Origin of the sequence: Paraburkholderia kururiensis JCM 10599 = LMG 19447 (assembly GCF_003986935.1) — a bacterium.
GTDB classification, from domain to species: Bacteria; Pseudomonadota; Gammaproteobacteria; order Burkholderiales; family Burkholderiaceae; genus Paraburkholderia; species Paraburkholderia kururiensis.
In genome coordinates this window covers 1-55732 of record NZ_RJZE01000012.1, presented here as the reverse complement: position 1 = coordinate 55732, position 55732 = coordinate 1, and the positions used below count along the sequence as shown (strand labels likewise).

Here is a 55732-nt window from a genome sequence, read left to right as displayed (position 1 = left end):
CGTGCAACGCCTTTTCCGCAGCTTCCACGAGGAGCGCGGTTTGCACGCCACCGGTTGCGCCGCTTTCGGACTTCTTCAAGATGTTCGAGATGCGCTTGTTCGCCGCTGCAAGCGATGCCGCTTCGGCCAGTGCCGCGAATTCGCGCACCGCATCGAGGCGCGCGACGACGTCGTCGAGCCGCGTGGGGTTGAGCGCCAGCACGGCGTCGATTTCGCTCGCCGCGTAGCCGCGCTCGCGCAGCAGGCCGCGCAGGCGGTCCATGAAGAACGCGTAGAGGGCGTCCGTCGAATCGGCTACGTTCGGTACCGCGGCGAACTGCGCGTAAGCGGCGCGCAGCAGCGCGACGATATCGAGCGGCAACTGCTTTTCCACGAGAATGCGCAGCACGCCGAGCGCGTGACGGCGCAGCGCGAACGGGTCTTTCTCGCCCGTGGGCTGAAGCCCGATGCCCCAGATGCCCACGAGCGTTTCGAGCTTGTCCGCAAGCGCGACCACGGTGCCCGTGGTGGTGGCGGGCAGCGCGTCGCCGGAGAAGCGCGGCTGGTAGTGCTCGCTGCACGCAAGCGCCACTTCTTCCGGCTCGCCGTCGTGGCGCGCGTAGTACGTGCCCATCGTGCCTTGCAGCTCGGGGAACTCGCCCACCATGTCGGTGAGCAGGTCCGCCTTGGCGAGCCGCGCGCCGAGCGTGGCGAGCGCGATGTCGGCGCCCATCATCTGCGCGATCGTGCCGGCAAGGCCTTCCAGCCGCTCCACGCGCTGCAGCTGCGAGCCGAGCTTGTTGTGATACACGACGTTCGCGAGTAGCGGAACGCGGTCCGAAAGGCGCTTCTTCTTGTCGTGCTCGAAGAAGAACTTGGCGTCGGCCAGGCGCGGACGCACCACGCGCTCGTTGCCTTCCACGATGTCGCCCGGCGTCTTCGTTTCGATGTTCGAGACGATGAGAAAGCGCGAGCGCAGCTTGCCCGCGGCGTCGGTGAGCGCGAAGTATTTCTGGTTCGTCTGCATGGTGAGGATCAGGCATTCCTGCGGCACCTGCAGGAATTCGTCCTCGAAGCGGCAGGCGTACACCACCGGCCATTCGACGAGCGCCGTCACTTCGTCGAGCAGCGCTTCGGGCATCACCACCTGGTCGCCGTTTGCCTGCGCGAGCAGGTGCGTGCGGATGGTTTCCTTGCGGTCCGCGAAGCTCGCCACGACGTGACCCTTGTGCAGCAGCGTTTGCGCGTAGGCGTCCGCGTTCGGAATGGCGATGAGCCCTTCCGAGAGGAAGCGGTGGCCGCGCGTGGTGTCGCCTGCGTCCACACCGAATGCGCTGACGGGCACGACCTCCGCGCCGTGCAGCACGGTGAGCCGATGCACCGGCCGCACGAACTGGATGTTGCTGCCGTCCGGGCGCTGGTACGTCATGACCTTCGGAATGGGCAGCTTCGAGATGGCGAGCGCTTCGTCCAGCACGGCTTGCAGCCCTTCGGCGAGCGTCGCGCCCGGGGCCGAGTAGTTGAGGAAGAACGCTTCGTTTTTGCCGTCCGTGGCGCGTTCGAGTTCCGCGACGGGGAAGTCGGGAAAGCCGAGCGCCGCGAGCTTCTTCGCGAGCGGCGCGGTGGGCTGGCCGTTCGCATCGAGCGCGACGGAGACGGGCAGCACTTTCTCGCGCACGCGCTTTTCTGGCGCGACGCTGCGCACGTTCTTCACGACGACGGCGAGGCGCCGCGGCGTGGCATAGCGTTCGAACGACAGTTCGCCTTCGATCAGGTCGCGCGCGGCGAGGCGCTGCGCAATGCCTTCGGCGAACGCGTCGCCAAGGCGCGCGAGGGCCTTCGGCGGCAGCTCTTCGGTCAGCAGTTCGACGAGCAGGGTAGCTTGGTGAGCGTGTGTCATGGAGTTCTTGGTCCCGTCATTCCTCGTCGAACTTGCGTTCGACTTTCAGCGGCGGCGCCCAGGCGGGCATTGCGGCGTCTTGTGCATCGGTCGTGAGGCCGGGCACGCCGTGCACGGGATTGCCGAGCATCGGGAAGCCGAGCCGTTCGCGCGAGTCGTAATACGCCTGCGCCACGAGCCGCGAGAGCGCACGAATGCGGCCGATGTAAGCAGCACGCTCCGTGACCGAAATGGCGCCGCGCGCATCGAGCAGGTTGAACGTGTGGCCGGCCTTGAGCACGAGTTCGTAGGCGGGCAGCGGGAGCGCGTTGTCCATCATCCGCTTCGCTTCCGCTTCGTAGCTGTTGAAGAACGTGAAGAGCAGGTCGACGTTCGCGTGCTCGAAGTTGTACTTCGACTGTTCGACCTCGTTCTGGTGATAGACGTCGCCGTAGGTGAGGCGGCGCACCTCGGGGCCGTTCGGGCCCGGCTCTTCCCACTCGGTCCACACGAGGTCGTAGACGTTCTCGACCTTCTGCAGATACATGGCGAGGCGCTCCAGGCCGTAGGTGATTTCGCCCAGCACCGGCTTGCAGTCGATGCCGCCCACCTGCTGGAAGTACGTGAACTGCGTCACTTCCATGCCGTTGAGCCAGACCTCCCAGCCGAGGCCCCAGGCGCCGAGCGTGGGGTTTTCCCAGTCGTCTTCCACGAAGCGCACGTCGTTCTGTTTCAGGTCGAAGCCGAGCGCTTCGAGCGAGCCGAGATAGAGATCGAGGATGTTTTCCGGCGCCGGCTTCAGCACCGCCTGGTACTGGTAGTAGTGCTGCAGGCGGTTCGGGTTTTCGCCGTAACGGCCGTCTTTCGGACGGCGCGACGGCTGCACGTAGGCGGCGCGCCACGGCTCGGGACCGATTGCGCGCAGGAAGGTATGGACGTGCGAGGTGCCCGCGCCGACTTCCATGTCGATGGGCTGGAGCAGCGCGCAGCCCTGCTTGTCCCAGTAGGACTGCAGCGTCAGGATGATTTGCTGAAACGTGAGCATGAAGTGCCTTTCGGGCAGATGGCGCCCCGCGGCCCGGCGCCGTGCGGACCCTCCGCAGCGCGAGCCGGCTGGTATGCGGCCGGGGGCTAAAACGTTGAATTTTACCGGATTGGCGGTGGGTTGAGACTTCCAGCGGGGTAGGCCGCCTGGCTGATTCGCTCGGGCGACTCACGAGGGCAAACGCCCTCGTGTCCGATTCGCGGCGTCGTGCCGCCGTCGCCCCTTACTTTTTCCTCGACGTCCGCCGCCCCGGCCCAAACGCAAACCCGAACGCGAGCAACAGCAGCGACACCGCGAGTACCGTGTTGTTGCCGCTCGTCACGTAGGGCGTGAAGCCCGAGGTGCCTTGCACGTCGACGTCGAGCGTGCCTTCGGTGAAGGTGGGCAGGCGGGCGATCACGCGGCCGCGGGCGTCGATGGCGGCGGTCGCGCCCGTGTTGGTGGCGCGCAGCATCGGCCGCCCGGTTTCGAGCGAGCGCATGCGGGCAATCTGCAGATGCTGGTCGAGCGCGATGGTGTTGCCGAACCACGCCAGATTGGTCGTGTTGACGAGCACGCCCGCGGGCGTCGCGCTGTCGCGAATGCTGCGCGCAATCTCTTCGCCGAAGATGTCTTCGTAACAGATGTCGACGGCCACGGGCTGGTTGTGCACGACAAACGGCTGCTGCACCGGCGTGCCGCGCGCGAAGTCGCCCAGCGGAATGTTCATGAGGTTCACGAACCAGCGGAAGCCCCAGGGCACGAACTCGCCGAATGGCACGAGGTGATGCTTGTCGTAGCGGTACAGCTCGCGCGAGCCCGGCGTGATGCCGTAGAGGCTGTTCGTGTAGTCGACGATGCGTCCATCAGGCGTGACCGTACCGCCGATCGCCCCGAACAGGATCGCCGTGCCCGTGGAGTCCGCGAACTGGCGGACCGCCGCGGCGAAGCGGTCGGGCACCTGCTGCACGAGCACGGGAATCGCGGTTTCGGGCGTCACGACGAGGTCGGCCGGTTTCGCGGTGATCATCTGCTGGTATTCGTTGATGGCCTGCAGTACGCCCGCTTCTTCGAATTTCATGTCCTGCTTGACGTTGCCTTGCAGCAGCCGCACGTGCAGCGGTGCGTTGGCGGGCACGGTCCACGTGACAAACGGGAGCGCCGTGCCGGCGGCGACGAGCGCGACCGCGATGCCGCCCGATACGGCCACGCCAGCAGCGGGCTTTGCTGTGTCAAGCGACGCAGGCGCGCCGCTCACGCCATTCGTCTTGCCGCTTGCGGACGAACGGCCCGACTGCGCGGCGCGCGTGACGGCCTGCACGATCAGCGCGGCCACGAGCGCCAGCATCCAGCCCACGCCGTACACGCCGACCACCGGCGCGAATCCGGCGAGCGGTCCGTCCACCTGCGCGTAGCCGCTCGCGAGCCACGGAAAGCCCGTGAACACCGTGCCGCGCAGCCACTCACCGAGCGCCCAGGCGCTGGCGAAGGCGAACGCGCCGTGCCATGTCGGCGAAAACGGCCGGTCGCCCGCTTTGCCGTTGTTCGCGTGGCCGGCGCAGAACGACCAGATACCGGCCGCGAGCGCGGGATAGACGCCGAGGTACAGCGAGAACAGCACGAGCGCCGCGCCTGCAAGTGGCGCCGGCATGCCGCCGTAGAAATGCATGCTGACGTAGAGCCACCACACGCCGGTCACGAGGTTGCCGAAGCCGAAGGCCCAGCCGGTGAGGGCGGCGCTCTTCCAGCCCGTGGTGCGCGTGAGCCAGAAATAGAAGAACGCGAAGATTGCGATTTCGAGCCAGCCGCCGTGCGGCGTGGGCGCGAATGAAAGTGTGTTGGCGGCTCCGGCTGCGAGGGCGGCGAGGTAATGCCAGCGCGGCAGGGCGCGACCGCCTGCCGATTCGGCGGTATCAGGGGCGGTGGGCGCCGCGCCGGAACGCAGCCGCGAGGAAATAGGGTCGGCCATGGTCGAATTCAGTGAGTGCCAGTGTGGCTCGTGTAAGTGCTCGGGGCGCGGCCGATGGCCGGCGAGCGATTGTTGCATAAGGTTGTGACGCGATGCGGCTTGGCGAGGTTCGCGCCACGCCGCATGTCGGGGGCGGGACGCGGGATGTGCCGCGAGTCGCGCCGCGGCTATCCGGGGTATCGGCGAGGTGTGTGGCGTTGGAGCGAAGCGCTGCGTTATCTGGCGGGTTTGGCCGGGTTGCGGCCGGGTTGCGGCCGGATGTCTGCCGAGTCAGCCTGCCCGGTGGTCCGGAGGGAGCACCGTGGCCCCGTCAGGGCGCCGGCTTCAGGTCCCCGGCGGTTGCAGCGCCGCCTCGCGCTGGCCGGCCATCGCGTCGCGACGTACCAGCAGCATGTGGAGTTGCCGTGCGTCGGCGCGCAGCACTTCGAAGATCAGATCGTCGATACGCACTTTTTCGCCGCGATGCGGCACGTGCCCGAAGTGGTGCGTGACGAGCCCGCCGATGGTGTCCACTTCCTCGTCGGGGAAATGCGTGCCGAAGACCTCGTTGAACTGGCCGATTTCGGTAAGCGCGCGCACGCGAAAACGCCCGTCGGGTGATTCGATGATGTTGCCGCTTTCCTCGTCGAAGTCGTATTCGTCTTCAATATCGCCCACGATCTGTTCGAGCACGTCTTCGATCGTGATGAGGCCGGCTACGCCGCCGTACTCGTCCACGACGATGGCGATGTGGTTGCGGTTCATGCGGAAGTCGCGCAGCAGCACGTTGAGGCGCTTCGACTCCGGAATGAACACCGCGGGGCGCAGCATGCCGCGCACGTCGAACTCTTCTTCGGCGTAGTAGCGCAGCAGGTCTTTCGCGAGCAGCACGCCGATCACGTTGTCGCGATTGCCTTCGTAGACCGGATAGCGCGAGTGCGCCTTTTCCAGCACGTATGGAATGAATTCGTCGGGATTGTCCGCGATGTTGATCGCGTCCATCTGCGCGCGCGGAACCATGATGTCGCGGGCGCACAGTTCGGAGACCTGGAACACGCCTTCGATCATCGAGAGCGAATCCGCGTCGATGAGGTTGCGTTCGTGCGCGTCCTGGAGAATCTCGAGAAGCTCGCCGCGGGAATCGGGCTCGGGCGAGATGAAGTCGGTCAGTCGCTCGAGGAGCGAGCGCTTTTCGTGAGGTTTGCCGGTTTGTCGTCGACTGGGATAAGAGTCGTTCATGGTGGTGCGCCCCGCCATGCCGGGCGCGCTGTTGCGGAGGGTTAAGGATACACCACGCGTGTGGCGCGACCGTGTAGCCAGGCGGCCAGCGCGTTGGCCAGGGGCGCTGCCGGCGTGGCCGCCGTGGTTGGGCACGGCGCCTTGCCGAGTGGCCGTGAACCGTCTGGCCGATGCCGCTGCGCGCGGGCAACGTCGTTCAATGCTATCGCAGAAACCCGCGCGGCTGCGGGTGGACAAATTTCGGCGCGAGCGCGAAGCGAGCGTGGCCCCGTCGTCCCCTTCGCCCCCCTCGCCCCCCTCGCACTTGCCGGCCGTGGCTGCTGGGGTGATTCGGGCACCGCATCAAGGCGCCGACGCCGGAGCGTCCGCCGCGCAGCGCCGCAGCAACGCTTCCAGCGCGCGGTCCGGCATGCCGATTTCGCGCAGCGCAATGACCGTGCGCCGCACGTAGTCGAGCGTCGATCCGTAGCGGCCGCAGGCGCATCCCAGCACGGTGCGAACCGTCTCGTCGGACAATTTGCCGGTGTAGCTGGGCACGTCGCGCCGCATCACGAAGGCCAGCGCTTCCACGAAGCGCCCGTCGGCCAGCTTGCACGGCAGCCAGGCCGGACGATACGAGCCCATCGGCATTTCGCGTCGCCACAGTGCTTCGAGATGCGGCATCACGCCCGTGGCGGCCAGTCGAAACGCCATGCCCTGGCACGAGCCGCCGCGGTCGAGCGCGAGCACGAGGCCCGGCTGCTCGGGCGTGCCGCGGTTCACCCGCGACCACAGATAAAGCCCGCGATGGTAGCCATGCACGCGCGAGCGCACGCTTTCCACGGTGGGCAGCCCCGGGTTCCAGATCAGCGATCCATAGCCGAACAGCCACAGGTCGCTTTGGCCGTCCCATTGCTGCAAGGTGCAGTCGAGCGAGGCGCGTAGTTCGTCGTCCGTGAGCAGGCGCGAGGCGCCGAGCGACGGCGGATAGTCAGGACAGGAAGCCGTCCCGGCGGCAAGCGGTGTCGAGAGATAGCGGGCGCTCACTTGAAGGCGGCGTGTTAGTCGGCGCGGTACGGATCGGGGAAACCGAGGGAGTTCATGATATCGGTTTCAATGCCTTCCATCTCTTCGGCCTCGTCGTCGGTTTCGTGGTCGTAGCCCTGGGCGTGGAGCGCGCCGTGCACCAGCAGATGCGCGTAGTGAGCGGCGAGCGGCTTGCCCTGCTCGGCGGCTTCACGCTCGACCACCGGGCAGCACAGGATGAGGTCGCCCGTCACCGGGTCCGCTTCGCTTTGCGCGTAGGCGAAGGTGAGCACGTTGGTCGCGTAGTCCTTGCCGCGGTAGGTGCGGTTCAAGGTGCGGCCTTCCTCGGCGTCGACGAAGCGCACGGTGAGTTCCGCGTCCGCGAACAGGGCCGCCTTGACCCAGTTCGCGACCGTGGCGCGCGGCAGCATCGCCTTGTGTTGCGGGAATGCCTTCGCGGCCGGAAATTGCAGCGTCAGTTTCAGTTTGGGCGCGCGCGTCATGCTTCTTCTTGTTTCGCGTGCTCGTCGTAGGCCTCGACAATGCGCGCGACGAGCGGATGGCGCACTACGTCCGCGCTCGTAAAGCGCGTGAGCGCGATGCCTCGCACGTTCGCGAGCACCTGCTGCGCTTCCACGAGGCCGCTCTTCTGCGCGCGCGGCAGGTCGATCTGCGTCGTGTCGCCCGTCACCACGGCCTTCGATCCGAAGCCGATGCGCGTGAGGAACATCTTCATCTGCTCGGGCGTGGTGTTCTGCGCCTCGTCGAGGATGATGAACGCGTGGTTCAGCGTGCGGCCGCGCATGTAGGCGAGCGGCGCGATTTCGATCATCTGGCGCTCGAACATCTTGGCGGTCTTGTCGAAGCCGAGCAGGTCGTAGAGCGCGTCGTAGAGCGGGCGCAGGTACGGGTCCACTTTCTGCGCGAGGTCGCCGGGCAGAAAGCCGAGCCGCTCGCCCGCCTCGACGGCCGGGCGCGTCAGCACGATGCGCTTGACCTGGTCGCGTTCGAGCGCGTCCACGGCGCAGGCCACGGCCAGATAGGTCTTGCCCGTGCCGGCCGGACCCACGCCGAACGTCACGTCGTGCGACACGATCTGCTTGAGGTATTCGCGCTGGGCCGGCGTGCGGCCGCGCAGGTCGGCGCGGCGCGTGTAGAGCTTAGGTCCCGGTTCTTCGGCCTCGCCGTCGGCGTGTGCGGGTTCGTCGAACGGATGGTCGGGGTCGCCGCGAAAACGCGGGTCCAGTTCCTCGTTGCCGTTCGTGCCCGTGCCCGTGGTGGCCGGGTGCCGGGCTTCGACGAGCGCCAGCTGGATGTCGTCGACGGATAGCGGCTCGCGCGCGCGGTTGTAGAAGTTTTCGAGGGCAGCCATGGCGACTTTCGCGCCGCGCCCGCGAATTGCGATGCGGTGGCCGCGCCTCGACAGCGTCACGTCGAGCGCCTGTTCGATCTGGCGCAGATTTTCGTCGAGCGGCCCGCAGAGATTGGCGAGCCGGGCGTTGTCGTCGCGCGGGGCGGTGAATTCCAGTTGCTGGGTGGTCTTCAAGGTGTTTGGCTACTCCTGCCGGTTAGCGGCCGTGGATTCGGGCGGTGGCGGGCGCGCGCAGCGGTTCGGGACACGCGCGCGCCAGGCGCTGCAGGTTCAATGCGCCGCGGCCGGTTTGCCGCCATGCGCTTTGTCGTGGGCTTTCTCGTGAGTTTCGTCGTGGGCTTCATCGTGCGTCAGCACCAACTCCCCGCGCAGCGAATGTGGGTACGCGTGGCCGATTTTCACGTCGATCATCTGGCCGATCAGCCGCGCGTGCGAGGCGACGGGCGCCGGGAAGTTGACCACGCGATTGTTCTCGGTGCGGCCCGCGAGTTCGGTCGGGTCTTTGCGCGACGGTCCTTCCACGAGAATGCGCTCCACGTTGCCGACCATCGACGCGCTGATGCGCGCCACGTTTTCCTCGATGGTGGCCTGCAGGTGCTGCAGGCGCTTCAGCTTGACCTCGCGCGGCGTGTCGTCGTGCAGGTTCGCCGCGGGGGTGCCCGGCCGCGGGCTGTAGATGAACGAGAAGCTCGTGTCGTAGCTCATCTCGTCGACGAGCGCCATGGTCTTCTCGAAGTCCGCTTCGGTTTCGCCGGGAAAGCCGACGATGATGTCCGTAGAGAGCGACAGATCGGGCCGGATGGCACGCAGGCGGCGGATTACCGACTTGTATTCGAGCACCGTGTAGCCGCGCTTCATCGCCATCAGGATGCGGTCGGAGCCGTGCTGCACGGGCAGGTGCAGGTGGCTCACGAGCTTGGGCACCTTGGCGTAGGTGTCGATCAGGCGCTGCGTGAATTCTTTCGGATGTGACGTCGTATAGCGGATGCGTTCGATGCCCGGCACGTCGGCCACGTATTCGATCAGCGTGGCGAAGTCTGCGACTTCGTGTGAGCCGGCGCTCAGCGCTCCTCCGAATTTTCCACGATAAGCGTTCACGTTCTGGCCAAGCAGCGTGACCTCGCGCACGCCCTGGTCGGCGAGGCCGGCGATTTCGGTCAGCACGTCGTCGAGCGGCCGTGACACTTCCTCGCCGCGCGTGTACGGCACCACGCAGTAGCTGCAGTACTTGCTGCAGCCTTCCATGATGGAGACGAACGCGCTCGGACCTTCGACGCGCGCGGGCGGCAGGTGGTCGAACTTCTCGATTTCGGGGAACGTGATGTCCACCTGCGGACGACCGCTTGCGCGACGGGCGTCGATCATCTGCGGCAGGCGGTGCAGCGTCTGCGGGCCGAACACGAGATCGACGTAAGGCGCACGCGCGACGATCGCCGCGCCTTCCTGGCTCGCGACGCAACCGCCCACGCCGATTAGCAGGCTGGGGTTCGCTTCCTTGAGTTCGCGCACGCGGCCGAGATCGGAGAAGACTTTTTCCTGCGCTTTTTCGCGCACGGAACAGGTGTTGAAGAGAATGACGTCCGCGTCTTCGGGGGAGTCGGTCTTGACGAGGCCTTCAGCGGCGCCGAGCACGTCGACCATCTTGTCGGAGTCGTACTCGTTCATCTGGCAGCCAAAGGTCTTTACATAAACTTTCTTGGTCATCGGGTTTCGCCGTTCGCAGTGGTTGACCTGGGGGCGTTGTTCAAAAAGGTGGAGAGCCTCGCGCCGGGCTTGTTCGAATGATGATTGCCGGAGTGCGGGCGAGGCCGGGAAGAGCAAGGAAGGGCCGCGCCGCGGCGGCTGGGGCGCGCGGTGGAATTGCATATTATAGCCCGCCGCCGTTTCCGCTTTGCGACCCGCGAGCCGCTTGGGGAGGGCGTTGGCGCGGTGCGCGGGGCGCTGCATGCCGCAATCTCGACAGGACCGGCGCGAGCCTGCCATTCGCCCCGATTTACCCTCCGCCTCTTCCCGTCCGGTGCCGGCGAAGTCTGCTGCCTCCTCGATCCCTATTATTCGGTTTTGTTTGAAAATGTTTTCGATTCCCGGCCGATTATCAAATTGACGCGGTGCAGCCACAATGCGCGCCTTGTCGGGTCGTTGCGCGCACGGCGCGTCGGCTTTTTGCACCGGATCAGGAGATTTCCATGCCCATTCCCTTACTGGCGCTCGCCATCAGCGCGTTCGCCATCGGCACCACCGAGTTCGTCATCATGGGGCTGTTGCCCGACGTGGCGCGCGATCTCTCGGTCTCGATTCCGTCGGCCGGTCTGCTCGTCACGGGCTACGCGCTGGGCGTGGCCGTGGGTGCGCCGCTGCTTGCCGTCGTGACGAGCCGCATGCCGCGCAAACTCGCGCTGCAACTGCTCATGGGCGTGTTCGTCGCGGGCAATGTGCTCTGCGCGGTCGCGTCGGACTATTCGCTGCTGATGGTGGCGCGCGTCGTGGCGTCGTTTGCGCACGGCTCGTTCTTCGGCATCGGCTCCGTGGTGGCCGCCTCGCTCGTGGCGCAGGAAAAGCGCGCGAGCGCTATCGCGTTGATGTTCACCGGTCTTACGCTCGCGAACGTGCTGGGCGTGCCGTTCGGCACCTTCATTGGCCAGGAGTTCGGCTGGCGCATGGCGTTCTGGATCGTGAGCGTGCTGGGCGTGCTCTCGCTCGTGGGCATTACGGCGCTCGTGCCGAACCGGCATGACGCCGGTCCCGCGGGACTCGGCCACGAGGTGCGCGTGCTGCGCGAGCCGCAGGTGTGGCTTGCGCTCGCCATGACGATTCTGGGCTTCGGCGGCGTGTTCGTCGTGTTCACGTACATCACGCCCATTCTCGAAAACGTCGCGGGTTTCTCGCCGCGCGCCGTGACGTTGATTCTCGTGCTGTTCGGCGCGGGGCTCACGCTCGGCAACACGGTGGGCGGCAAGCTCGCGGACCGCGCGCTGATGCCCTCGCTCATGGGCATTCTCGCAATGCTCGCCGTGGTGATGGCGGTGTTCACGAAGACGAGCCATTCGCAGATTGCGGCCGCCGTCACCGTGTTCGTCTGGGGCGTGGCCGCGTTCGCAACGGTGCCGCCGCTGCAGATGCGCGTGGTGGAAAATGCGGCCGCCGCACCGAACCTCGCATCGACGCTGAACATCGGCGCGTTCAATGTCGGCAACGCGGGCGGCGCGTGGCTGGGCGGTCTCGCCATCTCGCACGGCCTCGGTTACGACGCGCTGCCGTGGGTGGCCGCGGCGGTCTCTGTCGCGGCGCTGTTCGTCACGTGGATCGCGGCGCGTCTGGATGCGCAGCGATCCGGCGTTCGCGGGCAAGCGGCTGGTCGTGCGGCGCCTGTAACGGTACGCGAAGACGCGTGCTGAACGCGAGGCGCATCGGGCGCGCCGCAACGAACGAGCGCTTATGACGAGCGATTCGAAGCTTTCCCGAAACCGCCGTCCGCGATAGTGATAACGGTGTGAAGATAACTTCGTTGGCGCGGGCACAAGCCGATGCGACGATAGCCTCCATTCGAGTTTCAGCTGCCCGATCCGTGCGCGATCCATGCGCGATCCGGATGCGCGGCAGAACGAAGGAAAGGAGGCGATCATGCATTCCCCGCTTGCGCTCGTCCGCGCTGCCGCCGACGAAACCCCCGACGCCCACGCAGGGCAGTTCGATCTGCTGGAACATCTCGTCGGAGTGAATCTTGCGCGGCTGCGTGCCGAGCGCCAGCTTTCGCTCGACGCACTCGCTCGCGCGTCCGGCGTTTCGCGGGCGATGCTCGCGCAGATCGAATCGGCGCGCAGCGTGCCGTCCATCAAGGTGCTGAGCAAGATTGCCGCGGCGCTGAAGGTCTCGGTCGCGGCGTTCCTGCGCCGCCACGCGGTGAACGGTTTCGAACACCTGCCGGCCGGTCGCGCGCGGCGCCTGGTGAGCGCGGACGGCGGCTATGCCGAACGCGCGCTCTATCCCGAAGGCGAGCCCGTTGCCGCCGAGTTCCACGAGCTGCGCATCGCGCCGCTGCATACCGAGTACGGCACGCGCCGCACGCCGGGCACGCTGGTGAATCTGGTGGTGAGCGTGGGGACGCTCGAACTCAGCGTGCACGACCAGCGCCAGTTGCTCGCAACCGGCGACGCCATCGTGTTCGATGCGGACCAGCCGCACAGCCTGCGCAATCCCGGCGACACGGAGGCGCGTGCGTTTCGCGTCACCGTGAACGCGGAAACGCCGCCGCGCTGGGACGCTTCGCCCGATGCGGCACGGCACGAGGGATGAGCGGTGCCGTGCGCGGCATCGCGGCGCAGGTCCGCTGCGCCATTGGCGCGGCTGTTGTATGCTTTGCCCGCCGGATTTTCCGGCAATCAGTGCGTCTTCAGGGCGGGGTGAAATTCCCCACCGGCGGTAGGTCGGCCTGCCTTCACGGCAAAGCCGGCAAGCCCGCGAGCGCCCGCTAGTCAGTACGAACGCCTGCGGCCTGTGTGCCGCGGCATGGCGGGGTCAGCAGATCTGGTGCGATGCCAGAGCCGACGGTCATAGTCCGGATGGAAGAAGATGTGCAGATGGTCACTCTGCCCGCCGTTGCCGGCGCGCGTCTGCGCGCGTGCGGCATGGCGTTCCGTGTCGTTGCGGGGCGCTGTGGTTGGCCGCTTGCGGCTTGCCTGTGCGGGTGCTTGTCTGTTTGCAATGCCCTGAAACGTTTTTCGCCCAACTTTTTGCGAGGAGCGTTTCACATGTCCCACTCTCCGTTGTCTTTCGGGGACTCCACCCGCCTTCAAGGCCAGACCGATGCGGCGCGTCCGCTCGACGCCGCGGCCGATCTTCCGTTGCTGGCCACCGAACCTATCCCGCCACGCATTGCCGCCGCGTTGCAGGCCATGCGCGATGGCCGCCCCGTCGTGCTTCAGGACGACGACGACCGCGAGAACGAAGCGGATCTCGTCGTGGCCGCCGAGCGGCTCAGCGTCGAAACCATGGCGCTCCTGATCCGCGAATGCAGCGGCATCGTGTGTCTGTGCCTGCCGGACGAGAAGGTTCGCGCGCTCGAATTGCCGCCCATGGTGGCGCACAACGAGAGCCGCCACGGCACGGCATTCACGGTTTCCATCGAGGCGCGCGAAGGCGTGACCACGGGCGTTTCGGCGGCGGACCGGCTCACGACCATCCGCACCGCCATTGCGGACCACGCGAAGCCGGCCGACATCGCTCGCCCTGGCCACGTGTTTCCGCTGCGTGCGGCGCCTGGCGGGGTGCTGGCGCGACGCGGCCATACCGAAGGCACGGTCGATCTGGCCGTGTTGGCTGGCCTCAAGCCGGCGGGTGTGCTCTGCGAGTTGATGAACGCCGACGGCACGATGGCGCGCGGCGCCGAGGTGGAGCGCTTTGCCGCCCAGCATCGTCTGCCGATGCTGACGATTGCGGAACTCGTCCAGTTTCGCGAGGCGCTTGCGGCCGCGCGCGAGTGTTGTACGGATGAGGCGTAAGGCCGGGTAGTGTGAGTTGGCGGCGCGGCGTCCGGCCTACGGACGCCGCGCGCCGGCCTTGCTTGGCCGGCCACGCCGGCGCACTTCGCAGTCCCACTCAGGACTGCACGTCCCCGAACTCGCCGCGCACGCCGCTTTCGATCAGTGCGGGCAGCGCGTCCATGTGTTCGATGATCCGCGTGAGGCCCATTTCGCGCAGCACGTCCGCGTAGCCGTGCGGAATGTGGCTTGCGCCCACGAACGCGATGGTCTTCATGCCCGCGGCACGCGCCGCGTTGAGCCCCGCGATGCTGTCTTCCACGACGATACAGCGCGCCGGCGCGACGCCAAGCTGCTGCGCCGCGTACAGGTAGATATCGGGGAACGGCTTGGGCCGCGGCACCTGCTCGGCGCTGAACACGCGCGGCCCGAAGATATTGGCGAGCCCCGCGCGCCGCACCGACGCGCTTACGCGGGCAAGCCGGCTGTTCGACACCACGGCGGCGGGCAGCGGCACGCGCTGCAAGGCCTCGCGCACGCCGTTGATGGGACTCAGCGATTCCGCGAGCGCGCGCTCTACGTTATGTTCGATCGTCTCGAGAAAGTCGGGCGGCAGCTGAAGGTTGAACTCGCTCGCGACGTTTGACAGAAAGCGCGAGGTCTGCTGGCCGAACGCCGTTTTCACGACGGGACCGAAGTCGATGCCGGGGAAGGTGGTGGTGAGGGTCTCGGCGAGCACGCGGTCGGCAATGACTTCGCTGTCGACGAGCACGCCGTCGCAGTCGCAGATGAGATGGTCGATCATGCAGGAAACCGGATGAAGCGCGTCCGGCGGTGGCGCGCGCGGGAATGGGAAGGCGCCATGATACGTCCTTCGGACTGCGCGTCTTCATCGCGACGTCCACACATGGCCCGCATGCGGCCTCGCGCTGCAAGCCAATGCTCAGCCATCCTGAAATGTCGGGAATGTCGGGAAACGGGCGGCCGTCCTGCCGTCACGGGCGGCGCGCGTCTTGCCGCAAACGCCGCCCTTGGCCCTCAGCGATGCGCGCCCGTTAATGCGCGTGCATGTAGATCCACGCCGCCATCGAACCGCCTGCAAGCGGCCCCACCACGGGAATCCACGCGTAGTGCCAGTCGCTGTCGCGCTTGCCGGGAATAGGCAGCAGTGCGTGCATGAGCCGCGGCGACAGGTCGCGCGCCGGGCTCATCGCGTAGCCGGTCGGCCCGCCTAGCGAGATGCCGATGCCAAGCACCAGCAGACCCACCGGCAGCGCGTCGAGCGCACCGAGCCCCACCTGCGGCGAGGCGAGATACAGCACGCCCAGAATCAGCACGAAAGTGCAGATCATTTCGGTGAGGAAGTTGTGCGGCACGCTGCGAATGGCGGGTGCCGTGCAGAACACGCCGAGCTTCACGTCGGGGTCGGCTTCCTTCGCGAAGTGTTGCCGGTAGGCGAGCCACACGAGCAGCGCGCCGGCCATGCCGCCCAGCATCTGCGCCGCCACGTAGCCGGGCACCTTGCTCCAGGCGAACTTGCCCGCGAGCGCGAGCGCCACGGTGACGACGGGATTCAGATGCGCGCCGCTGAACGACGCCGTGATGTACACGGCCACGAACACCGCCATCGCCCAACCCATCACGATGACGATGAGGTCCGCGCCCTTGCCCTTGGTGCGCGCGAGCAGCACGTTGGCGACGGCGCCGTCGCCTAGCAGCACGAGCATGGCCGTGCCCACGAACTCCGCAATATAGGGTGACATTCTTGTTCTCCTGAGCCATTGGGGAGACGGTCCGCCGTCGCGACGGACCGCTGTTTCACCGGGCTGCCGCGAGCCGGTCGTGCTCGCGATGCAGCCAGCGCGCAGCGGGAAGCTGCGTCAGGCGAGGGGGATCAGGGCGCGTCGGCCCAGGCCTTCGCGGCGCGCACGGCGCGCTGCCAGCCGTCGAGGCACTGCTTGACGTCGCGCGGCTCCATGGCGGGCGAGAAGCGGCGATCGAGCTGCCATTGCTGCTGCAACTCGCCCACGTCCTTCCAGTAGCCCACGGCGAGGCCTGCCAGATAGGCGGCGCCGAGCGCCGTGGTTTCGCTCACTTGCGGACGGACCGCATCCACGCCGAGCATGTCGGCCTGGAACTGCATGAGCAGATTGTTGGCGCAGGCGCCGCCGTCCACGCGCAACTCGCCGATGCGGATGCCCGAGTCGGCTTCCATGGCCTTCAGCACGTCGACGGATTGATACGCGATGGAGTCGAGCGCCGCGCGCGCGATATGCGCCGACGTGGTGCCGCGCGTGATGCCGAAGAGCGTGCCGCGCGCGCGGGCATTCCAGTGCGGCGCGCCGAGTCCGGCGAATGCGGGCACGAGATAGACGCCGTCGCAATGCGGCACGCTGCGCGCGAGGCTTTCGATTTCAGCGGCGCTCTTGATGATGCCGAGCCCATCGCGCAGCCATTGCACCACGGCGCCCGCGATGAAGATGCTGCCTTCCAGCGCGTAGTTGATCTGGTCGCCGATCTGCCAGGCGATGGTCGTGACGAGATTGTTCTTCGACTCGATCGGCTTGCTGCCCGTGTTCATGACGAGGAAGCAGCCCGTGCCGTAGGTGTTCTTCACCATGCCCGATTCCGTGCACATCTGGCCGAAGAGCGCGGCGTGCTGGTCGCCGGCAATGCCGCCAATCGGAATCTTCGAGGCGAACACGGTGGTCACGGTCGGACCGTACACCTCGGACGACGGGCGCACCTCGGGCAGCATGCTGCGCGGAATGTCGAGCGCTTCGAGCAGTTCGTCGTCCCACTTCAACGTATGGATGTTGAAGAGCATGGTGCGCGACGCGTTGGTTACGTCGGTGATGTGCAGGTTGTGCTTCGTGAAGTTCCACACGAGCCAGCTGTCCACGGTGCCGAAGGCGAGGCGGCCTTGCTTTGCCTTTTCGCGCGCGCCTTCCACGTTGTCCAGAATCCAGCGGATTTTGGTGGCGGAGAAGTAGGCGTCGATAGGCAAACCGGTCTTCGCGCGCACCCTCTCTTCGAGCCCCTGCGCTTTCAGCTGGTCGCAGAAGTCGGCGGTGCGGCGGTCTTGCCAGACGATGGCGTTGTAGATGGGGTGACCCGTTTCGCGGTCCCACACGATGGTAGTCTCACGCTGGTTCGTGATGCCGATGCCGGCAATCGACGTGCCGTTCAGGCCGGCGCGCGTCACCGCTTCGGCCGCGACACCGGCCTGGGTCGACCAGATTTCCTGGGGATCGTGCTCTACCCAGCCCGGCTTCGGGTAGATCTGCTGGAATTCCTTTTGTGCCGTGGAAACGATGTTTCCCTGACGGTCGAACAGAATGGCGCGCGAGCTGGTTGTGCCCTGGTCGAGTGCGAGGATGTACTGGTCCGTCATGTGTCTCTTCTCCATGCGTTTTCGTGAATCGCGAGCGGGGACTCGCGACGGGGAAAAGCTTGTTGTTCTGCGTACCGCTCGGCGGCGGTCCGATTACTGAATGACTGCATTACTGGCCGGTCGACTGCGCGCGCCGGCCTCAAGCCTTAAACCTCACGCCGCCCGTGCCGCCGGCTCTTGCGCGAACCACGCGTCGATGTCGGCCGTGACTGCGGCGAGCGTGCCCGGCTCCACGTGCAGGCCGAGCTTCGAGCGGCGCCACAGCACGTCCTGCGCGCTGCGCGCCCATTCGACGTCGCGCAGATAGCGGAGTTCGGCTTCGTAGAGCCCCGGCGCGAAGGCGCGGCCCAGCTCGGCAAGCGAGTGCGCATGGCCGACCACGTTCGTCGCGCGCGTGCCGTAGGCGCGCGCGTAGCGCCGCGCGAGATCGGCGGGCAGCCATGCGTGCTCGCGCTGAAAGCGCGCGAGGAAACCTTCGAAGTTCGCGCGTTCGATGTCGCCGCCCGGCAGCGGCGCACCCGCGGTCCAGGTCGGCGCTTGCTGGCCGAGTGCACCCGCGAGCGTATCGACGGCCTCTTCGGCCAGCTTGCGAAACGTCGTGATCTTGCCGCCGAACACCGAGAGCAGCGGCGCGGTGCCTTCGGGCGCGTCGAGTTCGAGCTTGTAGTCGCGCGTGACGGCCGACGGGTTGTCGGCGTTTTCGTCTTCCAGCAGCGGACGCACGCCCGAGTAGGTCCAGCAAACATCCGCCGGCGCAATGTGGCGCTTGAAATAGCGGTTGATCGAATCGCAGAGGTACTGCACTTCGTTCGCGTCGATGGCCACGCGTGCCGGATCGTTGCGATATTCGATGTCCGTCGTGCCGATCAGCGTGAACTCGCGCTCGTACGGAATCGCGAAAATGATCCGCTTGTCCGGGTTCTGGAAGATGTAGGCGTGGTCGTGATCGAAAAGGCGCCGCGTGACGATGTGGCTGCCTTTCACGAGCCGCACGCTGTGCTGCGCGCCGCGCCCCAGCGCGCCGTGCAGCAGTTCGGCGACCCACGGGCCGGCGGCATTGGCGATGGCGCCGGCGCGCACGTCGAAGGAGGTGCCGTCGGTACGTTGCAGTTTCGCGTGCCACTCGTTGCCCGCGCGCACGGCGCTTACGAGCTTCGTGCGTGTCATGACGCGCGCGCCGTGTTCGCTCGCGTCGAGCGCGTTGAGCACGACAAGGCGAGCGTCGTCCACCCAGCCGTCCGAATACACGAAGCCGCGCCGGATCGAGTCGACGAGCGGCGCGCCCGCAGGATGCCGGCGCATGTCGATGCCGCGCGAGCCGGGCAGCAGTTCGCGCCTGGCGAGGTGATCGTAGAGGAAGAGACCGGCGCGGATCAGCCAGGCCGGGCGCAGATCCGGCATGTGCGGCATGACGAAGCGCAGGGGCCACATGATGTGCGGCGCCGCGCGCAGCAGCGTTTCGCGCTCCTGCAGCGCTTTGCGCACGAGTCCGAACTCGCGGTACTCCAGATAGCGCAGGCCGCCGTGGATCAGCTTCGTGCTGGCCGACGAGGTGTGCGCGGCGAGGTCGTCCTGTTCGCAGAGCAGTACCGAAAAGCCGCGGCCCGCGGCGTCGCGCGCGATGCCCGCGCCGTTGATGCCGCCGCCTACGACGAGCAGATCGAACCTTGATCCTTGCGTCACCTGCTGTGTCTCCGCGTGAGGGCCGGCGCTGCAATCGGACGATCGCCGGCGGGCCGGATGCCTGTTAGATGGGGATGAAGCGAAAAACTATCGAACCGATAGTTTTCGTTTTCGAACTTTAGTGAACAAATTCGAAAATGTAAAGTTCGAATCTGATGAATCCTGCCCTGCCGGTGGCACGCCGGGGCGCGAGCGGCGATACTCGGTGCCGTAGCCGCGCCTCGCCGTGTGGGAGGCCGCGAACCACGAGCAAAGGAGGATTGAGGTGAAGACGATCTGGGCAATGGCGGGAATGGTGGGCGCCGCGGCGCTGCTGAGCGGGTGCATCAGCACGTCGGCGGACGTGGCGGGCGGGTGGGGCGCGCCGTCGCTCGCGTCATTGCAGGAGATGTGCGGCGCGCCGTCCACCGATTACGGCAACGACGCGCAACCGGTCTACTCGACGCTGCTGGACGCTTATGTGGCGAGCCGGCACCGCCGCATCTCGAAGGACGAATACTGCGCGTTCCAGACGCTCATCGCGCAGCGCTACGCGACGCTGGCCGCGAGCGGCGATCCGAAGCTGCGCAACCAGTGGGTGATGTTCTTCAACGATCAGCGGGCCAACGCGCTCAGCTGGCGCGCGGCCGTGGACCCGACGCTGCGGGCGGGGTGAGCCGAGGGATAGATGAGGGCCTGGACGCAAAAAAAGTCACGCGACCTCGAAGCGAGCGGGCCGCGTGACTGTCATTGCAGGCACACGTGCGCACTGACTGTCGTGTGCCTGCGTCGGGGAGGGTCGTGCAGCAAACCGGCGCCTGGGCAGGAAGCCACTGCACGGATTCGAAAAGGGACTACCGGCTCGCAGGTTACCCGCCGGCCACACGCAGGGCGACCGGCAAGGCGGTGCGGGCGAAGCCCGCGCCAGCCAGCAGATCAGGAAAGACGCTTGATGGCGCGTAGCGCGGTATCGCCCGTTTCCGTGAGACGCCACCGCTGGTTGCCTGAAGCGAGCTTTTCGAGCTGAACGAGTTGTCGCTCGAGCAGCGCGTCCAGTTCTTCGCGCTCCATGTCGAGCTGGTTCGGAGCGTCCTTCACGAGCAGTAGCGTGGCGAATTCATGCGGGCTCAGCATCGTCGTCCTCTCCAGTGGGCCGGACCCGGCAGTCTCGCCGCGGCAACAGCCGGGGGCGAGGTGAACGGATACGGCGGAAGGCTTCGGCAGTGCCGCTGTCCGGCGTGAGAGCCGGGCTGGTGGGCCAATGCGCAACGCGCGTGGCCGCATGGCGGCGGGGAACTGGAGTGTAGTCAACCGCACACTGTTGTACAAACCGTGCCCTGAAAATTTTCCCTTTGACAAGCAGGCCATCGACAAGCGGTTTGGTCGCGCGGGCAAATCCTTGATTTCACTCGAAGTATTGCGTGCGGTGCAGCAAGCGCTCAGGTGAGCCGGCGCGCTGCGCAGTGGCTCACGTCGGCATCGGCGCACTTTGCCTGGGTGACGTGCTCACTTCGGTGCTCACTTCGCCACGTACACCTGGGTGCCGGTCTGCGTGAGCGTCTCGGTCATGTCGGCGGGCGGGGCTTCGTCGGTGAAAAGGGCGTGGACCTGGCTCAGGTGGCCCTGGCGCACGAGCGCCGGGCGGCCGAACTTCGAATGGTCGGTCACGAGGAAGACCGTGCGCGCATGCGACATGATGGCTTCGGCCACGCGCACCTCGCGCGTGTCGAAGTCGCGCAGCGTGCCGTCGGTCTCGATTCCCGAGGTGCCGATGATCGCGAAGTCCACCTTGAACTGGCGGATGAAGTCGATGGCTAGCTCCCCCACGATCCCCTTGTCCCACGGGCGCACGATACCGCCTGTGATCAGCACCTCGCAGTCCGGGTAGCCGCTCATCATGCTGGCCACGTTGAGGTTGTTCGTGATGACGCGCAGGCCGCGATGACGGTTCAGCGCGCGTGCCACTTCCTCGGTCGTGGTGCCCAGGTTGATGAAGAGCGATGCCTGGTCGGGAATGTGCGTGGCGGCGAGCGCGGCGATGCGGCGTTTTTCCTCGTGGAACATGCGCTGGCGCGCGGTGTAGGAGACGTTCTCCGAACTCGTGGGCAGGGTGGCGCCGCCGTGGTATCGCCGCAGGAGGTTCAGGTCGGCGAGCCAGTTGACGTCGCGCCGGATGGTTTGCGGCGTGACGTCGAAATGCGCCGCCAGGTCGTCCACGGTGACGAAGCCGTCGCGCTGCACCCATTCGAGCAGTTCCTGTTGGCGTGCGTTCAGGGTGAGGCGGGGGTCTCGTGTCATGGTGTCTGTGCCGGTGGCGCGTACAGGCGCATCTCGTTGTTGTGCGGGTCGGCGTATTTTAAGACTTCCCCGCCTTGCGCCGGATTCAGATGCAACCCGCATTTATTCATGCCATAAATGAATTTGCGCTTTGAACGGCTTCACGCTGCAATGTTCGGTTTCGCTGCTCCGCCTTCCGCCACCTGGCCACACTGGAAACAACATGACACGCTTTAACTGGCACAACCCCTATCCCACGCCCCGCCTGCCTGTGTTCGCCCGCAACATCGTGTCCACCTCGCATCCGCTGGCCGCGCAGGCCGGACTGCGCATGCTGTGGAAAGGCGGCAATGCGGTGGACGCGGCGATTGCCGCCGCAGCCGCCATTACCGTGGTCGAGCCCGTTTCGTGCGGCCTGGGCGGCGATGCCTTTGCGCTGGTCTGGGATGGCGCCAGGCTGCATGGCCTCAATGCGTCGGGTGTGGCGCCGGCCGCGTGGAACGTCGATTACTTCCGGCGCCGCTACGGCGAGGAAAACGGCCTTGCGATGCAACCCAAGCGCGGCTGGGACGCCGTGACGGTGCCCGGCGTGATTGCCGGCTGGGAGGCGTTGCACGCGAAGTTCGGCTCCCTGCCGTTCGCGGACCTGATGGAGCCCGCCATCGAGATTGCCGAGCGCGGCCATGCGGTGGCGAGCATCGTCGCCTACAAATGGGCGGCCGCGGTGCCGGAGCTCAAAGATCAGCCCGGTTTTGCCGCCGCGTTCATGCCGCACGGCCGCGCGCCCGAGGTGAGCGAGCTCGTGCGTTTTCCCGGCCACGCGAAGACCTTGCGCATGCTGGCGGCCCAAGGCCCGCGCGCCTACTACGAGGGCGAGATCGCCGAACGCATTGCCGCGTTCGCGCGCGAGGGCGGCGGCGCGCTGACGCTGGACGACCTGCGCAACTACCGCGCCGACTGGGTCGAGCCCATTTCCAAAGACTATCGCGGCTACACCGTGCACGAAATTCCGCCGAACGGCCAGGGCATCGCGGCGTTGATCGCGCTCGGCATCCTCGCCCAGTTCGACGTGAGCGCGATCCAGGTGGACAGCGTCGAGTCGCAGCATCTGCAGATCGAGGCCATGAAGCTCGCGTTCGCCGACGTGTACCGCTACGTGGCGGACCCGCGTTCCATGGAGGTCACACCGCAGCAGATGCTCGACGACGCGTATCTCGCCGAGCGCGCCAGGGTGATCGACCCGAAGCGCGCGACGCATTTCGACTTCGGTATGCCGAAGGCGGGCGGCACGATCTACCTCAGCGCCGCCGACGAGCGCGGCATGATGGTGAGCTTCATCCAGTCGAACTACATGGGCTTCGGGTCGGGCATCGTGGTGCCGGACATGGGCATCTCGATGCAGAACCGCGGCTGTGGATTCTCGATGGACCCGAAGTCGCCGAACGTCGTGGAAGGCGGCAAGCGGCCGTTCCACACCATCATCCCGGCGTTCCTCACGCAGCGCGTGGAAGGCCGTGAGGAAGCGGTGATGAGCTTCGGCGTGATGGGCGGCGACATGCAGCCGCAAGGGCACCTGCAGTCCATCGTGCGGATGCTCGACTACGGCCAGCAGCCGCAGGCTGCGTGCGACGCGCCGCGCTGGAAGGTGAACCGCGACTTCACGCTCGACGTCGAAGCCACGCTCGACCCCGCCTGCGCCCGCGCGCTCGAGGCGCGCGGCCATACGATCAAGTCCGTCGACGACCCGTACATGGATTTCGGCTCCGGCCAGTACATCTGGCGTCTCGACCGCAACGAGCCGGAGCGCGGCTACGTCGCCGCGAGCGACAGCCGCCGCGACGGCCTTGCCGCCGGGTTCTGAGTTCGGGAGCGGGCCCGAGGCCGAAAGCCAGGGCCGGGCCCGCTCTCCACAGAGAAACCTTCTCCATTACAACGGAATATTTCAAACAGCTTCTTGCCGGAACTGCCGTGCGTAGGTACGGTCTGTGCTCTTTAACTGCAGATTCGCGAAACAACAGCTAAGATGCAGCATGAAAGGGTATGACGTTTCAATGACGTTTCACCGGCGGAAGCGGACCACCGTGCGAACCAACCCGGTGGCGTTTGTGCTCTTCTGCCGGTGTCGCCTTGGGAGCACGAAACAATGCGCACTGACATCGAACCTCGCCATGTAATGACCTGGCGTATCGAAGACATCGACCTCTCCCGTATAGACCGACAGCGTGCCGCTGCCAACGAAGACCTGCTGCTGCTGTTGTGTGCGGCCTCGTTCATCGAGAGCGGCACCGACCTCTACACGCGCAACCTGAGTTTGTTCTTCGACGACGACCCGGAAGTCTCGGCGTGGCTCAACAACGAATGGGAGCACGAAGAGCTCCAGCACGGCCGCGCGCTGAAGACTTACATCGCGCACGTGTGGCCGGAGTTCGACTGGGACACCGCGTTCCACAACTTCTTCGACGAATACTCGAAGACCTGCAGCGTCGAGGAATTCGAGAAGACGCGGGCGCTGGAAATGGTGGCGCGCTGCGTCGTGGAAACGGGCACCGCCACGCTGTATCGCGCGATCAACGAGTGTTCGGACGAGCCCGTGCTCAAAGAGATCACGGACAACATCCGCACCGACGAAGTGCGCCACTACAAGCACTTTTTCAAGTACTTCAAGAAGTACAACAAGATCGAGGGCAACGGCCGGCTCGCCGTGCTCGGGGCGCTGATGCGCCGGGTCATGGAGATCAAGAACGAGGACTCGGAGATCGCGCTGCGCCACGTCTTTGCGATTCGCTATCCCGAGCGCGTGCACGACTCCGCCTATAACCGCGAGCGTTCGGCGCGCGTGAACGCGCTCGTGCGGCGCAATCTGTCTGCGGACATGTGCGTGAAGATGCTGCTCAAGCCGCTGGAGCTGCCCGCGAAAATCCAGCCCGGCGTGCATTACCCGCTCGCCAAGATCACGCAGCACGTGTTCTTCCGATGAGGGCTGCTTGCCTCGGGCGGGGCGTTTATCGGAGGGCGAGGCAACGCGGCGCGGCATCATGAGCGACCCGACTACGCGCAACAACGCGCTGCAACAGCAGACCTTCGACGTCTGGCCGGATGCGCTGCGTGCGCTCTTCGACGGTACGTCGCTTGCCGGCAAGGTCGGGTTCACGGCATCACTCGTGACCATCGGTGAGGGCGGACGTCCGCGCACGGCGTTGCTGGGTATCGGAGAACTCTACGCGCCGGGGCCGCGCACGCTTTGCCTCGCATTGTGGCCGCAGTCGCGGGCAGCGCAAGCGCTGGCGGTGCGAGGCACTGCCGCGCTCACGTTCGTGTTCGAGGGCGCCTTCTATCAGGCGCAGCTCGATGTCGAGCCCATGCAACGCGCAAGCGAAGCCGCACTGCCGCTGGTCTGTTTCAAGGGCACGCTTGCCGCAGGCGAAGTGCAGCGCGTGAACTATGCGCGGCTCACGGGCGGGATTCGTTTCGAACTCGAAGAAGGGATGCGGGAAGCGGCGTTGCGCCGCTGGGAAGAACAGATCGCGCTGCTCAAGCGCGCATCGGAAGGATAGAGCGCTGGACGCACGACATGGCGTCCAGCGCGTTCAGCAACGCGCCGCGGTCGGCGCGTGCTTCACGACATCACAACGTAGACGATCAACGGTTGCCCGAGGCGTTGCCGCGTGCCTTGCCGCCGAGCAACGCGCCCGGGTTGCCTTGCGGCTTGCGCGAACCGCGCGCGGCGCCGCCGTCTTGATCGCGGCGGGGTGCGTCCTTGCGAGCGTTGCCGGCGCCGTATCCGTTCGATCCGCCATGTCCTTGCTTGACGGGCTTGACGGGCTTGGCGGTACGCGGTTCCTGCGCGCGCGCGTGGCCGCTGCTGTTCCCGTTGGCGCGTGCGTCGCTCTGTCCATTCGCGCCCTGGCCGCTTCGGCCCGTGCCGCCCTGTGCGTTGCCGCGCGGATGCGCGGCGCCCTTTTGCGTGGGCTTCGCAGCGGGCGCGGCTCCACGCGGCGCTTCTCGTGCAGCTTCCCGCTTCGGCGCGCGCGGTGCGCCGCCTTGCGGCCGCGCTTGTCCGTCGCGCGGCTGGGAACGTCCGCCGCCCTGGCCGCGGCGCAGGATAGGTTCCGGCTTCGCGTCCGGATCCGGCTCGAAGCCGGGAATCACTTCCTGCGGCACCGGGCGCTTGATGAGCCGCTCGATGTCCTTCAGCAACTGCAACTCGTCCACGCAGACGAGCGACACCGCCTCGCCCGTCGCGCCCGCGCGCCCCGTGCGGCCGATACGGTGGACGTAGTCCTCCGGCACGTTGGGCAGGTCGAAGTTAACGACGTGCGGCAACTGATCGATGTCGATGCCGCGTGCCGCGATGTCTGTCGCGACCAGCACCTGGAGCGTGCCGTCCTTGAACTCGGCCAGCGCCCGCGTGCGCGCGGACTGACTCTTGTTGCCGTGAATGGCCAGCGCGGTGATGCCGTCCTTCGTGAGCTGTTCCGCGAGGCGGTTCGCGCCGTGCTTCGTACGCGTGAACACGAGCACCTGGAACCAGTTGTGTTGGCGGATCAGGTGCGTGAGCAGTTCGCGCTTGCGATCGCGGTCCACGGGGTGCACCTTCTGCGCGACCGTTTCCGCGGTCGTATTGCGACGCGCGACTTCGATCAGCGCGGGCGAGTCGAGCAGATTGTCGGCGAGCGCCTTGATCTCGTCGGAGAAGGTGGCCGAGAACAGCAGGTTCTGGCGCTTCGCGGGCAGCTTCGCGAGCACGCGCTTGATGTCGTGGATGAAGCCCATGTCGAGCATGCGGTCGGCCTCGTCGAGCACGAGGATTTCGAGATGCGAGACGTCGATCGTCTTCTGCTGCATGTGATCGAGCAGGCGACCCGGCGTGGCCACGACGATATCGACGCCACGCCTGAGCGCATCGATCTGCGGATTGATGCCGACGCCGCCGAACATCACCGTCGACTTCAGCTTCAGATACTTGCCGTAGGCGCGCACGCTCTCTTCGACCTGGGCCGCGAGTTCGCGCGTCGGCGTGAGGATCAGCGCGCGCACGACGCGTTTGCCGCCGGGCGCGGGCGGCATGGTGGAAAGGCGCTGCAGGATGGGCAGCGTAAAGCCGGCTGTCTTGCCGGTGCCGGTCTGTGCGCCGGCGAGCAGGTCGCCGCCGCCGAGCACGGCCGGAATGGCTTGGGTCTGGATCGGAGTGGGCGACGTATAGCCGAGTTCGTGAACGGCGCGGACGAGCGGTTCGGACAAGCCGAGAGAATCGAAAGACATAAACACCTGTTTGCAATGCAGTGACGCGAGGGGCGACGCGCGCAGCGTCTCGCATGACGGCCGCGCGTCGCCGCTGCACAGCCTGAATACGGTCTGAACGAGGCTGTGGCGGCGTGCGCGGTGGCATGCCTTGTCGTGCGCGGCGATGCGTAAAAGCACCCGCCCTTCGCGGTAAAAACCGGGCGGCACGCCAGTGCGCGTGCCGAAGAAGTCGACGGCCTATCGAGACACGTCGGCTGGCTTTAAGTTGCATCGCGCTGCCGCTGACACTGCGGCGGCAGCGCGAGGGTTGGGCCGTGGCGCCTTACGCGACGTAGCGCGCGACGCTCACGAACTGGCAGAGGCTGCCGGCGAGGACGAACAGATGCCAGATTCCGTGTCCGTGCCGGATGCGCTCGTCGTTGATGAAGAAGTAGATCCCAAGGCTGTATATCACACCGCCGGCCACGAGCCATGCGGTGCCGCCGGCGGGCAGGGCATGCACGAGCGGCTTGACTGCGACGAGCGCAAGCCATCCCATCGCCACATACAGCACCATCGATACAGCCCGCGTGCGCCGCCCGAGCGTCAGCTCCTGCACGATGCCGAGCGCGGCGAGCCCCCAGCTTACGCCGAACAGCGACCAGCCCCACGGCCCGCGCAGCGTGACGAGCGTGAACGGCGTGTAGCTGCCCGCGATCAGCAGATAGATGGCCGAGTGATCGCACTTTTGCAGCACCGCCTTGAGCTTCGGTCCGCGCGCCACGTGGTACAGCGTGGAAATGGTGTAGAGCGCGACGAGCATCGCGCCGTACACGCTGAAGCTGACGATCTTGTACGCGTCGCCGTCCACCGCGCCCATCGTGACGAGCGTTGCCAGTCCGGCGGCGGAGAGTACGGCGCCGACGAGGTGCGTAATGCTGTTGAAACGCTCGCCGGTGTGCATGCTGGTTCCTTCTTCCTTTCTGTGATGGCTGCAGACCTTACGCGCCAATGGTTCCGGTGCGACGGACCGCTGTTGCGCGGTCCGTAATGCATCAAACAAGCCCCACAAAAAACAGGGGGCGCCGCCTGCGATATCCGCCGGCTGCGCCCCCGGGTACTGCGATTGGCGTCAGCGCGTCGCTCAGTCGAGCGGCGCCGAACGCAGATCGGCAACCTGTTGCGGCGACACCGGCGCGCCCTTGTTACCCCAGGACATGCGGATGTAGGTAACCACCGCGGCTACTTCCTGATTCGACAGCGCCTGCGCGAACGGCGGCATCCCATACGGCTTCGGATTGACCGAGGTGCTCGGCGGATAGCCGCCGTTGAGCACCATGCGGATCGGGTTGACCGCCGACTGCATCTGGATCGACTGGTTGTTCGCGAGCGGCGGGAACGCAGGCGGTTTGCCAAGACCGTTCTCCGCGTGGCACTTCGCACACTGGTCGTTGTAGATCTTCTTGCCTTGCTCCAACAGTTCGCTGCCGTACGCTTGCGACGTTTCCAGCTGGAGCGGTTCGGGTGCTTCGCTCTTCTGCGGGATCGTCTTCAGGTACGTGGACATGGCGTGAATGTCGTCGTCCGAGAGGTACTGCAAGCTGTTGTGCACGACTTCGGCCATCGGACCGAACACGGCGCCGCGCTGCGACACGCCCGTCTTCAGCAGGTCGGCGACGTCCTTGATGTCCCAGGCGCCGAGGCCGCCTTCACTCGACGTGAGCGAAGGCGCATACCAGTTCTGCAGCGGAATCAGGCCGCCCGCGAACGCCGCCGAGTTCACCGGACCACCCATCATGTTGATGGAGGTGTGGCACATGCCGCAGTGGCCGAGGCCTTCAACCAGATACGCGCCGCGGTTCCATTCCACCGAGCGGGTGGGGTCCGGCTTGTATTCGCCTTCGCGGAAGAAGAGCGTGCGCCAGCCGATCAGCAGGTTACGGTTGTTGAACGGGAACTTGAGCTCATGCGGACGGCTCGGCACGGAAACCGGCGGCACCGAACGCAGGTAAGCGTAGATGGCGTCCGAATCCGCGCGCGAAACCTTCGTGTAGCTCGTGAACGGGAACGCCGGATAGAGCAGGCTGCCGTCCTTCGAGCGGCCCGTGTGCATGGCGCGGTAGAAGTCGTCAGAACTCCACTTGCCGATACCGTACTGGTCGTCGGGCGTGATGTTGGGCGTGTAGAGCGTGCCGAACGGCGTGGCCATCGGCAGGCCGCCTGCGAACTGCTTGCCGCCGCGCACCGTGTGGCAGGCGATACAGTCGCCCGCGCGGGCCAGGTACTCGCCCTTCTTGATGAGCTCGGCCTGGTCGGCCGGCGTGGCGGCAACGGCGACGCCGTTGTGCAGATTGTCGCCGCCGGACCACAGCACCGGGACGAGTGCCGCGGCCGCCACGGCGACCACAGCGGAGAGTGCGAACAGGGACTTGCGTTTCATTTGGTTGTCTCTCCCGGCGCCTTATTGCGGTTCGCTGCCGCACGCGAGCGGCGTCTTCATCGAGCGGGCCGGAGCCGGAACGGGGTTTTGCGGAGCCGGCTGCGTGGAGAGCCACGCGGCCACGGCGTTCACGTCTTCATCCGAAAGGCGCGTTGCAATGGTGTGCATGCAGTCCGGCGCCACGGCATGACGCGAGCCCGAGCGCCATGCGCCCAGCTGCGCGCTGATGTAGTCGGAGTGCAGGCCGACGAGACCCGGAATGGCGGGCTCCATGCCGGTCAGCGCCTTGCCGTGGCAAGCCGCGCAGGCCGGAATCTGCTTGCCGGCGTCGCCGTTCAGCACGATCTGGCGGCCGCGTTCGAGCGTCGAGGCGGGCACCGTCGGCTTTGCCGGCGTCGGGTACGGCGGACGCTGCTGGGAGAAGTACGTCGCGATCTCGTGGAGGTAGTCGTCCGAGAGATACGTGACGAGGTAATTCATGGGCGGATACTTCCGGCGGCCTTCGCGGAAGTTCTGCAGCTGGTTGTACAGATACTGGGCCGGCTTGCCCGCGAGGCGCGGGAAGTAGTCGTTGTCGGTACCCTGGCCATGCGAGCCGTGGCACGCCGTGCAGCCTTGCACGCGAGCTTCCATCGTATCGGGGGCTTTGGGCTGGGTCGTCTGCGCATTCGCAGCACTGTAGACGCCTGCCGTGCCGGCCAGCAGAAGGGCGACGAGCGGGCGGAAAATGCGTCTTGAAGACACGCGTAACTCCATCAAAGGCGGGAACCTGACCGAGCTTCGATTGGCTCGGAATGAAGGCTGCGCGCGCCAGATGAAAGACGGCGGCGCTGCGGCGACGCAGCATTCTATCATCGATGGGTGAAGGTGACTATTTGCCACAGGCAACGGAGTTCCAGAGGGTGCGGCTGTGCGACAGTTTGACGCAGCGCCCACCGCAGGCCGGTCTGAGCGGTCTGCATGTTCGGCATCCGGGGCCGCTTGCGTGACGCGATAGCCGCAGCAGCCGTGCCCGCCACAACGGCGCCGATCATCGCTACCATCTTGGGCCGCAGTCTTGTCTGCGGTCGTTTGCTCACCTTGCCGTTGTTTCCCGCTCCAGCCCATTACCTCATGACGCCATTCGACTCCCTCTTGCCGCCGCGCACGACGTTGCGTGCCACGCTTTTCTCCCGTCAGCGTTTTGCAATGGCGGAGCGTGACCAATGACGATGGACTGGCTCTGGTTCGGGCAGGTCACGATGGCTGCCCTTGTCGACGTGGCATTCGCCTTTGCCGTGGGTTCGGCCCTGCTCGGCGCGTGGCTCGATAAAGACGGCCGGGCCGTGGCGGCGCCTGCGCATGTTGCCTCGATGCGTGCACAACGCTCCGCGGTGGCGGCCGCCGTCGCGCTGCTTCTCGCGCAACTGGCATGGCTGCTGTACGAAGCCGCAGCCGTGACCGGCGCGACGTTGACGGATGCCCTGGCCGCCGTGCCGACGCTGCTCGCGCAGACGCACGTGGGTCACGCGTGGGCGTTCGCGTTCGCGGCGTCCCTCGTGCTGCTCGTCACGACGCTTGTGCCGCATGCGGGCCGTTTGCGCGACGCGCTGTTGTGGCTGGCCGTGATCGCCGTCGCGGCGGGCCGGGCCGCGTCTGGCCATGCCGCCGATGACGGCCTTGCGTCGGCCGCGCTCGGTATCCAGACGCTCCATGTGCTCACGACCGGCGTCTGGGGCGGCCTCGTGATGTCGGCCGGATTCGCGGTGTTGCCCGCGCTCGGCGCGTCGACGGCGCGCGGCGTGTTGATTCGCATCGCCGGCCAGTTGTCGTCCACGTCGTTCGTTGCCGTGCTGTTCGTGATCGCGACGGGCGTGTTCCGTGCGGTGCGCGGGACGGGCGGATCGCTTGCGCCGCTCACGGGCAGCACGTGGGGTCATCTGCTCGTCTTCAAGCTCACGCTCGTTGCGCTGGCCGTGGTGCTGGGCGGGCTCAACCGCTTCCAGGCGCTGCCGCGCCTGCGCCGCACGGCATCGACCATGGACGCCCATACGTTCGCCAACGTGCTGTATCTCGAAGCGCTGGCCATCACGGGCGCGTTCATCGCAGCGGCTGCGCTCGCGCACAGCATGCCCGGCGCAATGGCGATGGGTTGAGAGAGAAAAGCCTCAGCGCGTGTGCGCAGATCAGGAGGCGAGCGACCAATGCGCGGCCACGAGCATGGCCTCGGGAAACATCTCCTGGCACAGCTCGCCCGCGTCGTCGAACCACTGGCAGATCGCCCAACGGCCCGCGTCGAAGAGCACGGGCCCGGCCCACATGACGGTCATCGTGCGTCCCGCCGACTTGAGCGCGACGACATCGCCGGCACGATACGCCGACTGTGCCGCCGCAGCAGTGGGTTTCTCAGCCACGGCAGGCGCAGTCCGCTCGATACACGGCGACCGCGTAGCCCAGGCGGCGCGCCGGTTGCGATGCGAGGCCCTCATTCGAAGCCGAGCCGATGACCGAGAATCGGCGCGCAGAACAGCGCTACAGCGCAGCCTGCCGCCTTGCCTTCGAGTTCCGCGAGCGCCACGCGCGACCCGTACATCTGCGTGAGCAGATCGAACAGTTGCGGCAGGCAGTACAGCACCGCCGCCGCGACGAAGCACTTGCCGACCAGACCGATCTGCCAGCCGCGCTCGAACGCGACGGCCGCGCCGATCACGCGCAGCACGCCGAACGCGAACAGCGCGCCGACTGCCGCCTGTTCGCGGATCAGATAGTCCGGAAGGAACTCGCCCATGTGCACTCCTTGTTTTTGCTGTCGTTTGCACGCTGATCAGCAAGGAGTGGGCCAGAGGTGCGCCGCGCGTCACGGGCGCAGTCGCAAAGCCTTATGGGGCAAGCAAAGCCGGTGAGCGCTCCGGCCAACACGCGTGTGTGAGCCGGCGAACACGGGCCTGAAAAAACGCGGGATACGTTACGTAACCGAAACGTGTCCCGCGCGATGTCACGTAACGGGCGAGCCCCGCAATCGCGCTCGCCCGCGCAGCGTCACCACTCGGCGACGCTGCCGTCGGAATGGCGCCACACGGGATTGCGCCAGCGGTGGCCCACCTTCGCCATCTCGCGGACCTTCTCCTCGTTCACGTCGATGCCGAGGCCCGGGCCCTGCGGAATCGAAACGAAGCCGTCTTCGTAGCGGAACACTTCGGGATTGCGGATGTAGTCGAGCAGGTCGTTGCCCTGGTTGTAGTGAATGCCGAGGCTCTGCTCCTGGATGAACGCGTTGTAGCTCACTGCGTCGATCTGCAGGCACGTGGCGAGCGCGATGGGGCCGAGCGGGCAATGCAGCGCGAGCGCGACGTCGTAGGCTTCCGCCATCGACGCGATCTTGCGGCACTCGGTGATGCCGCCCGCGTGCGACGCGTCGGGCTGAATGATGTCGACGTAGCCGCCCGCCAGAATGTGCTTGAAGTCCCAGCGCGAGTAGAGCCGCTCGCCGAGCGCAATGGGCGTGTTGGTCTGGTTGACGATGTCGCGCAACGCTTCCACGTTCTCCGAGAGTACCGGCTCTTCGATGAAGAGCAGACGATACGGGTCCAGCTCTTTCGCGAGCACTTTGGCCATGGGCTTGTGCACGCGGCCATGGAAGTCGACGCCGATACCCACATGCGGGCCCACGGCTTCGCGCACGGCCGCCACGTTGGCGATCACGCCTTCCACTTTCTCGAAGGTGTCGATGATCTGCAGCTCTTCGGAGCCGTTCATCTTCACCGCCTTGAAGCCGCGCTCCACCACGGCGCGCGCGTTGTTCGCGACGTCGTGCGGACGGTCGCCGCCAATCCACGAATAGACCTTGATACGGTCGCGCACCTGGCCGCCCAGCAGCGCATGCACGGGCACGCCGTGGTGCTTGCCTTTGATGTCCCACAGCGCCTGGTCGATGCCCGCAATCGCGCTCATCGAAATCGGACCGCCCCGGTAGAAGCCGGCGCGGTACATGACCTGCCAGTGGTCTTCGATCAGCAGCGGGTCTTTGCCGACGAGATAGTCCGCGAGTTCGTGGACGGCCGCTTCCACGGTATGGGCGCGCCCTTCGACAACGGGCTCGCCCCAGCCGACGATGCCTTCGTCCGTTTCGATCTTGAGGAAGAGCCAGCGCGGCGGGACGATGAACGTTTCGAGGCGGGTGATCTTCATGGCGATGTCTCCTTGCGAATGCCGTGACTGCGCGGCGGCCGTTGGCGTGAGGAAGGCAGCGGCGCCGCGTCGAGTGGCGATATCCTAGCGCAAAACCTAAAACAGTACTATTAATAGTATTATTCGACCGCGCGATACTGGGCCGGGCTGCGTCTTGCGGTCGAGCATGCTCCACGAGCCGCGGATGTCCGATAATCGCGGTCGTTTTCACCCGGCTGCGGGTGCAAGACCGGCCGCCGGCAAACGGCGACCCAGCCAGGACCGGCGCTGCGAGCCGGCCGTACAAGTACAAGCACAACGGAGAACAGCCATTCAGAACGATCTGCACGGCCGCGTGGCATACGAACTTGCCACGGCCATTCTGCGCGGCGACTATGCGCCGGGATCGGTCCTTCCGCGTGAAGCGGAACTCATGGAGACCTTTGGCGTGAGCCGCACGGTGTTGCGCGAGGCGCTGCGCACGCTGACGTCGAAGGGTCTGGTGGAGTCGCGACCGCGGGTGGGTACGCGTGTGCGTCCACGCGACGCCTGGAACCTGCTCGATGCCGACCTGCTCAACTGGTACGCGCGCGTGGCGCCGCCGCTCAAGTTCGCGATGAAACTGCAGGAAATGCGCGAAATGATCGAGCCTTATGCCGCCGCGCTCGCCGCCGCTGCGCACGACGAAGCCGCACTCGCCGCGATTGCCGACGCGCACGCCGCGATGGCGGCCGCCCGCAACGAGGACGAATGGGTGCGCGCGGACCTGCAATTCCATCTGAGCGTGCTGGACGCGTGCTGCAACGAACTGCTCATTCCGCTGGGCGCGTTGATCGAGCGCACGCTGGAGGCGCAATTGCGTGTGAACGCCAAGCGCGCCGACGTGTTCAACGCCGCGTTGCCCGACCACACCGCTGTGCTCGAAGCCATTCAGGCCCGCGACACGGTGCGCGCGCGAGAAACCATGACGGCGTTGCTCTCCACCACGCGTGCTCGCATGGAGGAGTAAGCCGCGAGGCTGCGCCTACTGCACAGCTTGCGGATGTCTGCGCAAGCCGCCGCGCGCAATCGCAAGCGTGAGCACGGCCGACAGGCCAAGACTCGCCGCGACGACATAGAGGCCCGCGGCGTAGCCGCCCGTCACGGACTTGAGCCAGCCGATGGCGAACGGCCCGACGAAGCCGCCCAGGTTGCCGATCGAATTGATCATCGCGATGCCTGCCGCCGCGCCCGCTCCCGAGAGGAACGAGGCCGGCATGGCCCACAGCGGCGCCTTCGCAGCGCTGATGCCCACGTTCACGACGACGAGCGCCAGCACGACCTGGGCCGCCGTCTGCGCGACGCCGCAGAACGCGAGCCCCGCGGCGGCGGCCACGCATGGGATGGCAACGTGCCACGTGCGTTCACGTGCCCGGTCCGAATGGCGTGCCCACGCAATCATGCCCACCACCGCGAGTACGCTGGGTATCGCGTTGAGCATGCCCGTGCCAAACGCGCTGAAGCCGAACTGGCGGATGATGAGCGGCGCCCACAACCCAAGCGTATAAAGCCCCGCGGACGTGCCGAAGTAGATCAGCGCCATGACCAGCACGCGCGGATCGCGCAGCGCCCGCAGCGCGCCTTCGGTGTGGCCAGCCTGCGACTCGCGTTCGCGGTGCTCGTCACGCAGCGTGGCGACGAGCCAGGCCTTCTCCTCGGGCGCAAGCCACGTGGCCTTTTCCGGCGAATCCGTGAGCGCGCGCAGCACCACGAAGCCGAGCACGATGGCAGGCAGCGCTTCGATCAGAAAGAGCCATTGCCAGTTGCTGAGGCCAAGCATGGGCGGCAACTCCATCAACGCGCCCGAGACCGGCGAGCCGATCGCCGTGGAAAGCGGTGCCGCGGCCATGAACGCGGCGGCGGCCAGCGCGCGCTGCCGGGTGGGAAACCACTGGCTGAGATAAAGAATGATGCCGGGGAAGAAACCGGCTTCTGCCACACCGAGCAGGAAACGCAGCGCATAGAACGAGTGCGGCCCGCTCACGAACGCCGACGCCCCGGATACGAGCCCCCATGTGACCATCACGCGCGCGATCCACACCCGCGCGCCGACCTTGTTGAGAATGAGGTTCGACGGCACCTCGAAGAGGAAATAGCCCAGAAAGAAGATGCCGCCGCCCAGACCGAACATGGCCGGCGTGAGCCCGACGGCCTTGTTCATCGAGATCGCGGCAAAGCCCACGTTCACACGGTCCAGAAAGCTTACGAAGTAAAGGAGCATCACGAACGGCAGGATGCGCCACGTCAGCTTGCGCACGACGCGGGCGGGCAGGTCGGAAGTCATGGTCGTCTCCGGTGGAGGCCGCCTGCCGTGCGCAGCATGGCGCACGACGGCCGCTCTTCGTATGGTTGGTGTTGCTGAGTGTTGCCCTTGACTCGTGAGGTCAGAGCAACAAGCGGCAATGCGCTTAGGCAGCCTGCTGGATAAGCCCTGCGTGTTGCGCGATGTACGCGCAGACGGCGTCCGTCACCTGTGCCGTGGTCGCACTGCCGCCCAGGTCGCGCGTATGGAGCGCGGGGCTGGCGGTGACGTGCTCGATGGCCGACATCAGCACGCGGGCCGCAGCGGTTTCGCCGAGGTGTTCGAGCAGCATGACCGCCGACCAGAACGTGCCGATCGGATTGGCGAGCCCCTTGCCCATGATGTCGAATGCTGAGCCATGAATGGGCTCGAACATCGACGGGTAGCGGCGTTCGGGATCGAGGTTCGCCGTGGGCGCGATGCCGAGGCTGCCGGCCAGCGCGGCAGCCAGGTCGCTCAGGATGTCCGCATGCAGGTTGGTCGCGACGATGGTGTCGAGCGACGCGGGGCGGTTCACCATGCGCGCGGTGGCGGCATCCACGAGTTCCTTGTCCCAGCTGACATCGGGAAATTCCTTCGAGATCTGCACCGCGATCTCGTCCCACATCACCATGGCGTGGCGCTGCGCGTTGCTCTTCGTGATCACCGTGAGATGTTTGCGCGGACGCGATTGCGCGAGACGAAACGCGAAACGCAGAATCCGTTCGACGCCCGCGCGCGTCATCATCGAGACGTCGGTTGCCACCTCGATGGGGTGCCCCTGATGTGCGCGGCCGCCCACGCCCGAATACTCGCCTTCCGAGTTTTCGCGCACGATCACCCAGTCGAGGTCGGCGGGCGTGCAGCGTTTCAGCGGCGCGTCGATGCCGGGCAGGATGCGTGTGGGGCGCACGTTCGCGTACTGGTCGAAGCCCTGGCAGATCTTGAGGCGCAAGCCCCACAGCGTGATGTGGTCGGCAATGTGCGGGTCGCCGGCTGAACCGAACAGAATGGCGTCCTTGTTGCGCAGTGCGTCGAGCCCGTCGGCCGGCATCATGACGCCGTGTTCGCGATAGTAGTCGCCGCCCCAGTCGAAGTTCTCGAACTCGAATGCGAACGCGTCGGAACGCTGCGCGAGGGCTTCGAGCACGCGCTGGCCCGCCGGGACCACCTCCTTGCCGATGCCGTCGCCGGGAATGGTGGCAATGCGCCAGGTTTTCATGTCCGTGTGTCTCCATTAACGCTGTAGAAGTGGCGGCTATCGTCGCGCAGAAAGCCCCGCTGGGAACGGTGCTAGACTGAAACCGCTTTTAACCTCAGGTTAAGGATCGGTGCTCTTCGCCGCCGTTCTTCACGCCGTCCACTTCGCTCCATGGCCACCATCCAGCCCGACGATTTCGGTTTCTTTTCGACGCTCGCCGGCAGCGGCAGCCTCACCGCCGCCGCGCGCGAACTCGGTCTTTCTACGGCAGCGGTGAGCAAACATCTCGCACAGATGGAAGCGCGCGCGGGCGTCGCGCTCGTGAATCGCACCACGCGGCGTATGAGCCTCACACCCGAAGGCGAGCTGTATCTCGCCCGGGCGCGCCAGATTCTCAGCGAGATGGACGAACTTGCCGAGCTGCTCGGCGGCTCGCGCGCGGTGCCGAAGGGCCTCTTGCGCGTGAACGCGACGCTTGGCTTCGGCCGCAGTCACGTGGCGCCCGCGATCTCGCGATTCGTCGAGCGCTATCCCGAGGTGGAGGCGCAGTTGCAGCTTTCCGTCGACCCGCCACCGCTCAGCGACGACGCGTTCGACGTCTGCGTCCGTTTCGGCGAGCCGCCCGACGCGCGCGTGATTGCGCGACGCGTGGCGCCGAACCGGCGGCTGTTGTGCGCGTCGCCGGCGTATCTACGGCGGCACGCGGCGCCGAAGAGTCCGCGCGAACTCGCGCAGCACAACTGCATCGGCATTCGTCAGGGCGGGGACGGCTATGGCGTGTGGCGACTCACGAGCGGCCGCGGTGCCGCTCAGAAAACAGAGACGGTGAGGGTGCGCGGCAATCTCACGACGAACGACGGCGAGATCGCGGTGAAGTGGGCGCTCGACGGCCACGGCATCCTGATGCGCGCGGAGTGGGACATCGCGCCGTACCTGCGTGACGGGACGCTCGTGCAGGTGCTACCCGAGTACCGTACGCCGGGCGCCGACATCTATGCGGTCTACGCGCCGCATCATCAACTGTCGGCGCGCGTGCGGGCATTCGTGGATTTTCTCGCCGCGGAACTGACGCGGCCGGTGGGCAAGGGGAGGAAGCGGCGGGCAGCGTGAGGCGACGACGCTCGTTCAGTCGCGCTGCGTGCGCGGCACACTAGCGTAGTCGTCGCGCCAGCCGCGCCAAATGTCGCGAAGCTGGCGTGATCGATAGAAAAGAGACCTACGCACAAGCCGGCTGGTGCGAGCTGGTATGACGGTCCAGCGAGGGCGGGGCGATGTCGTTGCTTGCATCGAGCAATTGCGCCGCCGCAGCTGCCGACGTTCCGCGTGCCGACGAACCATCGCAGTACTGCGGCAACGAGATGAACACGCTCACGCGGCGCAGGATCTGCCAGAAGACCCGTTCGAACGCACGCGAGCGTTCGGCGTCCGTCATGCCATCGGCGAGCGGGTCCGGGAAACTCCATTCGCAGAACTCGGGCTGACCGGGAAAGACAGGCGCATGGTATTCGGCGACGCGGCTGTCCAGCGCGATGACGATGTCCATGCGAGGCGCCCACTGTCCCGTGAACTCGTGCCAGCTCTTCGGATTGAGCCGGCCCAGTTCCGATATGCCGGGGCGCAGCTGGGCAAGCGCCAGGGGGTGCACCCTCGCTGCCGGATCGGCTCCGGCGCTGAACGGTGCGAAACGGTCGCCCGCCAGTTCCCGCAACAAGGCTTCCGCCATGATGCTGCGTGCCGAATTCTCCTTGCAGAGAAACAGCACCTTGTATTTTTCGGTCACAGCACTACCCCGTAACATGCATTTTTCGTTGTGTGCGCCACATTGTGCAGTCGGACTCTTGCACATGGGTGACGGAATTGTGACATGGCAATATCGTCGCCGGTGAGACGCACGCGCCGCGCGGAGCCTGGTGTTTTGCCTGGCTTTTCCTGGAGCCGGGCCTGGACCGGCGGCGAAAAGGTCGCAAAGGATACAGGAAGCCGGCGCGCTTGTTGAGAGGTATGGGTGCGCGGTGCAAACGGTGCTTGAGCGCGAGCATGGTGTGCAAGGTTCGGTCGTCGTGCGACGCAGCCGAACACTGAGTACACCGTATGAGGCGTGTTGCGAAGTCAGGTATTCGAGCCGGTTGTTGTTACCGCGCGCTTGGGCGAAATCGCGGCAGATCTCGGTAAAGGTTGCGATACCATACGAAGGTTCCACGGGGAGGGCGGTCGATGAACTGCGTTTGCCTCGCGGACGCCTTTCTTCTGCTTTTTCCCGGCGCCCCACTCGCATAGAGCCATGTTCAGCCCTGTCGCATTTATCGGCATTGCGATTATGTCCTGCGTGATGAGCGTGGCGGTGCTGGGCTCACTGCTGCAGGCACGCATTCCGGGGCTTGGCCGCTGGTGCGCCGCGTATGTGGTGCTCGCCATCGCGCTCGCGCTGCTGCTCGTGCAGCGCGATGCACCGCCCGCCATCGTCACGGCCACTGTGGGTGTGATGCTCGTTTTTGCGGCGCTGCTCGTTGTGCAGGGCTTCCGTCAGTTCTTCTTTCTTCGACCATCGTTTTTCCCTGAGTATCTGCTCGCGGGCGCAGTGGTGTCGGGCTTCGTCTACTGGACGTTTGCCGCGGTCGATCTCGACGCCCGCGTGTCGTTGCTCTCTGCGTTTCTGGGCTACGTGCGTATTGCGGTGGGCTGGATGGCCTACCGGTTCCGCCCGCCCGGCCGGCCGAGGTACAGCTATCTCTTCGTGGCGGTCTCTGCCCTGGCAGGTGCGGTAATTCATGTCGGACGAGGTCTTGCCTATGGCTTCGGCTTCGCGCACCAGACCACGTTTCTTGAAGCCACGCCGCTCAATACCGCGTTTCTCGGCATGGGCATCCTCACGCTGCCGTGCCTCTCGATCGGCATGGTGATGCTCGCGCACGACAGAATGGCCGAGCGCATGGAGCGTATGGCCACCATCGACGAGCTCACCGGTACACTCGTGCGCCGCGCGTTCCTGGCCCGGGGCAAGACGTTGCTGGACGCAACGCGCGCGTCGGGCAAGCGGCTTTCCATTGCGATCCTCGATATCGACAACTTCAAGACGATCAACGACCGCTACGGCCACGCGGCCGGCGACAGAACTCTGGCGTGTTTTGCCGCAGCGATCTCGAAGGGCATTCGCCGTACCGATCTCTTCGGGCGACTGGGCGGCGAAGAATTCGGCGTGCTCTTCGCTGACGCCAGCAAGGCGGAAGCAGCGAAGCTTGCCGATCAGTTGAGGGCATCGATTGCGGTGCTGATGCCACAGCAGGACGGCCGCGCGAAGTGCACGTTCAGCGCAGGCGTTGCGGAGTTCGGCGACGGCGATACCTTTGCGGATGCGATGGCGCGCGCCGATGCCGCGCTCTATGCGGCGAAGGACTATGGCCGCAATTGCGTGATGGCTGCGCCCGTGGCAAATGGTGAAGCGGGAGGGGCGTGCGACGTGGTGGGCGCTGAAGGCGACGTGCTGGTTCAGCGGTTGGGTCCGCGCGCGAAGGCGGTGTAGGTGTGATTGGGCCTGGCTTCTGCCTCGGCCTTCGACTGATGCAACAGCCGTCCGTCAAGGCAAAACGCCGTCCGGCGCTTTGGCGGACGAGTGCGGAGTCGAACGCGGTGTTCGAGGGGGGCTGGCGAAGGCGCGCGGCCTTCTGCCTTTGGCCATTCTTGCCGGCGAGTGCGTGTGAAGGGCGCTGTCGGAGTTCGCGACGACCGCTCGCGAGCGCGACGATTTGCGCGAACAGGTGGAAAGGCTGCGCGCGGAGCTTGAACACCGGGTTTTGTCTGAATCGCTGCCCCCGGCGTCAGCCAAGACGCGGCGCTCAAAGCTTTGACGGGGACGCGATTCTCGGGGTCAAAAGCGGCTTTCCATGATTGCGGGCGCAGAGGCGTCGCCCGCAACCATTCGGCATTCTCCGTGGTGGCCGCGCGTCAAGGGTGCGCTGCGCCGAACACAGACGCTCGCTCTTGACCCGGCAAGCGACGCGGCGCGGAGTCCCCGTCAGGGCGGGTTCGACAGCGCGTTGGCCGGCGAGAGGGGAGGCGTGTCAAGCAGGGCGGCTTTCGCGGCCAGGAGCCCGTTTTCATCGGTTTCGAAGCGTCGCAGCCAAGCGGCCGTCGACTGGCGGGTGTTGTAGACGGGGGCGCCCGCGTTGACGGTGCCGCGTTGGAGGATGTCCATGTCCTCCGCGCGAACCGCGCGAAGGGCGTGGTCGAGGACCACGTAGGCGGGCGGCGGGACGGGCGGTTTCTCCTCGCTGTCGGAAATGCCGGACTCGGGCAGAACGCCCGCGCGAATGACAATTCCCGCGCCATAATCGCCGAGCGAATACCAGCTCGGCGGGAGCTCGGCCCGCAGCGCCGCGACGCCGCCGACCTCGGCGAGCATCGGCTTGCCAAGCGCGGTGAGCCAGTTGACGGTCTTGATCTTTCCTTTCAGGTCTCGAACGGAGTTGAACTCGGGCCGGCCGACGTCCATGCCCGGCATGATTTGAGAAATCCAGTATTCCGTCGGCTCGTTCGGCTCGGCCTCGGTTGGCGAGAGGTTGACAGCGCATCCGGCTTGGCCGTGAACGGCGCTCAATCGACGCGCCGCGTCGAAGAACAGCTTCGCGAAGGCGTCCGGGTTCTCCTGGACGGCGACGACAGGCCACGAGAACGCCATCGAGTTGAGCCCCCGCGTGCCCATCTTCTCCTGCCATTGGCGCAGGCCCGTGACCTCGAACTTGAACAGGCTCGCGTCCGACGCGCGCTCTCCGCCGACGTAGCAGAAGTCGAAGCGATCCTCCGGACCGAGGCTCGCGGCGATCGCTCGCATGGGCTTGGCCTTGGCGAACGCTTGCGCGGCCTTCCCGTTGTTCCACAGAAACGTCAGCTTGCAGCCTGGCGACGCGCAATAGTCTTCGAAGCAATCGACGATCGCCTCGCGGACGACGGCGTCGAACGCGCGCTGGAAATAAAGCGAGGCGCGGACGACAACCGCCGCGCCAATGCCGTCGTGCGCGTAGCGCGGCTCCAACAGCGCGTTTTGCACCAAGGCCTTTCCTTGGTTGGCCTTGGCCCAGTCGAGAAAATTCTTGTCCATTGTCGTGTCGATGCCGGCGAACCTGAATTATGGAACGGGAATGGGCGCGGGCGGCATCGGCAATCCGCCGAAGCCCGGCGGCGACGCGGGGCCTTGGCCCATCATCTGGCGCAGCGAGCGCCCGAGCCCCGACAGCGCCTCGGAGAGGGCGCGGACGGGACTCTCGCCTCCGTCGTCGTCCGAGCAGTCGCAGTCGCCCGGCCCCATGGTCGCGACTTTGTTGGGGGAGCCGGCGATCCGCGCGTAGTCGTCCTCCTGCTCAGGGTCTTTGGTTTGCGGCGGGAACTTGATCTCGACCACGCCCTTGATGTTGTCCTGGGTCGGCGGGAGCGAGCCGTCCTTGACGATGACGACGTCCGGGCGCCGCACGGCGTTGCTGCCGGAGGGGTAGGCGTCCTGGCCGCCCGGCCAATATTTGGCGATCCAGCCTGGCAAGTAAGGGTGCGCCTCGGTCGGCGACGCGGAGCGCATGATCGGCGCGGGCGGCCATCGCGACATGTCGTAGTTCACTTCCGATTTGTAGGGGCTCTGCCAGCCGATCGAGCGGTCGACGTCGCGCAGGTTCCTCGACACGCATTGCTGCCTGAGGCTTTGCCCGGCGGCCCCGGTGTCAGGCTCGCGGTTGCAGACGCAGATGGCTTTGCAGATGACCTTCTTGTCGGCCGGGTCGGGGAACGCCGGCCGCAGTTTGACCGGCGTCGTTTGGCCGCCGCCGGTCAAGCCGCCAGACCCCGAGCCCGTCCCGTAGCCGGGGCCGCTCACGCGTCGTCCTCAAAGCCCGTCGACTGCGTCGACTCCGACGAGAACCGCAGCGACGCGGGCGAGTCGGCTTCGTGCCACTGCGTGTAGCCGCTCGCGTCGGTCTGGCCGGAGAGCTTTTGCCCGTCGGCCGTGTGCAGCGTGTATGGATGGTTCGCGATTGGCTTGCCGGTCGTTTCGTCCAGGACCTGGAACCGGCCGCGGTAAGGGCCAGAGGTGTCGCCTGCCGTCTGATGGTTGGCGATCGGGCCAGCGTGCCCGCCCGGCCCGCTGGTGGGCTGCGCCGTGGCGCTGGATTGCGACGCGATCAACGTGGCGCCGCAAGCCGTCTTGTCGCCCTCAAACGCGGGGTGTTTGCCGCCCATGCTCATGCCACGAGGCAGAATCTGGACGATCGGGTAGACGCCGCCGCATTTCGGGCACGAGACCATGTCGCCGAGCCGCGCGATTGGAATGCCGTCGACTTTATGTTCGGGCGAGCAGCTGAGAACCTTGCCGCCGTGGTCGGTCGTGTCGCCTTCCCGAATAAACGCGCTCATGGGTTTTTACGCAGGTTATAAACGACGCCCATTTTGCCTAATCGTCTGATAAAACGGAAGCTTTCCGCGAAATGTGGCCGTTTTCTCCAGTGCGTTGATGTGTGGGGTGGATGAGAACTTCGAATCGAAACAAAAGGGAGAGCCCGGATCGATCTCTCCCTTAAAAACGCGCGGAAAAGCGATGTCAGTCGGCAGGGCGCTTCGAGTTTGACACGAAGTGGCTTTTGGACAGCGCCGATTCGTAATAATCTTCGTCGAGAAATTTCAGCAGCTTTCGGAGTTCCGCTTTGTCGTTCGGCAAAACGATTCGTTCGTCTCCGTCGATTCGGACTTGCAGATTGAATTGTCGCGCGGCGTTGGCGATTTGGCGGCCAGTGTGGGAGTCAAGAATGCCTGATTGCGAAATGAAAGATATTTTCTTTCGGACGAGTGGGCCGGCCGCCGCGACGAAGGCCTCAGCGTCCTCCACCATAATATTGTCGTGCGCGACGAACGCTTCCACTTCTTCGTTGGTGGCCTCGCGGTAGTGTTCGCTCAGGTCGAACACGCGCCGCAGAAAATGGAAGCTCTTGAACGTTATCGCGCCGTTTTCGAGCACGGCCAGCAGATGGCTGTCGAGCGTCAAGCCGTCTTCTTGAATGCGCTGGAAAGTGTCGCCGGAGAACAGCATCGAAAGCGTCTTCTTAGAGATCAGGCGACGTCGCTCGAAGCTCTGGATCAACGCCGCCTGGTGCCCATTGCGGCGATGGCCCAAAAACAGCGCCTTGACGTTTTCAAGCGAATGCTGGCGCGAATCGAACAACTCGACTCGCATCGGCCGCTCGATCGCGTCGATGATGCCGTCGACGTCTTGGAACTGATTGATGACGATCGCTTCGTCGTCTTCCGGCATGTATCGACCGTCAAATGGCAAGACGTGCTCGACGCCGCTCTCGAACGCCGCCAACTGATCAACAAATGCCCTGGCGACTTCTCTTCTTAGCTCAGCGGTGAGCGGTATGCGCAGGATCGGAGGCTGCTCTTCCCCTCGGGACAGCGCGAACAGGTTCATTTTTCTTTTCCTTGTGCTGAATCGCCCGCTTCCAAGATGCCAAACTCGCTGAGCTGGACGATTTTCTTAATGGTCAAAACGTTATTGATACGGCGTCTCGTGATCATAAGATACGTGATGCCTCCATCGGTTTCCACCTCATAAAAGTGAAAACCCAGCACGCCTAAAACCGGGTTCACCTGCGTGCTCTGCGTGCCCCACAGCACAAACAAGAGCATGCCGGCCGCGAAAAGCCATGCGGTCAAATCTGGTGAAGCCGGTTGGCCGCGAAAAATCATCGGGAGGGCGTAGGCGACAAAAAATCCGATGACCTCCTTGTCTGCGCTTTTCGCTTTTAGAATTTTGGCCGACAGAGGCTCCAGGCGAGAAGACGCGAGGCTGATGATCAATCGAGCCAACAATCCAAGACACAGGCATAGGGCGAACGCGCCCCCGGCCCAGAGATAATTTTTTGATCGCGCAAACTGAAAAGCAAGCGAGATCGACAAAGGTGCGATCGCCGTCAGGGCAAGCAGCACGCGGACAAGACGGCTAAGCATTTTCCTTGGTCGTTTCTCAGCGGCGTGGAGCCAGTTCTGGCAAGTCTGGCGGAAGCGTCAAAATGGAAGCGCTAGCTTAACGTCGAAGCGATCAAGTGTCGATTTGAGTTCCGCCAAAGGCTTCGCGTGCTGGTAGTTCGCGAAGTGCGGCGAGCTGAAATCGACTTTCGCTTGGTCGTAATGCCCGACGAGCGCCATGAGCATCGCGGGGTGAACGTTCAATTCCGTCATGCGCCCGATGAACGTGTGCCGGAACGAGTGAAACACCTTGCGGTCGTCCGTTATCTTGCGCTCGTCGAGATAGTCCGCGAAGCGCCGCGTGACGTTCTTCCCGTAGCCGTTCGCGCCCGGCTTCAATTCCGGGAAGAGCTGCGTCGCGCCACGCTCGCGAAGACCCTCCGCGTAGGCGAGGAAACCCGACTCGACTACGACGCGATGCAGGGGGATGCGCCGCTGCGAGTTCGCGTTCTTCGCCTTCTGGATGTCGAAGAACCAAACGTCGCCTTCGCGTTGCAGCTGGTCAAGCCGAAGGCTCGCGAGCTCTTCTAGCCGCGCGCCGGAGTAGAGCGCGAGGAAGGGAAGCCAGCGGTAAGCCGGCTTGTCCATGCGCGCGGGATAGGCCGTCGGGTCGAAGATCGTCGCGATGTCGTCCGCGCTGAACGGTTTGTAGGAGCGCTTTTGCTGTTCGAGCTTCGACTTGGAGGAGACTTTGACGCTTTCGAACGGGTTCGCCTCAGCCCGCAGGCCGTTCGCCAGGGCGTAGGCGAACAGGTCGCGCAGAAACGACAGCTTTGCGTTGATCCGGCTCGCGCTGCCGCCTTCGTCGATCAAAGCGTTCTTGTAGGCAACGGCGTCGTCGATCAAGTAGGCGTCGATCGGCCGCGAGCCGATTCGCTTCTCGAAGTCCGCGAACGCCCGCTCTTTGGCCGCGATCGTGCGCGCCGTGTTGTCGAGAGCCTTTTCCTTCTTGTAGAGCTTCGCGACGTCGGCGAACGGCTTGGCCTTGCGCTTCGTTTCCTGCGCGGCTTTCTGGGCGGCGATCGCCGCCGCGACGGACGGCGAGAAGGCGGGCAAGTCGAACGAGGGCGGGGCCGGGACGGCGGCCGCGAAGCGGTCGCCGAACAGATCTTTGGCGCGGCGCACGTCGTCGTCGGTGTTGATGTCGCGAACTTGGGTGCCGTCCGGAAAGATCACGTCGAGCCGTTTGAGCGATTCGGCGTCGAGGTTGAAGTCTGCGGCCTTCGGCTTGTCGTCCGGCGTCTTCATGGCGAGTTCGAGATTGAACGCGAGCGCCAACAGTCTAGCCTGCCGGAAGTCTTTGGTGCGCAGCGACCGCTTGACCTCCTGGCCGCCGCGGGCGAGTCGGAGGTAAAACACGCCGTGGCGCGATTTGAACAGGTGGGGCAGCTTGTGCATCGGGCGGATGGCTCACCAGGTGGCTCACCGCGCGCACAAGGCAAAAGGCCCGTGTTCCTGAGAACACGGGCCTCTGCGCTGATTTGGTGGCGAATCAGGGAAACGCAAAACTCGGACGTTTTCCCTGAAAAATCAACCAGATACAAAGAGCAAAAATCGAGTTCGTTGGTGAAGTTCCGTGAGGTATTCGCCACCAAACTAATGTCTGAAAGTTTACCACGCCCGCGATTGCGCGGCCTAGGGCCTAGCATTGGCCGACGCCCAGAAACGACAAAACCCCGTTACGGCGCTGGAAGTCGCCGGGAGCGAAGGCGCGGAGATGGAACCGATTGCCCTGCGCGGGTATCGAGTTTGGCAGCAAGGGCCGAGCGTGTGAGCGGTTTCGGCGTATTCCGCATGGCTTCCATTTCTGCCAATAGCGCGCGCTGCTCGTCGTTCTGCACGTGAACGGGCAGATTGAGCCGTAGCGCTTGCGCGAAGGCTACGCGCAGGAAGTCCGGGCTTCCGTTGAACTCGATGCCCGTCCAGTTTTTGGCGACGGCAAGCGCGCACATGCGCTCCGCCTGTTCGCGCGGCGTGCCGCCGCTCGCACCCATTCGGTTGCCGTGATCGGTCAGGGTCGAGCGATCATGGAACGTCAGCACTACCCGCACCGGCTCGGACATATCTACATAGGTAGGTTTCTCGCAATGTCGTAGCGCCCACTCATACGCCGCCACAGACACAAACCGACTGGTGCAGGGGATGAGTTTGCTATTCGGCGCGTAGACCTCGCCCGCGCTGGCTTCGACGTATTCGACGTCTTGAACTGTTTTCATGGGTTGCATGGAGGGATCTCCGTTGCAGTCGGATGGGAATGGATCAGCGGGCCGTAGAGCGGTTGAAACTTGGCATGGTGGGATTGGGGTAGGGGAAAGGGGCGTATCGGCTTCCAGAGCTGTTACGAGCCTTTGCGCGTGATCGGCGTTGCGCGTTCGCACCTGCTGATTTCGGCCGAGGCGACGCCGCGCCCGTGGCCCTTTGCCTTCGTGAACAGTCGGCACCTTTCCGGCCAGTTCGATGGCTCGGGCAAGGTCGCCGTTTGCGATTGCGTCGGCGTGTTGGTCTGCGTGCGAGCGATGATCGACGCGAACGCTGTGCCCGGCTGCCGCTAGTGCGTGGTTGATGCGCGCGCCGATCATCGCGCGCACCTCGTCCACGGTTCCGCTGGCCCGGTTGTCGAGTTCGCGGGTTTTCAGCCCGAAGCCGTTGGCATTGATTACGCGCGTGGTGGCGAGGATATGCGCGTGCGGTTGCGTGTGAAAATCGTGCAGGCCGACGCACGCGGCAAAGCCGAAACGCTCTACCAGACGCTGCGCCACGTCTCGCGCCAGTGCTTCGTTTTGCTCCGGCGTCAGTTCGCGCGGTAGCGAAAACTCGAACTCGCGCGCTACGCAAGCGTCCCGGCGTTTCTCTGCCGTTTCGGCGTTTTGCCAGCACGCGCCGGGATCGTGCGCCCACGTGGGCGCATCGTCCGGCGCGCACGAAAAGCAGGCATATACGCCCCGGCGTTTCGTGTAGTCATGCGTCCGACCGGTGCGGTCATCCCGCAATGAAACGCCGAGCCGATACGCGCACGCTGCCACGGCGCTATCGCCTTTGCCACGACCAAACGTTTTAACGTGCACGTGGTAGAGCGCCATGATTGGGTTTTCGATGTTCGGGTGTCGGGGGCTTGCCCCTGACCGCGCGCATTGCCCTCCGGGCAATGCATAAGTGCGCTCTTGCAGAGAAAACCGGAGGCTTCGCCCCGGTTCGGCGGCTCGCTTTCGCTCGCGTCGCCCCTTATTAACTTGACAGTTTTTCCAGAAAGCGCAAGTTAGGTAATGGATTTTCAGCGGAGCGTTATATGTCCAGTGAACTGCATGATCGCATCGAGAAACTGACTTCAAAACTTGCACGGGCGCAGGCGCTGGCAATGCTGAAAGAGCAAGCGGAAGCGAAGCGGGCGAAAGATGCCGCGCGCAAGGCCGACACGCGGCAGAAAATCGAACTCGGCGGATTGGTGCTGATTGCCTGTCGGCATACCGGAACGAACCCGACGCCTGCGGCTTTGGCCGGAGCGATTACCGAAGCATTGGCAAACAGCGATGCCGAGAGGCTGGCCCGGTGGGAACGGTTCGGGCATGCGCTTTTGCAAAAGCGCGCGTCGGCAGCGAAGGGGCAAGAGAATGCGTAGTGATGCGAGAGCCAGACGCGCCGCACAGCGCCGCCGTAATGGCGGCTGGTGGCGTGTGCTGGCTTTGCTGCACGGGTTCAACCTCGACAGCAGATTAGCCAGAGGAAAACGGAGCAGGGGTCAAGGCTCGCGGAGCGACCGCGCAGCGGCTCGGCCTTGACGCCTGTGCAGTGCCCGATACGCTGCGCGGTGGGCTGGTGGTAGCCGTGGCTGCCGCCAGCCCATGCGAACAATCAGGCGACCCGTTGCTGCACTACCTTCGCGGTGTTTTTCAGAACCTTCGGCTTATCTTGTTCCGAAAGTTGCGAGTGTTTCTGGATGTATGAGTTAGCGAACTTGACGCGATCACCATTGAAAATCAGGTTTGGATTTACGAAATACATGTGTGGTCGGTTTTTCTGTCCGGCGATGAACCCATGTTTTACGAGATCGGAGACAGCGCGATAAAAAGCACTGCGGCTGAGGATTTCGGCGCCGGTTGCCGGGTCGATTGCGCTGTTCTCGTTCAGGTAGATTTCGTCTTTACCAGGCGATTTAGCGAGTTCGGAAATGACCACGAACAGGAGTTTCATGCCGCCGAGGGAGAGAGCGAGAAACGGTGAAAGGTTTTCGCTGAAAACTTTGATGAACGGCGCGGTGTCGAGGAACTCGACTACGTTCGTTTCCGCGTCGTGTTCCTGGCCGTCTTCGTCGGTGAGGGTCTTGCCTTCGAGCGTGCTGCGGCGTTTTTTCGTCTTGATCGTCATCCCTGCGACGAACGGGTTTTCCTGCCCTGCTGCCTTGGGCTTAGCCGGAAGTCTTCTCACATGAGCGTTCAGGTCGAAAACCGTTGCGCTCGGGGCTTCGGCTCTTTCTGCTGCGAGGGTTTGGAGCGTGTGGGACATGGTAGGTCTCCGGCTGATGACGACTTGTACGGTCGCAGTTTGGCCGCCGAAGGTCAAATAACGCGGTTTTTTGACAAGGCATCAAGATCGGAGTAAGGGCGGAAGCAAGCCCCCTGCGGGGGCGGGATGCCGCAGCAGCGGCATCCGGGGGAGAAGCGGCCCGCCGTTCCGGCGGGTGTCGCAAGTTGGGGAAAAACGTCCCGGATTGCGCGGCAAATCTGCGCTGACACCGGGACGGGCAGTCCCAGATTTGGGACGGAAAATCTGGTGTTTACAAGGGAAAGAGAGTTATTTCTCTTCCTCTTTCGTCTTTCCCTTCTTCCTAGTGGATCATTGACGAGTAGAGTTCAACGCCCGTTGAACCTGCATCGACAGAGAACGAGCCATAGGTTCGGTCAATCCACCGCCGAGCCAATGCTGTTGGCCTCGCACTTGCACAATAACTTGCCACGACCTATCAGCCAACGTCGCGTTGATGCCCGGACTGGTGCTGATACCCGTGTAGCCTCCGCCTGCTCCGTATCCCGAGTGGATCATGGTTTCTCCGGCCTTGGGCGCAGTGATATACATACGTTCGATGTCTACTCGCGCCAGGGTTTGTGCTGTCGCTCCGTTTTCTATGAACGTGATACCGGCCGGGCTGACTGTGAACTGCGTGAAGCGCCGTCCGCGGTTCCACGACGCCCCGAACATAGCCCAGAGCAGAAAAAGGGCCGTGAGAGCGGTAACGATAATGCCAAACGTGGGGTTCATCGCCACGCAGGTGATGAACAGGGCGATTACGAGCAGGAAAATAACGATTTTCCGGAACAGTCCGAAGGCAGGCAGCGGGCGAACTGCGAACTTCATTGTCTGACTGTCGATTTGTTCAACGTCGTATAGAGGTTTAGCCATGTTTTTCACGCCGTATCGGTCAAAGGGCTACCGGGCTGGCCCCGGTCTGCGGCGGGCGCGACTTCGCCCTGCCGTTCCGAATGGTATCGCAAAATAAGCCATTATGGCGTAAGCCATAGTGGCTTATTTTGATCTTGCGGGGAGCATTGCCGGATGCTTCCCTCCATCCATCATCCCCGTTACCAAGCGCTCCAAAGCCACCTGAAAGCATTGCGCCAAGGTGCGGGCTTCACCCAAATCCAGCTAGCTGAGCGTTTGGGCGTCCATCAAACGTATCTATCGAAGATTGAGCGCGGAGAGCGCTACATGGATGTGCTGCTCTATCTGGATTGGTGCCGTGCCTGCGGCGCTGAACCAGATGCAGCCATAAAGGCGCTTATGAATGCCGGTGCGTAGATCGCTGGCATTGGTTCTCGCTGGCCGCGAGTGCGAGGATTGCCCCGATGACGGCAATCCTCTGCGGGCTATGCATTCGCGTCAAATGCCATTTTTCTCAGTCAGTCCACGTTCAAAAATTCTTCTAATCTTGGTTGACCAGCATCGCACTCTACAAAATCATAGGTGAGTTGCATGGCCTCGACGGCGCTTTTAGGAGCGGGAGGAATATTGCCGGACACGAAAAAACACTGCCTTTATAATGCGCTATGATTTGAATGTTTGCGCAAGTGACGTCGCGTTTCTCGCTGTTCATGTCAAAAATGGCAAATAGTCATGTTTCATTTTCCCCATTTCAACATTACTCAAAATTTTCTAGATCAACAACCGCGCTACGGCCGCTTCGCAATAGTAAAACAAAATCCTTTTGTGACGTGGTTAGCCAACGTTTTTCAATCCACTTTTTAGATCCCGGTTGCGGATCTATGTCGCGCCCATATAGCTTAAATCCAACGTTGCCTTCTTTCTCTTCTGTGTCTGCGCTAGCTTGATCAATCTGAATATACCATTCTCCCGAACGGCTTTCAAAGCCATCTGTTTCTCGAAATGCGTAAAGTGGTGGGGATCCCTCGGTTTCTTCAAGGTATCGTATCGCATAACGCATGATTTGTTTGTGTCTCTTGTCATCGGAGTATTTATTTCCGATTTCTCGCTTTAATGCATCGTGAGATAGGCCAAAAAGCTCGAAAGACTTTTTGTCGCGCAGTGCTAGCGTTTTGGCTTTATCAATATATTCATTATGCCCAACGTCTAGTGCATTCTTGAAGGACGTATGAACCCAGAAAAACCAGTTCTCTGCAAATCCACTGACGCCACCCCGGGTATCGGAGAAGTTGATGGATTTGAATGGAATGCGCTTCCTCTTTTGATTTTCAATTAGCATTATATTTCCGCCTCATCATTGCTGCGGCCAAATTTTTCTTCGCTTTGTTCACGTTGCTTTTCGCTTGTTCGAGCACGCGCTCGGCCTCACTTAGATTTTCTATATCTGCTGCTAGGTTCGATCCGCGAAGCCATGATGCAACGGTAACGGCCTGATCGGCGTTGTCGCTGACTATGCCAGAAATGACGCCGTCAAGGATGAAAAGTCTGTGTTTGCAGTATGTTCCGTTTGCCCCAGCCGGACAGGTGCAAAAAGCTGCTATCTGGTTATTTTCCCGCTCAAACGTAACTTCGTATGGTTCGTTGGCCGATCCCTGAACTAGAAAGCTGATTTTGTCCATTGTGAGGCCTGTCAGGTTGGGTTGTTTTCTTTAACAACTATCTGATTACGCAAGTTGCAGGATTGCCGGGTTGCGTAGCTTTGCTGTGTCCACGGCAGGAAAAACCAATACTTCAAGCGTTTGTTCTGCCAACGCCACGTTGCTAAGCGGTTCCCTCGAATATCGCTGCCGTTGAATGCTGGACGGAGCATGTCCAGCAAACTGCTCGGATGCTTTCTGGCTAACGCGTTCCTTTTGCATTTTATCAATGGCATTGCTTCGGAATGAGTGGAACGATTTTCTACGGCTCGTCTTAATGCCAATCGACGTAAGATATTCGCCGAACCTGCGGGATATGTTCTTTGAATGTTTGCCGATATGATCCCGGTTCAGATCAAAAAGGCGTATTTTCCCTACTGATTTTCTCGCTTCAACCCATTCCAAGAAAGATGTCGCAAGCACGGCCTTAGCGAGTGGGATATTCCGCACACTGTTGGTGTTCTTAACGCGGGTTTCAGTCGCGTCATCGCCCGTATGATCGGGGCGAATGCGAAGGAAGGTAAATCCGCCTTCCTTGAAAATATCGTCAACTCTCAACTGGCAGAGTTCTTCCAGCCGAGCCCCGGTGTATAGCCCCAACTGGGTGCAGTAGTAATCCTCTGGGCGCGTGGCGAATGGCAGGAAGTTGGCCGGATCGAAAATCTTCCCGAGCTCTTCCGGCGTGAACTGCTCATAGCCGCTGCCTGCCGCTTCCTTTTCGCGCTGCTGTTTGGTCAGTTTGACGAGGGCGCGGGCCGGGTTGTCGCCTTTGTAAATCCCGGTATCAATCAGCCACTGAAAGAAGCCGTTCAACGTTACCTGCTGAACCTTCTGCGTCGTAGCACTGATGGCGTCCCTGGGGCGAATGCCGCTATCCATCGCGCGCCTGACGAACTCCTTTGCATCCATTCCGCCGAAGTCCTTGGCTTTGCGCTTTTCGTAGTTCGTCGGCAGCCAGGACAGGTATTCAAAGTATTGCCGCAGGTCGTTGCGGTCCAGCATCTGGATCGGCGTTACTTCGCTGGCCCAAGCCGCAAAGCGGTTCAGGCAGTTTGTGTAGTCTTTCCTGCTCGCGGGCGAAAGTCCAACGTGGGCGGTCAGATACTGCCTGACGCATTCGGCCAGTTCAGGGGATTTCGACGCCAAGTATGTCGGGCGAAGATTTGCGGCTTCGGCGGCTTGGCGTGCGACCTCTTCCGGGTCGATGACTGCAATGGGAGTAGGTGAGTGCGTTGCGATGAACGCGTTCAATGCAGCCTGATCCCGTTCCAACGCTTCGGGCGTGGAGTTATCGAGTTCGATCCGTTCGATTTGCACGCCGCCGACTTTCACGCCGTGGAGCGTGAAGTCAAGGGCGTTCTTCTTGATCTCGCTTGCCGGGGTGTTCAGCAGTTTCCTAACCAGTTCGGGATCGGGCTTGCTCATCAGCAGGGCACTCACTTTTGCATTCAGCACGTAGGCAAGAAGTTTAGCTTTGTCAGGGTCGCGTGTCCGCAATGAGTGCCAGATTTCGCGCCGGTTGCAGATAGCGGCGAAAGCAGGGGGAAGGATGAAGCGGAAGTGAAAGACGCCATAGCGGCTGCGATGCAGCCGGGAGGCCAGGCGCGGGGTCGGCATTGGTGGCGAATAACCCGTGAAGTCGAGTTTTGAAGTCGCTTCGCCAGCCGGGAATAGAAAAAGCCCTGCAAGTCCAGGGACTTACAGGGCTTTTTGCATTTGGTGGCGAATCAGGGACTTGTGCCCTGTTTGCGCTACACCAAGCAAATTTCCTTATAAATCAAAGAGTTCGGCTCGACTTTTGCTGTGTCGCAGCGTCAAAGTTTTGGTGGACAAACTGTACCACCTGTCCCCAAATTCGTCCAGCCAACCCTAGTTACCATCTGAACAATGTGCGATGATGATTGGACACTCGGGCATGAGAATTGAGGAAGCGATCAGATGATAGATGACGGACAGAATGAGATGGCGTTTGAGAAAATTGCACCGGCTCTTGCCCGGGCACAATCGTTCACATACCCATTAATGTACGAATCGGGTGGTGCACAAGAAATTAATTTATTTGCCAGCGGTTTTTTCATCAGAGTCAATGGTCGCGAATATTTGATTTCTGCCGCACATGCGCTTAAAGATTTTGATAGCTCGAAAAATCGTTTGCTAACTCGAGGCTCATCATCAGTCATTCATATACCAGAAAATATCATTTCAACTGCTCTTGACAAAAACGGTCAAGATCATTTGGACATGGCTATTATTGAAATTCCGTCAGATTTTAGTTTGAAGCATGGAATTAATGTTGTCGACGCATCTATGTTTGTGGATTCACGGTCAGGCGCGCAGAATTCGCAACGAATTTTGACTGGATATCCGGCAAGTCGAAATAAAAGCGTTGTGAGTAAAAAAAATGTACTGCACTTGTATGTGTACGCATTTGCTGATATTCCGGATGCGGGCGGGGAGGTTAATTTTAAAAATTTCAAAAAAAGCCCCGAAGATCATGTCGTAATTCAGCTTCAAGATGGGATTAGTAATCGGGGGGCACATCAAAACGTACCGATTAGCCCGAAGGGTATGAGCGGCGGTCCTATGTGGAAAGTTCCAATTTATTCGGATTCAGAGGAAATTTTTCTTGAGGGAGTGTTCATCGAGATGCATAACAGGGCGAACATGTACTACGGATTCGCAACAAAGTTGGCGCATGTATTGGGTTTCATTCGACAACTAACGAGCGCGAGATAATGACTGCATTGTTGATATTTCTTTGTTTCGCAGTTCTGGCTCTTGGTTTGTGGAGGATTTCAAATAAAAAAAGTGACGCAACTACACTGCGTTGGGGGGTATCTCTGATATTTTGCGGTTTGTTCAGTTCGCTCTATATGTATATAAGTGAGACGCACCCAAAAGCAGAGCTTGCCGATTTTTTGAAGAATTTTTTCTTAATAGTTGCTAGTATTGGAGCAAATTTTGTCGCGTCTAGCGCATTGTTGAACTCAACGAAAATTAAGAAATAAAAGCCGGTAGTTGATGAAGGCAAAAAAGGAGAGTCTACTTCCGACGATCTTTCTAGCAATCATCTGAATGATCTCGGCGATCAAGCCAGTCAATTACCCGATCCAAAAGAAACGCCAAAAAAAGTGCTACAAGAAGGGGGACAAAATACTCAGTGAAAACATGCATGATTAAATTACCGTTGACAATTAATAAAACAATAAATTTCGTTAATTGTCAATGAGAATATTTTTGATCATCGTGGCTCCATCGAAAAGGATGACTCCCAACTGTGGATTTCGCTCGAAATTCTTGAAATTCAAGATCGGCGATCTGACGTCTCACTTCGTTGATCTGACCTCGTAGTTCGGCTTGTTTGGCGGGATCAAGCTCATTGGCGAGTGTCGCCAAAAGCTCAGTCAATCTACTACCCAAAGCAACCTTCATGGATGAATTATCGCTCGATCCTGATGGTGCTGCGCTTGTAGATGGTTGATTGGCTGAGTTCTTCTCGCCGTTCGCTCGCAACTCACTTGAGTTCTTGGCATTTTGCTCGATGAGCGCGCTTATTGATGCGGTTTGTTTTCCAAGTAATTCACCACTCGATTGTTGAGAATTTTGGTTTTGAGTGATTGGGTTTCTTGGTCGACTTGCATGTTCAGCATCTGTTTTTGAAGTTGCTGCCAGTCTTGCTGCAATGCGCTGACTTGTTGTTGTAAAGCGATTGTAGCTTTTTGGTTCGTTTGAACGTCTTGAAGTGTGGACCTTAATATTTCGATGAATTGATCGTTTTCCATGTGTCTCCTTATTGTATCGTTTGTCGAAAAATTTCTGCCTCTCTACTTTGTACCATTCTAGTTTTTCACGCGCGCGATTATCGAATAGCATATCCGCCGCTTTCTTGAAATTTGGTTTTTCCGAATAAATGTTGCCGTAAAGTCTGACATTCTTTCCATCATACTTAGTCGGCCCTGAACAATTCATTTTGCTCGGCAAATGAGTTCACGCTGCCGACTGCGTAGCAGTTTCGAAGCCAAGCAAAGCGACGAGAATCAGGGCGTAAAAAAGCCGCAGCTTGCGCAGGATCATC

At 63.5% G+C, this 55732-nt stretch carries 52 protein-coding genes and 1 riboswitch (1 of these 53 cut by a window edge); of the genes, 15 read left to right on the top strand and 37 right to left on the bottom strand.

Annotated elements, in window-relative coordinates:
* From glyS to miaB, 8 genes are all read right to left on the bottom strand, one after another.
* Positions 1-1879 carry the 5' portion of a glycine--tRNA ligase subunit beta gene (gene glyS / locus PKKP23_RS15905; RefSeq protein WP_126877617.1) on the bottom strand. 227 nt of this gene lie to the left of the window's left edge, so 1879 of the gene's 2106 nt are visible here — the first part of the coding sequence; it begins with the start codon at positions 1877-1879; its stop codon lies off the left edge, out of view.
* Between the two features lie 16 nt (positions 1880-1895).
* Positions 1896-2903: a glycine--tRNA ligase subunit alpha gene (glyQ, locus tag PKKP23_RS15900; RefSeq protein ID WP_081884822.1), complete on the bottom strand. Its 1008-nt coding sequence runs from the start codon at positions 2901-2903 to the stop codon at positions 1896-1898.
* Positions 2904-3126: 223 nt separating this feature from the next.
* Positions 3127-4851 (bottom strand): apolipoprotein N-acyltransferase, encoded by a 1725-nt coding sequence (gene lnt / locus PKKP23_RS15895; RefSeq protein ID WP_126877616.1) that lies wholly within the window; start codon positions 4849-4851, stop codon positions 3127-3129.
* Positions 4852-5175: 324 nt separating this feature from the next.
* Positions 5176-6069: an HlyC/CorC family transporter gene (locus PKKP23_RS15890; RefSeq protein ID WP_026121025.1), complete on the bottom strand. Its 894-nt coding sequence runs from the start codon at positions 6067-6069 to the stop codon at positions 5176-5178.
* A gap of 342 nt (positions 6070-6411) precedes the next feature.
* Complete coding sequence (locus PKKP23_RS15885) at positions 6412-7095, bottom strand: gamma-glutamylcyclotransferase (protein ID WP_126877615.1); 684 nt, start codon at positions 7093-7095, stop codon at positions 6412-6414.
* A 14-nt stretch (positions 7096-7109) separates the two neighbouring features.
* Positions 7110-7577, bottom strand: a complete 468-nt coding sequence (ybeY, locus tag PKKP23_RS15880; protein ID WP_017772727.1) for an rRNA maturation RNase YbeY — start codon at positions 7575-7577, stop codon at positions 7110-7112.
* Positions 7574-8620, bottom strand: a complete 1047-nt coding sequence (locus PKKP23_RS15875; RefSeq protein ID WP_126877614.1) for a PhoH family protein — start codon at positions 8618-8620, stop codon at positions 7574-7576. Before PKKP23_RS15875 ends, ybeY begins: the two co-directional genes overlap by 4 nt.
* A 96-nt stretch (positions 8621-8716) precedes the next feature.
* Entirely contained in the window at positions 8717-10150 is a 1434-nt protein-coding gene (gene miaB / locus PKKP23_RS15870) for a tRNA (N6-isopentenyl adenosine(37)-C2)-methylthiotransferase MiaB (protein ID WP_126877613.1), read from the bottom strand.
* A 482-nt stretch (positions 10151-10632) separates the two neighbouring features.
* Between miaB and PKKP23_RS15865 the strand changes: the two genes are divergently transcribed.
* From PKKP23_RS15865 to ribB, 3 genes are all read left to right on the top strand, one after another.
* The gene (locus PKKP23_RS15865; RefSeq protein WP_126877612.1) at positions 10633-11841 is read left to right on the top strand and encodes an MFS transporter; all 1209 of its coding nucleotides are present in this window, start codon (positions 10633-10635) and stop codon (positions 11839-11841) included.
* Positions 11842-12067: 226 nt separating this feature from the next.
* Entirely contained in the window at positions 12068-12739 is a 672-nt protein-coding gene (locus tag PKKP23_RS15860; RefSeq protein ID WP_126877611.1) for a helix-turn-helix domain-containing protein, read from the top strand.
* A gap of 89 nt (positions 12740-12828) precedes the next feature.
* Positions 12829-13021: riboswitch (FMN riboswitch) on the top strand.
* Positions 13022-13194: 173 nt separating this feature from the next.
* Complete coding sequence (gene ribB / locus PKKP23_RS15855) at positions 13195-13944, top strand: 3,4-dihydroxy-2-butanone-4-phosphate synthase (protein ID WP_240659034.1); 750 nt, start codon at positions 13195-13197, stop codon at positions 13942-13944.
* Between the two features lie 97 nt (positions 13945-14041).
* Here the strand turns inward: ribB and PKKP23_RS15850 are convergent, their stop codons facing one another.
* The 4 genes from PKKP23_RS15850 to glpD all read right to left on the bottom strand — a co-directional run bounded on the left by PKKP23_RS15850 (position 14042) and on the right by glpD (position 19000).
* Positions 14042-14728: an HAD family hydrolase gene (locus PKKP23_RS15850; RefSeq protein WP_126877610.1), complete on the bottom strand. Its 687-nt coding sequence runs from the start codon at positions 14726-14728 to the stop codon at positions 14042-14044.
* 250 nt (positions 14729-14978) lie between these two features.
* A complete protein-coding gene (locus tag PKKP23_RS15845) occupies positions 14979-15686 on the bottom strand; it encodes an MIP/aquaporin family protein (RefSeq protein ID WP_126877609.1) in 708 nt (235 codons plus the stop codon).
* A 131-nt stretch (positions 15687-15817) separates the two neighbouring features.
* A complete protein-coding gene (gene glpK / locus PKKP23_RS15840; protein WP_126877712.1) occupies positions 15818-17317 on the bottom strand; it encodes a glycerol kinase GlpK in 1500 nt (499 codons plus the stop codon).
* Between the two features lie 153 nt (positions 17318-17470).
* Positions 17471-19000 carry a glycerol-3-phosphate dehydrogenase gene (gene glpD, locus PKKP23_RS15835; protein WP_126877608.1) on the bottom strand — a complete coding sequence of 510 codons (1530 nt, stop codon included), beginning with the start codon at positions 18998-19000 and terminating at the stop codon, positions 17471-17473.
* 292 nt (positions 19001-19292) lie between these two features.
* Between glpD and PKKP23_RS15830 the strand changes: the two genes are divergently transcribed.
* Positions 19293-19655, top strand: coding sequence for a hypothetical protein (locus tag PKKP23_RS15830; RefSeq protein WP_126877711.1), 363 nt, complete (start codon positions 19293-19295; stop codon positions 19653-19655).
* Positions 19656-19915: 260 nt separating this feature from the next.
* On the opposite strand, the gene PKKP23_RS15825 is transcribed toward PKKP23_RS15830, so the two are convergent.
* Positions 19916-20113, bottom strand: a complete 198-nt coding sequence (locus tag PKKP23_RS15825) for a hypothetical protein (protein WP_017772738.1) — start codon at positions 20111-20113, stop codon at positions 19916-19918.
* A gap of 127 nt (positions 20114-20240) precedes the next feature.
* On the opposite strand from PKKP23_RS15825, the gene PKKP23_RS15820 reads away from it, so the two are divergent.
* The gene (locus tag PKKP23_RS15820) at positions 20241-20426 is read left to right on the top strand and encodes a hypothetical protein (protein WP_126877607.1); all 186 of its coding nucleotides are present in this window, start codon (positions 20241-20243) and stop codon (positions 20424-20426) included.
* A 71-nt stretch (positions 20427-20497) separates the two neighbouring features.
* Here the strand turns inward: PKKP23_RS15820 and PKKP23_RS15815 are convergent, their stop codons facing one another.
* Entirely contained in the window at positions 20498-21277 is a 780-nt protein-coding gene (locus tag PKKP23_RS15815) for a DeoR/GlpR family DNA-binding transcription regulator (RefSeq protein WP_017772739.1), read from the bottom strand.
* Between the two features lie 202 nt (positions 21278-21479).
* Here PKKP23_RS15815 and PKKP23_RS15810 point away from each other — a divergent pair, with 202 nt between their 5' ends.
* From PKKP23_RS15810 to PKKP23_RS15800, 3 genes are all read left to right on the top strand, one after another.
* Entirely contained in the window at positions 21480-23117 is a 1638-nt protein-coding gene (locus PKKP23_RS15810; protein WP_026121028.1) for a gamma-glutamyltransferase family protein, read from the top strand.
* A gap of 282 nt (positions 23118-23399) precedes the next feature.
* Positions 23400-24233 (top strand): ferritin-like domain-containing protein, encoded by an 834-nt coding sequence (locus PKKP23_RS15805; protein ID WP_026121029.1) that lies wholly within the window; start codon positions 23400-23402, stop codon positions 24231-24233.
* A gap of 58 nt (positions 24234-24291) precedes the next feature.
* A complete protein-coding gene (locus tag PKKP23_RS15800) occupies positions 24292-24810 on the top strand; it encodes a hypothetical protein (protein WP_126877606.1) in 519 nt (172 codons plus the stop codon).
* An 85-nt stretch (positions 24811-24895) separates the two neighbouring features.
* Here PKKP23_RS15800 and PKKP23_RS15795 read toward each other — a convergent pair whose 3' ends face one another.
* The 4 genes from PKKP23_RS15795 to PKKP23_RS15780 all read right to left on the bottom strand — a co-directional run bounded on the left by PKKP23_RS15795 (position 24896) and on the right by PKKP23_RS15780 (position 29675).
* Positions 24896-26518, bottom strand: a complete 1623-nt coding sequence (locus PKKP23_RS15795) for a DEAD/DEAH box helicase (protein WP_126877605.1) — start codon at positions 26516-26518, stop codon at positions 24896-24898.
* Positions 26519-26822: 304 nt separating this feature from the next.
* A complete protein-coding gene (gene trhA, locus PKKP23_RS15790) occupies positions 26823-27443 on the bottom strand; it encodes a PAQR family membrane homeostasis protein TrhA (protein WP_017772744.1) in 621 nt (206 codons plus the stop codon).
* Between the two features lie 180 nt (positions 27444-27623).
* Complete coding sequence (locus PKKP23_RS15785; RefSeq protein ID WP_017772745.1) at positions 27624-28919, bottom strand: c-type cytochrome; 1296 nt, start codon at positions 28917-28919, stop codon at positions 27624-27626.
* A 21-nt stretch (positions 28920-28940) separates the two neighbouring features.
* Positions 28941-29675 carry a c-type cytochrome gene (locus tag PKKP23_RS15780; RefSeq protein ID WP_042299509.1) on the bottom strand — a complete coding sequence of 245 codons (735 nt, stop codon included), beginning with the start codon at positions 29673-29675 and terminating at the stop codon, positions 28941-28943.
* 449 nt (positions 29676-30124) lie between these two features.
* Between PKKP23_RS15780 and PKKP23_RS15775 the strand changes: the two genes are divergently transcribed.
* Positions 30125-31054 carry a CopD family protein gene (locus tag PKKP23_RS15775; protein WP_126877604.1) on the top strand — a complete coding sequence of 310 codons (930 nt, stop codon included), beginning with the start codon at positions 30125-30127 and terminating at the stop codon, positions 31052-31054.
* Positions 31055-31084: 30 nt separating this feature from the next.
* Here PKKP23_RS15775 and PKKP23_RS15770 read toward each other — a convergent pair whose 3' ends face one another.
* The 3 genes from PKKP23_RS15770 to dgoD all read right to left on the bottom strand — a co-directional run bounded on the left by PKKP23_RS15770 (position 31085) and on the right by dgoD (position 33086).
* The gene (locus PKKP23_RS15770) at positions 31085-31312 is read right to left on the bottom strand and encodes a YodC family protein (protein ID WP_126877603.1); all 228 of its coding nucleotides are present in this window, start codon (positions 31310-31312) and stop codon (positions 31085-31087) included.
* A gap of 71 nt (positions 31313-31383) precedes the next feature.
* The gene (locus tag PKKP23_RS15765) at positions 31384-31686 is read right to left on the bottom strand and encodes a hypothetical protein (RefSeq protein ID WP_017772749.1); all 303 of its coding nucleotides are present in this window, start codon (positions 31684-31686) and stop codon (positions 31384-31386) included.
* Positions 31687-31937: 251 nt separating this feature from the next.
* Positions 31938-33086, bottom strand: coding sequence for a galactonate dehydratase (gene dgoD, locus PKKP23_RS15760; protein ID WP_017772750.1), 1149 nt, complete (start codon positions 33084-33086; stop codon positions 31938-31940).
* 310 nt (positions 33087-33396) lie between these two features.
* On the opposite strand from dgoD, the gene PKKP23_RS15755 reads away from it, so the two are divergent.
* On the top strand, positions 33397-34074 hold the full coding sequence (locus PKKP23_RS15755) for a FadR/GntR family transcriptional regulator (protein ID WP_126877710.1): 678 nt from the start codon (positions 33397-33399) through the stop codon (positions 34072-34074).
* A gap of 15 nt (positions 34075-34089) precedes the next feature.
* On the opposite strand, the gene PKKP23_RS15750 is transcribed toward PKKP23_RS15755, so the two are convergent.
* Complete coding sequence (locus PKKP23_RS15750) at positions 34090-35388, bottom strand: MFS transporter (RefSeq protein WP_126877602.1); 1299 nt, start codon at positions 35386-35388, stop codon at positions 34090-34092.
* Between the two features lie 124 nt (positions 35389-35512).
* Positions 35513-36607, bottom strand: a complete 1095-nt coding sequence (locus PKKP23_RS15745) for a tartrate dehydrogenase (protein ID WP_126877601.1) — start codon at positions 36605-36607, stop codon at positions 35513-35515.
* A gap of 150 nt (positions 36608-36757) precedes the next feature.
* On the opposite strand from PKKP23_RS15745, the gene PKKP23_RS15740 reads away from it, so the two are divergent.
* Positions 36758-37696: a LysR family transcriptional regulator gene (locus tag PKKP23_RS15740; protein ID WP_126877600.1), complete on the top strand. Its 939-nt coding sequence runs from the start codon at positions 36758-36760 to the stop codon at positions 37694-37696.
* A gap of 106 nt (positions 37697-37802) precedes the next feature.
* Here PKKP23_RS15740 and PKKP23_RS15735 read toward each other — a convergent pair whose 3' ends face one another.
* Positions 37803-38366 (bottom strand): arsenate reductase ArsC, encoded by a 564-nt coding sequence (locus tag PKKP23_RS15735; RefSeq protein ID WP_126877599.1) that lies wholly within the window; start codon positions 38364-38366, stop codon positions 37803-37805.
* A 501-nt stretch (positions 38367-38867) separates the two neighbouring features.
* On the opposite strand from PKKP23_RS15735, the gene PKKP23_RS15730 reads away from it, so the two are divergent.
* Positions 38868-40106: a GGDEF domain-containing protein gene (locus tag PKKP23_RS15730; protein ID WP_126877598.1), complete on the top strand. Its 1239-nt coding sequence runs from the start codon at positions 38868-38870 to the stop codon at positions 40104-40106.
* A 492-nt stretch (positions 40107-40598) separates the two neighbouring features.
* Here PKKP23_RS15730 and PKKP23_RS15720 read toward each other — a convergent pair whose 3' ends face one another.
* From PKKP23_RS15720 to PKKP23_RS15690, 7 genes are all read right to left on the bottom strand, one after another.
* Positions 40599-41681: a type VI immunity family protein gene (locus PKKP23_RS15720; protein WP_126877597.1), complete on the bottom strand. Its 1083-nt coding sequence runs from the start codon at positions 41679-41681 to the stop codon at positions 40599-40601.
* Positions 41682-41708: 27 nt separating this feature from the next.
* Entirely contained in the window at positions 41709-42443 is a 735-nt protein-coding gene (locus PKKP23_RS15715) for a VRR-NUC domain-containing protein (protein ID WP_126877596.1), read from the bottom strand.
* Positions 42440-42979, bottom strand: coding sequence for a PAAR domain-containing protein (locus PKKP23_RS15710; protein ID WP_126877595.1), 540 nt, complete (start codon positions 42977-42979; stop codon positions 42440-42442). The genes PKKP23_RS15715 and PKKP23_RS15710 overlap by 4 nt, the downstream gene beginning before the upstream one ends.
* Positions 42980-43163: 184 nt before the next feature.
* The gene (locus tag PKKP23_RS15705; RefSeq protein WP_126877594.1) at positions 43164-44030 is read right to left on the bottom strand and encodes a Kiwa anti-phage protein KwaB-like domain-containing protein; all 867 of its coding nucleotides are present in this window, start codon (positions 44028-44030) and stop codon (positions 43164-43166) included.
* Positions 44027-44569 (bottom strand): hypothetical protein, encoded by a 543-nt coding sequence (locus tag PKKP23_RS15700; RefSeq protein ID WP_126877593.1) that lies wholly within the window; start codon positions 44567-44569, stop codon positions 44027-44029. The genes PKKP23_RS15705 and PKKP23_RS15700 overlap by 4 nt, the downstream gene beginning before the upstream one ends.
* A gap of 57 nt (positions 44570-44626) precedes the next feature.
* Positions 44627-45985 carry a tyrosine-type recombinase/integrase gene (locus PKKP23_RS15695; RefSeq protein ID WP_126877592.1) on the bottom strand — a complete coding sequence of 453 codons (1359 nt, stop codon included), beginning with the start codon at positions 45983-45985 and terminating at the stop codon, positions 44627-44629.
* 281 nt (positions 45986-46266) lie between these two features.
* A complete protein-coding gene (locus PKKP23_RS15690; RefSeq protein WP_126877591.1) occupies positions 46267-47667 on the bottom strand; it encodes a MobA/MobL family protein in 1401 nt (466 codons plus the stop codon).
* Positions 47668-47873: 206 nt separating this feature from the next.
* On the opposite strand from PKKP23_RS15690, the gene traD reads away from it, so the two are divergent.
* Positions 47874-48203: a conjugal transfer protein TraD gene (gene traD, locus PKKP23_RS15685; protein WP_126877590.1), complete on the top strand. Its 330-nt coding sequence runs from the start codon at positions 47874-47876 to the stop codon at positions 48201-48203.
* Between the two features lie 233 nt (positions 48204-48436).
* Here the strand turns inward: traD and PKKP23_RS15680 are convergent, their stop codons facing one another.
* Positions 48437-49087, bottom strand: coding sequence for a hypothetical protein (locus PKKP23_RS15680; RefSeq protein ID WP_126877589.1), 651 nt, complete (start codon positions 49085-49087; stop codon positions 48437-48439).
* Between the two features lie 330 nt (positions 49088-49417).
* Complete coding sequence (locus tag PKKP23_RS15675; RefSeq protein ID WP_126877588.1) at positions 49418-49981, bottom strand: hypothetical protein; 564 nt, start codon at positions 49979-49981, stop codon at positions 49418-49420.
* A 153-nt stretch (positions 49982-50134) separates the two neighbouring features.
* On the opposite strand from PKKP23_RS15675, the gene PKKP23_RS15670 reads away from it, so the two are divergent.
* Complete coding sequence (locus tag PKKP23_RS15670) at positions 50135-50377, top strand: helix-turn-helix domain-containing protein (protein ID WP_126877587.1); 243 nt, start codon at positions 50135-50137, stop codon at positions 50375-50377.
* A gap of 340 nt (positions 50378-50717) precedes the next feature.
* On the opposite strand, the gene PKKP23_RS15665 is transcribed toward PKKP23_RS15670, so the two are convergent.
* The 3 genes from PKKP23_RS15665 to PKKP23_RS15655 are packed head-to-tail and all read right to left on the bottom strand — an operon-like array spanning position 50718 to position 53274.
* Complete coding sequence (locus PKKP23_RS15665; protein ID WP_126877586.1) at positions 50718-51299, bottom strand: hypothetical protein; 582 nt, start codon at positions 51297-51299, stop codon at positions 50718-50720.
* Entirely contained in the window at positions 51289-51639 is a 351-nt protein-coding gene (locus PKKP23_RS15660) for an SWIM zinc finger family protein (protein WP_126877585.1), read from the bottom strand. The genes PKKP23_RS15665 and PKKP23_RS15660 overlap by 11 nt, the downstream gene beginning before the upstream one ends.
* A gap of 45 nt (positions 51640-51684) precedes the next feature.
* Entirely contained in the window at positions 51685-53274 is a 1590-nt protein-coding gene (locus PKKP23_RS15655; protein ID WP_240659033.1) for a tyrosine-type recombinase/integrase, read from the bottom strand.
* A gap of 321 nt (positions 53275-53595) precedes the next feature.
* Here PKKP23_RS15655 and PKKP23_RS15650 point away from each other — a divergent pair, with 321 nt between their 5' ends.
* Positions 53596-54393: a hypothetical protein gene (locus PKKP23_RS15650; protein ID WP_126877584.1), complete on the top strand. Its 798-nt coding sequence runs from the start codon at positions 53596-53598 to the stop codon at positions 54391-54393.
* A 486-nt stretch (positions 54394-54879) separates the two neighbouring features.
* On the opposite strand, the gene PKKP23_RS15640 is transcribed toward PKKP23_RS15650, so the two are convergent.
* Positions 54880-55626 (bottom strand): hypothetical protein, encoded by a 747-nt coding sequence (locus PKKP23_RS15640; RefSeq protein WP_126877583.1) that lies wholly within the window; start codon positions 55624-55626, stop codon positions 54880-54882.
* Between the last annotated feature and the right edge of the window lie 106 nt (positions 55627-55732).

Excerpts from the sequence above, each read along its gene's own strand:
- glyQ (WP_081884822.1), bottom strand. The coding sequence starts at position 2,903 with ATGCTCACGTTTCAGCAAATCATCCTGACGCTGCAGTCCTACTGGGAC.
- lnt (WP_126877616.1), bottom strand. The coding sequence starts at position 4,851 with ATGGCCGACCCTATTTCCTCGCGGCTGCGTTCCGGCGCGGCGCCCACC.
- PKKP23_RS15890 (WP_026121025.1), bottom strand. The coding sequence starts at position 6,069 with ATGAACGACTCTTATCCCAGTCGACGACAAACCGGCAAACCTCACGAA.
- ybeY (WP_017772727.1), bottom strand. The coding sequence starts at position 7,577 with ATGACGCGCGCGCCCAAACTGAAACTGACGCTGCAATTTCCGGCCGCG.
- miaB (WP_126877613.1), bottom strand. The coding sequence starts at position 10,150 with ATGACCAAGAAAGTTTATGTAAAGACCTTTGGCTGCCAGATGAACGAG.
- PKKP23_RS15865 (WP_126877612.1), top strand. The coding sequence starts at position 10,633 with ATGCCCATTCCCTTACTGGCGCTCGCCATCAGCGCGTTCGCCATCGGC.
- PKKP23_RS15860 (WP_126877611.1), top strand. The coding sequence starts at position 12,068 with ATGCATTCCCCGCTTGCGCTCGTCCGCGCTGCCGCCGACGAAACCCCC.
- ribB (WP_240659034.1), top strand. The coding sequence starts at position 13,195 with ATGTCCCACTCTCCGTTGTCTTTCGGGGACTCCACCCGCCTTCAAGGC.
- PKKP23_RS15850 (WP_126877610.1), bottom strand. The coding sequence starts at position 14,728 with ATGATCGACCATCTCATCTGCGACTGCGACGGCGTGCTCGTCGACAGC.
- PKKP23_RS15845 (WP_126877609.1), bottom strand. The coding sequence starts at position 15,686 with ATGTCACCCTATATTGCGGAGTTCGTGGGCACGGCCATGCTCGTGCTG.
- glpK (WP_126877712.1), bottom strand. The coding sequence starts at position 17,317 with ATGACGGACCAGTACATCCTCGCACTCGACCAGGGCACAACCAGCTCG.
- PKKP23_RS15830 (WP_126877711.1), top strand. The coding sequence starts at position 19,293 with ATGGTGGGCGCCGCGGCGCTGCTGAGCGGGTGCATCAGCACGTCGGCG.
- PKKP23_RS15825 (WP_017772738.1), bottom strand. The coding sequence starts at position 20,113 with ATGCTGAGCCCGCATGAATTCGCCACGCTACTGCTCGTGAAGGACGCT.
- PKKP23_RS15820 (WP_126877607.1), top strand. The coding sequence starts at position 20,241 with ATGCGCAACGCGCGTGGCCGCATGGCGGCGGGGAACTGGAGTGTAGTC.
- PKKP23_RS15815 (WP_017772739.1), bottom strand. The coding sequence starts at position 21,277 with ATGACACGAGACCCCCGCCTCACCCTGAACGCACGCCAACAGGAACTG.
- PKKP23_RS15810 (WP_026121028.1), top strand. The coding sequence starts at position 21,480 with ATGACACGCTTTAACTGGCACAACCCCTATCCCACGCCCCGCCTGCCT.
- PKKP23_RS15805 (WP_026121029.1), top strand. The coding sequence starts at position 23,400 with ATGCGCACTGACATCGAACCTCGCCATGTAATGACCTGGCGTATCGAA.
- PKKP23_RS15800 (WP_126877606.1), top strand. The coding sequence starts at position 24,292 with ATGAGCGACCCGACTACGCGCAACAACGCGCTGCAACAGCAGACCTTC.
- PKKP23_RS15795 (WP_126877605.1), bottom strand. The coding sequence starts at position 26,518 with ATGTCTTTCGATTCTCTCGGCTTGTCCGAACCGCTCGTCCGCGCCGTT.
- trhA (WP_017772744.1), bottom strand. The coding sequence starts at position 27,443 with ATGCACACCGGCGAGCGTTTCAACAGCATTACGCACCTCGTCGGCGCC.
- PKKP23_RS15785 (WP_017772745.1), bottom strand. The coding sequence starts at position 28,919 with ATGAAACGCAAGTCCCTGTTCGCACTCTCCGCTGTGGTCGCCGTGGCG.
- PKKP23_RS15780 (WP_042299509.1), bottom strand. The coding sequence starts at position 29,675 with ATGGAGTTACGCGTGTCTTCAAGACGCATTTTCCGCCCGCTCGTCGCC.
- PKKP23_RS15775 (WP_126877604.1), top strand. The coding sequence starts at position 30,125 with ATGACGATGGACTGGCTCTGGTTCGGGCAGGTCACGATGGCTGCCCTT.
- PKKP23_RS15765 (WP_017772749.1), bottom strand. The coding sequence starts at position 31,686 with ATGGGCGAGTTCCTTCCGGACTATCTGATCCGCGAACAGGCGGCAGTC.
- dgoD (WP_017772750.1), bottom strand. The coding sequence starts at position 33,086 with ATGAAGATCACCCGCCTCGAAACGTTCATCGTCCCGCCGCGCTGGCTC.
- PKKP23_RS15750 (WP_126877602.1), bottom strand. The coding sequence starts at position 35,388 with ATGACTTCCGACCTGCCCGCCCGCGTCGTGCGCAAGCTGACGTGGCGC.
- PKKP23_RS15745 (WP_126877601.1), bottom strand. The coding sequence starts at position 36,607 with ATGAAAACCTGGCGCATTGCCACCATTCCCGGCGACGGCATCGGCAAG.
- PKKP23_RS15740 (WP_126877600.1), top strand. The coding sequence starts at position 36,758 with ATGGCCACCATCCAGCCCGACGATTTCGGTTTCTTTTCGACGCTCGCC.
- PKKP23_RS15730 (WP_126877598.1), top strand. The coding sequence starts at position 38,868 with ATGTTCAGCCCTGTCGCATTTATCGGCATTGCGATTATGTCCTGCGTG.
- PKKP23_RS15720 (WP_126877597.1), bottom strand. The coding sequence starts at position 41,681 with ATGGACAAGAATTTTCTCGACTGGGCCAAGGCCAACCAAGGAAAGGCC.
- PKKP23_RS15710 (WP_126877595.1), bottom strand. The coding sequence starts at position 42,979 with ATGAGCGCGTTTATTCGGGAAGGCGACACGACCGACCACGGCGGCAAG.
- PKKP23_RS15705 (WP_126877594.1), bottom strand. The coding sequence starts at position 44,030 with ATGAACCTGTTCGCGCTGTCCCGAGGGGAAGAGCAGCCTCCGATCCTG.
- PKKP23_RS15700 (WP_126877593.1), bottom strand. The coding sequence starts at position 44,569 with ATGCTTAGCCGTCTTGTCCGCGTGCTGCTTGCCCTGACGGCGATCGCA.
- PKKP23_RS15695 (WP_126877592.1), bottom strand. The coding sequence starts at position 45,985 with ATGCACAAGCTGCCCCACCTGTTCAAATCGCGCCACGGCGTGTTTTAC.
- PKKP23_RS15690 (WP_126877591.1), bottom strand. The coding sequence starts at position 47,667 with ATGGCGCTCTACCACGTGCACGTTAAAACGTTTGGTCGTGGCAAAGGC.
- traD (WP_126877590.1), top strand. The coding sequence starts at position 47,874 with ATGTCCAGTGAACTGCATGATCGCATCGAGAAACTGACTTCAAAACTT.
- PKKP23_RS15680 (WP_126877589.1), bottom strand. The coding sequence starts at position 49,087 with ATGTCCCACACGCTCCAAACCCTCGCAGCAGAAAGAGCCGAAGCCCCG.
- PKKP23_RS15675 (WP_126877588.1), bottom strand. The coding sequence starts at position 49,981 with ATGGCTAAACCTCTATACGACGTTGAACAAATCGACAGTCAGACAATG.
- PKKP23_RS15670 (WP_126877587.1), top strand. The coding sequence starts at position 50,135 with ATGCTTCCCTCCATCCATCATCCCCGTTACCAAGCGCTCCAAAGCCAC.
- PKKP23_RS15665 (WP_126877586.1), bottom strand. The coding sequence starts at position 51,299 with ATGCTAATTGAAAATCAAAAGAGGAAGCGCATTCCATTCAAATCCATC.
- PKKP23_RS15660 (WP_126877585.1), bottom strand. The coding sequence starts at position 51,639 with ATGGACAAAATCAGCTTTCTAGTTCAGGGATCGGCCAACGAACCATAC.
- PKKP23_RS15655 (WP_240659033.1), bottom strand. The coding sequence starts at position 53,274 with ATGCCGACCCCGCGCCTGGCCTCCCGGCTGCATCGCAGCCGCTATGGC.
- PKKP23_RS15650 (WP_126877584.1), top strand. The coding sequence starts at position 53,596 with ATGATAGATGACGGACAGAATGAGATGGCGTTTGAGAAAATTGCACCG.
- PKKP23_RS15640 (WP_126877583.1), bottom strand. The coding sequence starts at position 55,626 with ATGAATTGTTCAGGGCCGACTAAGTATGATGGAAAGAATGTCAGACTT.